43 protein-coding genes and 1 riboswitch are annotated in these 42274 nt (G+C 72.3%); of the genes, 11 read left to right on the forward strand and 32 right to left on the reverse strand.

All coding sequences use genetic code 11. The annotated features are described in order from the left end of the window. From MYF83_RS35720 to pyrR, 14 genes are all read right to left on the reverse strand, one after another. A partial coding sequence (locus tag MYF83_RS35720) for an S-adenosylmethionine synthetase N-terminal domain-containing protein (RefSeq protein WP_279340511.1) occupies window positions 1–236 on the reverse strand: 236 nt, incomplete at its 3' end. A 133-nt stretch (window positions 237–369) separates the two neighbouring features. Beyond that, window positions 370–738 (reverse strand): hypothetical protein, encoded by a 369-nt coding sequence (locus MYF83_RS35725; protein ID WP_248965197.1) that lies wholly within the window; start codon window positions 736–738, stop codon window positions 370–372. Window positions 739–895: 157 nt separating this feature from the next. After that, window positions 896–2116, reverse strand: coding sequence for a bifunctional phosphopantothenoylcysteine decarboxylase/phosphopantothenate--cysteine ligase CoaBC (coaBC, locus tag MYF83_RS35730; RefSeq protein ID WP_248965271.1), 1221 nt, complete (start codon window positions 2114–2116; stop codon window positions 896–898). A 51-nt stretch (window positions 2117–2167) separates the two neighbouring features. Then, window positions 2168–2431, reverse strand: a complete 264-nt coding sequence (gene rpoZ, locus MYF83_RS35735; RefSeq protein ID WP_248965200.1) for a DNA-directed RNA polymerase subunit omega — start codon at window positions 2429–2431, stop codon at window positions 2168–2170. Window positions 2432–2528: 97 nt separating this feature from the next. After that, the gene (gene gmk, locus MYF83_RS35740) at window positions 2529–3122 is read right to left on the reverse strand and encodes a guanylate kinase (RefSeq protein WP_248965201.1); all 594 of its coding nucleotides are present in this window, start codon (window positions 3120–3122) and stop codon (window positions 2529–2531) included. Window positions 3123–3240: 118 nt separating this feature from the next. Then, on the reverse strand, window positions 3241–3564 hold the full coding sequence (mihF, locus tag MYF83_RS35745) for an integration host factor, actinobacterial type (RefSeq protein ID WP_114031276.1): 324 nt from the start codon (window positions 3562–3564) through the stop codon (window positions 3241–3243). Window positions 3565–3821: 257 nt separating this feature from the next. Then, complete coding sequence (pyrF, locus tag MYF83_RS35750) at window positions 3822–4520, reverse strand: orotidine-5'-phosphate decarboxylase (protein WP_248965202.1); 699 nt, start codon at window positions 4518–4520, stop codon at window positions 3822–3824. Beyond that, complete coding sequence (locus tag MYF83_RS35755) at window positions 4517–5491, reverse strand: dihydroorotate dehydrogenase (protein ID WP_248965204.1); 975 nt, start codon at window positions 5489–5491, stop codon at window positions 4517–4519. Before MYF83_RS35755 ends, pyrF begins: the two co-directional genes overlap by 4 nt. Then, window positions 5481–6377, reverse strand: coding sequence for a dihydroorotate dehydrogenase electron transfer subunit (locus tag MYF83_RS35760; RefSeq protein WP_372500338.1), 897 nt, complete (start codon window positions 6375–6377; stop codon window positions 5481–5483). Before MYF83_RS35760 ends, MYF83_RS35755 begins: the two co-directional genes overlap by 11 nt. A 13-nt stretch (window positions 6378–6390) precedes the next feature. After that, window positions 6391–9681 carry a carbamoyl-phosphate synthase large subunit gene (carB, locus tag MYF83_RS35765; protein ID WP_248965205.1) on the reverse strand — a complete coding sequence of 1097 codons (3291 nt, stop codon included), beginning with the start codon at window positions 9679–9681 and terminating at the stop codon, window positions 6391–6393. After that, window positions 9674–10822 (reverse strand): glutamine-hydrolyzing carbamoyl-phosphate synthase small subunit, encoded by a 1149-nt coding sequence (carA, locus tag MYF83_RS35770; protein ID WP_248965207.1) that lies wholly within the window; start codon window positions 10820–10822, stop codon window positions 9674–9676. The genes carB and carA overlap by 8 nt, the downstream gene beginning before the upstream one ends. After that, window positions 10819–12123, reverse strand: a complete 1305-nt coding sequence (locus tag MYF83_RS35775) for a dihydroorotase (protein ID WP_248965208.1) — start codon at window positions 12121–12123, stop codon at window positions 10819–10821. The genes carA and MYF83_RS35775 overlap by 4 nt, the downstream gene beginning before the upstream one ends. Next, a complete protein-coding gene (locus MYF83_RS35780) occupies window positions 12120–13055 on the reverse strand; it encodes an aspartate carbamoyltransferase catalytic subunit (RefSeq protein WP_248965210.1) in 936 nt (311 codons plus the stop codon). Before MYF83_RS35780 ends, MYF83_RS35775 begins: the two co-directional genes overlap by 4 nt. A 55-nt stretch (window positions 13056–13110) precedes the next feature. Beyond that, window positions 13111–13731: a bifunctional pyr operon transcriptional regulator/uracil phosphoribosyltransferase PyrR gene (gene pyrR, locus MYF83_RS35785; protein WP_248965211.1), complete on the reverse strand. Its 621-nt coding sequence runs from the start codon at window positions 13729–13731 to the stop codon at window positions 13111–13113. A gap of 463 nt (window positions 13732–14194) precedes the next feature. Between pyrR and bldD the strand changes: the two genes are divergently transcribed. Continuing rightward, window positions 14195–14689: a transcriptional regulator BldD gene (gene bldD / locus MYF83_RS35790; protein WP_189166358.1), complete on the forward strand. Its 495-nt coding sequence runs from the start codon at window positions 14195–14197 to the stop codon at window positions 14687–14689. A 180-nt stretch (window positions 14690–14869) separates the two neighbouring features. Continuing rightward, entirely contained in the window at window positions 14870–15298 is a 429-nt protein-coding gene (locus tag MYF83_RS35795; RefSeq protein ID WP_248965212.1) for an RrF2 family transcriptional regulator, read from the forward strand. A 265-nt stretch (window positions 15299–15563) separates the two neighbouring features. Here MYF83_RS35795 and MYF83_RS35800 read toward each other — a convergent pair whose 3' ends face one another. Continuing rightward, window positions 15564–16004 (reverse strand): SAV_6107 family HEPN domain-containing protein, encoded by a 441-nt coding sequence (locus MYF83_RS35800; protein ID WP_248965213.1) that lies wholly within the window; start codon window positions 16002–16004, stop codon window positions 15564–15566. 818 nt (window positions 16005–16822) lie between these two features. Beyond that, window positions 16823–17704 (reverse strand): L,D-transpeptidase family protein, encoded by an 882-nt coding sequence (locus tag MYF83_RS35805; protein WP_248965214.1) that lies wholly within the window; start codon window positions 17702–17704, stop codon window positions 16823–16825. A 128-nt stretch (window positions 17705–17832) separates the two neighbouring features. On the opposite strand from MYF83_RS35805, the gene MYF83_RS35810 reads away from it, so the two are divergent. After that, window positions 17833–18309: a YbaK/EbsC family protein gene (locus tag MYF83_RS35810; RefSeq protein ID WP_248965215.1), complete on the forward strand. Its 477-nt coding sequence runs from the start codon at window positions 17833–17835 to the stop codon at window positions 18307–18309. A 39-nt stretch (window positions 18310–18348) separates the two neighbouring features. Then, on the forward strand, window positions 18349–18903 hold the full coding sequence (locus MYF83_RS35815) for a GNAT family N-acetyltransferase (protein WP_248965216.1): 555 nt from the start codon (window positions 18349–18351) through the stop codon (window positions 18901–18903). Window positions 18904–18954: 51 nt separating this feature from the next. Here MYF83_RS35815 and metF read toward each other — a convergent pair whose 3' ends face one another. After that, window positions 18955–19881, reverse strand: coding sequence for a methylenetetrahydrofolate reductase [NAD(P)H] (gene metF / locus MYF83_RS35820; RefSeq protein ID WP_248965217.1), 927 nt, complete (start codon window positions 19879–19881; stop codon window positions 18955–18957). Window positions 19882–20128: 247 nt separating this feature from the next. Between metF and MYF83_RS35825 the strand changes: the two genes are divergently transcribed. Further along, entirely contained in the window at window positions 20129–21196 is a 1068-nt protein-coding gene (locus MYF83_RS35825) for a polyprenyl synthetase family protein (protein ID WP_248965218.1), read from the forward strand. Window positions 21197–21295: 99 nt separating this feature from the next. On the opposite strand, the gene thiE is transcribed toward MYF83_RS35825, so the two are convergent. From thiE to MYF83_RS35840, 3 genes are read right to left on the reverse strand one after another with little or no spacing between them, the layout of a single operon-like run. After that, window positions 21296–21934, reverse strand: a complete 639-nt coding sequence (gene thiE, locus MYF83_RS35830; RefSeq protein WP_248965219.1) for a thiamine phosphate synthase — start codon at window positions 21932–21934, stop codon at window positions 21296–21298. Further along, window positions 21912–22286: an Rv2175c family DNA-binding protein gene (locus MYF83_RS35835; RefSeq protein ID WP_248965220.1), complete on the reverse strand. Its 375-nt coding sequence runs from the start codon at window positions 22284–22286 to the stop codon at window positions 21912–21914. Before MYF83_RS35835 ends, thiE begins: the two co-directional genes overlap by 23 nt. A gap of 49 nt (window positions 22287–22335) precedes the next feature. Further along, complete coding sequence (locus MYF83_RS35840; protein WP_248965222.1) at window positions 22336–23505, reverse strand: NAD(P)/FAD-dependent oxidoreductase; 1170 nt, start codon at window positions 23503–23505, stop codon at window positions 22336–22338. Window positions 23506–23643: 138 nt separating this feature from the next. Beyond that, a riboswitch (TPP riboswitch) is annotated at window positions 23644–23756 on the forward strand. On the opposite strand from MYF83_RS35840, the gene thiO reads away from it, so the two are divergent. The 5 genes from thiO to MYF83_RS35865 all read left to right on the forward strand — a co-directional run bounded on the left by thiO (window position 23751) and on the right by MYF83_RS35865 (window position 29033). Further along, window positions 23751–24938, forward strand: coding sequence for a glycine oxidase ThiO (gene thiO / locus MYF83_RS35845; protein WP_248965223.1), 1188 nt, complete (start codon window positions 23751–23753; stop codon window positions 24936–24938). (Overlaps the previous riboswitch by 6 nt.) 62 nt (window positions 24939–25000) lie before the next feature. Next, window positions 25001–25201: a sulfur carrier protein ThiS gene (gene thiS, locus MYF83_RS35850; protein WP_248965226.1), complete on the forward strand. Its 201-nt coding sequence runs from the start codon at window positions 25001–25003 to the stop codon at window positions 25199–25201. Further along, on the forward strand, window positions 25194–25988 hold the full coding sequence (locus MYF83_RS35855) for a thiazole synthase (RefSeq protein ID WP_308201560.1): 795 nt from the start codon (window positions 25194–25196) through the stop codon (window positions 25986–25988). Before thiS ends, MYF83_RS35855 begins: the two co-directional genes overlap by 8 nt. 90 nt (window positions 25989–26078) lie before the next feature. After that, window positions 26079–27995 (forward strand): Stk1 family PASTA domain-containing Ser/Thr kinase, encoded by a 1917-nt coding sequence (pknB, locus tag MYF83_RS35860; protein WP_248965227.1) that lies wholly within the window; start codon window positions 26079–26081, stop codon window positions 27993–27995. Between the two features lie 306 nt (window positions 27996–28301). Continuing rightward, the gene (locus MYF83_RS35865; protein WP_248965228.1) at window positions 28302–29033 is read left to right on the forward strand and encodes a class I SAM-dependent methyltransferase; all 732 of its coding nucleotides are present in this window, start codon (window positions 28302–28304) and stop codon (window positions 29031–29033) included. A 27-nt stretch (window positions 29034–29060) separates the two neighbouring features. Here the strand turns inward: MYF83_RS35865 and alc are convergent, their stop codons facing one another. The 9 genes from alc to uraD all read right to left on the reverse strand — a co-directional run bounded on the left by alc (window position 29061) and on the right by uraD (window position 37665). Further along, on the reverse strand, window positions 29061–30128 hold the full coding sequence (gene alc, locus MYF83_RS35870; protein ID WP_248965229.1) for an allantoicase: 1068 nt from the start codon (window positions 30126–30128) through the stop codon (window positions 29061–29063). Beyond that, window positions 30125–31447: an allantoinase AllB gene (allB, locus tag MYF83_RS35875; RefSeq protein ID WP_248965232.1), complete on the reverse strand. Its 1323-nt coding sequence runs from the start codon at window positions 31445–31447 to the stop codon at window positions 30125–30127. The genes alc and allB overlap by 4 nt, the downstream gene beginning before the upstream one ends. Next, complete coding sequence (locus MYF83_RS35880; protein WP_248965276.1) at window positions 31434–32579, reverse strand: glycerate kinase; 1146 nt, start codon at window positions 32577–32579, stop codon at window positions 31434–31436. The genes allB and MYF83_RS35880 overlap by 14 nt, the downstream gene beginning before the upstream one ends. A 286-nt stretch (window positions 32580–32865) precedes the next feature. Continuing rightward, complete coding sequence (locus MYF83_RS35885; RefSeq protein ID WP_248965233.1) at window positions 32866–34251, reverse strand: 8-oxoguanine deaminase; 1386 nt, start codon at window positions 34249–34251, stop codon at window positions 32866–32868. Window positions 34252–34371: 120 nt separating this feature from the next. Then, entirely contained in the window at window positions 34372–34845 is a 474-nt protein-coding gene (locus tag MYF83_RS35890) for a (2Fe-2S)-binding protein (RefSeq protein ID WP_248965236.1), read from the reverse strand. Next, window positions 34836–35711, reverse strand: coding sequence for an FAD binding domain-containing protein (locus MYF83_RS35895; RefSeq protein ID WP_248965237.1), 876 nt, complete (start codon window positions 35709–35711; stop codon window positions 34836–34838). Before MYF83_RS35895 ends, MYF83_RS35890 begins: the two co-directional genes overlap by 10 nt. 228 nt (window positions 35712–35939) lie before the next feature. Next, window positions 35940–36812: a factor-independent urate hydroxylase gene (pucL, locus tag MYF83_RS35900; protein WP_248965239.1), complete on the reverse strand. Its 873-nt coding sequence runs from the start codon at window positions 36810–36812 to the stop codon at window positions 35940–35942. 2 nt (window positions 36813–36814) lie between these two features. After that, window positions 36815–37138 (reverse strand): hydroxyisourate hydrolase, encoded by a 324-nt coding sequence (gene uraH, locus MYF83_RS35905; protein ID WP_248965240.1) that lies wholly within the window; start codon window positions 37136–37138, stop codon window positions 36815–36817. Then, window positions 37135–37665, reverse strand: coding sequence for a 2-oxo-4-hydroxy-4-carboxy-5-ureidoimidazoline decarboxylase (uraD, locus tag MYF83_RS35910; RefSeq protein WP_248965241.1), 531 nt, complete (start codon window positions 37663–37665; stop codon window positions 37135–37137). Before uraD ends, uraH begins: the two co-directional genes overlap by 4 nt. 165 nt (window positions 37666–37830) lie before the next feature. On the opposite strand from uraD, the gene MYF83_RS35915 reads away from it, so the two are divergent. Then, window positions 37831–38688: a deoxyribonuclease IV gene (locus MYF83_RS35915; RefSeq protein WP_248965243.1), complete on the forward strand. Its 858-nt coding sequence runs from the start codon at window positions 37831–37833 to the stop codon at window positions 38686–38688. A gap of 505 nt (window positions 38689–39193) precedes the next feature. Here MYF83_RS35915 and MYF83_RS35920 read toward each other — a convergent pair. The 3 genes from MYF83_RS35920 to MYF83_RS35930 form a co-directional block, all read right to left on the reverse strand. After that, window positions 39194–40024, reverse strand: coding sequence for a LytR/AlgR family response regulator transcription factor (locus MYF83_RS35920; RefSeq protein WP_248965244.1), 831 nt, complete (start codon window positions 40022–40024; stop codon window positions 39194–39196). A 73-nt stretch (window positions 40025–40097) separates the two neighbouring features. Further along, window positions 40098–41288 carry a histidine kinase gene (locus MYF83_RS35925; RefSeq protein ID WP_248965246.1) on the reverse strand — a complete coding sequence of 397 codons (1191 nt, stop codon included), beginning with the start codon at window positions 41286–41288 and terminating at the stop codon, window positions 40098–40100. Between the two features lie 44 nt (window positions 41289–41332). Beyond that, entirely contained in the window at window positions 41333–41941 is a 609-nt protein-coding gene (locus MYF83_RS35930; protein ID WP_248965247.1) for a sulfite oxidase-like oxidoreductase, read from the reverse strand. Window positions 41942–42274: the final 333 nt, after the last annotated feature.

Here is a 42274-nt window from a genome sequence, read left to right on the forward strand (position 1 = left end):
TCGTACCCGATCTCCAGGATCTTCTCCCGGATCAGACCCGGAATGTCGACATAGGTCTCCGTCGTCACCTCACCGGCGACATGGACCTGGCCGGTCGTGATCATGGTCTCGACCGCGACCCGGCTCTTGGGGTCGCCCTTGAGCATGGCGTCGAGAATCGCGTCGCTGATCTGGTCTGCGATCTTGTCCGGGTGGCCCTCGGTGACCGACTCGGAGGTGAACAGGCGGCGGGACAACTCAGTGGCTCCTCATGCAGCGGCTGCTGACGTCGATGGCTTGGGCGTGAGACGGCCAAAGCGCTCCGCCGAGTGTAGCCCTACATGACGCGGCGCCGCTCAACCGTCTTGGCAGATGGTCGTGGCCGACGGCCTAGAGATCGGGAAGTGGATCCTTCGGCAGGTCCCCAGGGGAGAACGCTACGGCGTCCGCGGCCCCGACGACCGCGACGTATTCATCGTCGACCTCGAAAACCGTACCACCCAATTGGATCGTGGGCCCGGCGGCGAACCGCACCGGCCCGAGGCGGGTCTGGCGGGGGTAGGTGGCCCACACGGCGGCGGGTTCGTATCGGCTGAACACCTTGGTGGCCAGCACGATGATGGACCTCTCGGTGACCACGACCATGTAGTTGGCCACACCGCCGGAGCGGACCAGGGTGACCGGGAAGACATAGTGAATGTCCTCCCCAGGCGGCAGCAGAGCGCGGCAGCGTCCTCTGATGGCGGCGGTCACCGGCATGTGTTCGGCCCTCCCGGTCCGGCATCCACCTGGAGTATCCGTCGTAAGACGGCCGCCAGCAAGCGGCTTGCGCCCAGGTATGGGCTCGGTGTCGCCGATCTGTGACCTGGGAGCCCCTTCCCCGGCCCGGACCGCGCGGCCTCCGCGCCGGCCCGCGTCAGGCGAGGCGGGCGGCGATCAGATCCCAGACGACGTCGGCGAGGGCTTCCTTCGGGCCGCGCGGGATCTCGACCGGGTCTCCGCCCGCCACCAGGACCACGGCGGCGTTGTCGGGGGTGCCGAAGGCGAGGTTCTCCCCCACCTGGTTGACGACGAGCAGGTCACAGCCCTTGCGGGCGAGCTTGGCCCGGCCGTTGGCGAGCACGTCGTCGGTCTCGGCGGCGAACCCGGCGATCACTTCGGGGGCGGGCTTTCCGCCCTGCCTGCGCCGGTCGCACAGCTCCGCCAGGATGTCCGGATTCTTCGCCAGGTGGATGGGCTCCGGCTCGGCGGACGTCTTCTTGATCTTGGAGTCGCTGCGGGCGACGGGGCGGAAGTCGGCGACGGCCGCGGCCATGACCACCGCGTCCGCGTGCTCGGCCGCCTCGAACACGGCGGCCCGCAGATCGGCCGCGGATTCGACGCGCACCACCTTGGCCCCCGCCGGGTCGGGCAGGGCCACGTTGGCGGCGACCAGGGTGACCTCGGCGCCGCGCGCCACGGCGGTGCGGGCCAGCGCGTACCCCTGGAGGCCCGAGGAGCGGTTGCCGATGAAGCGGACCGGGTCGATGGCCTCGCGCGTGCCCCCCGCGGAGATCACCACGCGGCGGCCGGCGAGATCGCGGTCGCGCCCGGCGAGCACGAGGCGGCAGACCTCGAAGATCTGCAGAGGGTCCGGGAGGCGCCCGGGACCGGTGTCGGCGCCGGTCAGCCGGCCCACGGCCGGGTCGATGACCAGAGACCCCCGCTCGCGCAGGGTCGCGACGTTCGCCCGGGTGGCGGGATGCTCCCACATCTCGGTGTGCATGGCGGGAGCGAAGACCACGGGGCAGCGGGCGGTCAGCAGGGTGTTGGTGAGCAGGTCGCCGGCCAGGCCGTGGGCGGCCTTGGCCAGGATGTCGGCGGTCGCCGGGGCGACCACCACCAGGTCGGCGCCCTGGCCGATGCGCACGTGGGGCACCTCGTGGACCGACTCCCACACCTCGCTGGTGACCGGGTTGCCCGACAGGGCGGCCCAGGTGGGCTCGCCGACGAAGCGCAGCGCGTCACGGGTCGGGACGACCCGGACCTCGTGCCCCGACTCGGTGAACAGCCGCAGCAGCTCGCAGGCCTTGTACGCGGCGATGCCCGCGCCGACGCCGAGAACGACTCTCGGCCTCGCGCGGTCCTGGCTCGCCATCACGGGCGGTCTCCGAACGCGGTGGTATCGGTCTGGATCGGCCCCGCGGCCTCAGCCCTCGATGGGCTCGGAGCTGAGCAGCCCCTCGGAGACCTCGCGCAGCGCGATGGACAGCGGCTTCTCCTGGGCGTGGGTCTCCACCAGGGGACCGACGTACTCGAGGAGGCCCTCACCGAGCTGGGAGTAGTAGGCGTTGATCTGGCGCGCCCGCTTCGCGCCCATGATGACCAGGCTGTACTTGCTGTCGACGACCTCAAGCAGCTGGTCGATCGGCGGGTTGGTGATGCCTTCGGCAACCGGGGCAGTGCCTGCCACGTCGTCGGCCTCTCAGTCGAATGTCGAGTCTTGCGTCTTGGCCTCGGAGGATACCAAGCGGGAACGACGGCGCCCGCTCGCTATGCCGGGCCGATCGTCACTTCAGCAAGGCTACCAGCCGGCCGCACACGTCCTTGACGGCCGTGTTGACGAGCGAGAGGTCGAACTCCTTCTCGGCCGCCAGCTCGACGCGGCCCGCGGCCAGGCGGCGCGCGATGACGTCCTCCGGCTCGGTGCCGCGACCACGCAGGCGGCTCTCCAGCTCCTCCCAGCTCGGCGGGGCCAGGAAGACCAGCAGGGCCTCGGGCATGGTCTCACGAACCTGCCGGGCGCCCTGGAGGTCGATCTCCAGGAGCGTCGGCACGCCCTCGGCGAGCTTGCACTCGACGGGCGCGCGGGGAGTCCCGTAGCGGTTGCCGGCGAATTCCGCCCATTCGAGCAGCTCTCCGTCGGCGACCATGCGGTCGAACTCCTCATCGGTGACGAAGAAGTACTCGACACCGTGCGTCTCGCCCGGACGGGGCGTCCTGGTGGTCACCGAGACCGACAGCCACACCTCTGGGTGGGACCGCCGAAGCTCGGCGACGACCGTGGACTTGCCCACGCCCGACGGCCCGGACAGGACCGTGAGGCGGTTTCCCGTCGGTCCGGAGGAGACCACTGTCGCCTCCGGACTCCCGGATGGAGGCATGGAGTCACCGTCACGTGTCCCGGACCCCCCGAAAACGGGCGCCTCGTGGGCTCCGCCCTCATCGGGCCAGGACGTACCGGTCACACCACACCCCCCGTGAATCTCTCGCGGGCCGAGATCAGCTCTCGGCGCCGCCGAACTCGCGCTCCAGCGCGGCGCGCTGGTTCGCCCCGAGGCCCCGTACACGACGGGACTCGGCGATACCGAGCCGCTCCATTAGCTGCTTGGCGCGGACCTTGCCCACGCCGGGGAGCGACTCCAAAAGTGCCGACACCTTCATCTTGCCGATGACGTCGTCGGTCTGACCATCCTTCAGCACCTCAGCCAGAGAAACCGCGCCGTGCTTCAGCCGGTTCTTGACCTCAGCACGCTCCTTGCGGGCCTTGGCAGCCTTCTCCAGGGCTGCGGCGCGCTGCTCGGGGGTCAGGGGAGGAAGAGCCACGCCGGGTCACCTCGAATTTCTGTCGATGTACTCGGACGGGAGGGGAAACTAGCTGGTCTTGGCCCTTCAAGCAACGTCAAGACCAGTTTCTCCCCCCAAGAAATTAAATTCCTCACCGTCCGTGGTCATCGTATCGCTGTGCGTCGACAAAACCGGGCCTGTACAGGCCCCTCGCGGGCTAGTCCTCTCAGTCGGCCGGGGCCGCCCCGGGCTAGTCCTTTCGGCTCGATTCGGACGTGGCCCGGGCCCTTCGCGGCTCAGCCGGAAAGGACGCGGCGGAGGGCCGCGGCGATGCCCGCGGCGGCCGCTCCGGGGTCGGCGGAGCCGGTGATCGGCCGCCCGATCACCAGAAGGTCGGCCCCGTCGGCGATGGCCTGCTCCGGAGTCGCTACTCTTGCCTGATCCTGGGTGTCGGAACCGGCGGGCCGCACCCCGGGAGTGATCAGCATGACGCCCGGCCCGACCTCCGCGCGCACCGCGGCGACCTCGCGCGGCGAGCAGACGAGGGCCTGGGCGCCCGCGCCGACGGCCTCAACGGCCAGACGGCGCACGGCGTCGCTCGCGGGTCCCCTGACCCCGATGCGCTCGAGATCGGCCTCTGACAGCGATGTCAGGGCCGTCACGGCGGCAATGCGGGTGTTGGGGAGCGCGTCCACCGCGGCGCGGATCATGGTGCGCCCTCCGGCCGCGTGGACGGTGAGGATGGCGGGCTTGAGCCGCGCGACGGCCCGGGCCGCGCCGGCGACGGTGTTCGGGATGTCGTGGAGCTTGAGATCGAGGAAGACCTGGACGCCCGTCGCGCCGCGCACGGAGGCGATCACGTCGGGGCCGTAGCGCAGGTAGAGTTCGAGGCCGACCTTGACTGTGCTCACGTGCGGCGTGACCAGGGCCGCCCAGCGGGCCGCCGTCTCCAGATCTGGTGCGTCCAGGGCGACGGCGATGGGTGCGGACGTCACAGAGAGCTCTCCTCCAGGTCGATGCGGTGCCGGGGGCCCGCCCCGGGGGGTCGGTGTGCGAGCCCGACGGCGTCGGCGAGCCGCTCGAAGCCGCGCTCTTTGAGCAGCTCTTCGAGCTCCCGCAGGATCCGCAGGCAAGCGTAGGGGTCGTGGAACAGTGCGGTGCCCACCGAGACGACACAGGCGCCCGCGAGGATCAGTTCCAGGGCGTCGCGGCCGGTCAGGACGCCGCCCATGCCGACGATGGGCACGCCGGGCAGCGCGGCGTGCACCTGCCACAGGCAGCGCACGGCCAGCGGCCGGATCGCGGGCCCGGAGAGCCCTCCGGTGCCGGCGGCGAGCGAGGGGCGCATGGTGTCCACGTCGATGCTCATGCCGAGCGGGCTGTTGATCATGGCGAGCGCGTCGGCGCCGCCGTCCACGCACGCGCGGGCCACCGCGACGATGTCGGCGACGTCGGGGGCGAGCTTGGCCACGACGGGGACGTCGTAGCGCATGGTGGCCCGCACCGACGCGAGGACCTCGGCGGAGGCGGCCGGGTCGCGGGCGAACACCCGGCCGAGATCCTCGACGTTCGGGCAGGAGAGGTTCACCTCGATCGCGGCCACGCCGGGCGCGTCGGCCAGCCTGCGCGCCAGCGCGGTGTACTCGGCGACGCTGCCTCCGGCGATGGACACGACGGCGCGCGCTCCCCGCTCGACGAGCCGGGGCAGCTCGCGTTCCAGGAAGACCTCGACGCCCGGCCCCTGGAGCCCGACGGCGTTCAGCATGCCGGAGGGCGTCTCGGCCATGCGGGGAGTCGGCCGCCCGGCCCTGGGCGCCATGGTGATCGAGCGGGTGACGACCGCGCCGAGGCGGGCGAGGTCGAAGAACTGGGAGAGCTCGGCCCCGGAGGCGGCGCACCCGGCGGCCGTGGTGATCGGGTTGGCCAGTTCGACGTGCGCCAGGTACGTCCGCATGTCAACTGACATTTCGGGTGTGAGCACCTCCCTCCTGTGCTCGTCCCCCAGGCGCCCCCAGGGCGTCGAACGGGATGGTGCCGATGTCCTCGAACCGCACCCGCTCTCCGCGGAAGACCGGCCCCTCCACGCAGGATCGCACCATGCGGGTCACCCCGTCATCACCGATCACCGGGAGCACGCAGGTCATGCACACGCCGTACCCGCACGCCATCGACTCCTCCACGCAGACCTGCACCGGGATGTCGAACTCGACGGCGACGGCGGTCACCCCGCGCAGCATCGGCATCGGGCCGCACGCGTACACGACGTCGGCGCGCGCGTCCGCGATCACCGACGGCAGGGCGTCGGTGACCCGGCCGCGCAGCCCCAGCGAGCCGTCCTCGGTGGTGAGCGTCGTGGTCTCCCCCATGCGCCGGGCGCGCAGCGCGCCGAAGACCCGGTCGGCCGAGGCCGCCCCGAGCACGAAGTCGACCCGGCAGCCGCGCTGCTGCAGGGTGTCGGCCAGCGCGAACAGCGACGCCGAGCCGTACTCGCCGCCGACCAGCACGCACGCGCACGGGTCGCGCGGCACCGGGAACGGGCGGCCGAGCGGCCCGACCAGGTCCAAGGTGTCCCTGGCCTTGCGCTCGGCCAGCCATGAGGTGCCCGGGCCGCGCACGGCGAAGACCAGCTCCACCGTGCCGCCGTAATCGGGCTTGACGTCGTGCACGGAGAAGGCCCGGCGCGTCAGCGTGGAGGTGTGCGGCCCGCCGACGGCCACGGAGACGAAATGCCCAGGTCGGAAGCGCTCGGCGATGCCGGGCGCGACCACGGTCAGGGCGTGGTAGGCGTCCACGCGGCGCGTCGTCAGCACCGTGCCCGTCACCTGCACCGGAGTAACGGCCGTCTCCTCCACCTCCCGCCGGGCGTCAGCCCCTCAGCCGCTGGGCGTGCTCCTGGAGCGACCGTACGCCCACCGAACCCGCCGCGATCGCCTGGATGCCCTGTACGGCCGCACCGAGCCCCTGCACAGTGGTGACGCACGGGATGCCCCGCAGGACGGCGGCGGTGCGGATCTCGTAGCCGTCCAGGCGCGGCCCGGACTGCCCTGGGCTGCCGAAGGGGGTGTTCACGATGAGGTCCACCTCGCCGTCCAGGATGCGGGTCACGATGGTGGGCTCACCGTCCGTGCCGACGCCGTCGCTCTGCTTTCGCACGATCTTGGCATGGACGCCGTTGCGGCGCAGCACCTCGGCGGTGCCCTCTGTGGCGAGGATCTCGAACCCGAGGTCGGCGAGCGCCTTCACCGGGAAGATCATCGCCCGCTTGTCACGATTGGCGACCGAGACGAACGCGCGGCCCTTGGTGGGCAGCGAGCCGTAGGAGGCCGACTGCGACTTGGCGTAGGCGGTGCCGAACACCTCGTCGATGCCCATCACCTCGCCCGTGGAGCGCATCTCGGGCCCGAGGATCGTGTCGACGCCCCGGAACCGGTTGAAGGGCAGCACGGCCTCCTTGACGGCGATGGGGGCGTCCAGCGGCAGCGTGCCACCGTCGCCCTCGGCGGGCAGCATGCCCTCCGAGCGCAGCGCCGCGATGGTCGTGCCCATCATGACCCGTGCCGCGGCCTTGGCCAGCGGCACGGCCGTCGCCTTGGACACGAACGGCACCGTGCGGCTCGCGCGCGGGTTGGCCTCAAGGACGTACAGGACGTTGGCCAGCATGGCGTACTGGACGTTCAGGAGCCCGCGCACGCCCACGCCACGGGCGATGGCCTCGGTGGCCGCGCGGATGCGCTTGATGTCGAACCCGCCGAGGGTGATCGGCGGCAGCGCGCACGCCGAGTCGCCGGAGTGGATGCCGGCCTCCTCGATGTGCTCCATGACCCCGCCGAGGTAGAGCTCCTCCCCGTCGTACAGGGCGTCCACGTCGATCTCGATGGCCTCGTCGAGGAACCTGTCGACGAGCACCGGATGGTCGCTGGCCGCTCCGGCCCGCGCCATGTACGCGCTCAGCGTCTCCTCGTCGTACACGATCGCCATGCCGGCGCCGCCGAGGACGTAGGACGGGCGCACCAGCACCGGGTATCCGATCTCCTCGGCGATGGCCCGCGCCTCCTCCACGGTGACGGCGGTGCCGTGCTTGGGGGCGGGCAGGCCGGCCTCGGCGAGCACCCGCCCGAAGGCGCCGCGCTCCTCGGCCAGGTGGATGGACTCGGGACTGGTGCCGACGACCGGCACCCCGGCGTCCTTGAGCGCCTGTGCGAGCCCGAGCGGCGTCTGGCCACCGAGCTGGACGATCACTCCGGCGACCGGCCCGGTCTGCTGCTCGGCGTGCACGACCTCAAGGACGTCCTCCAGGGTGAGCGGCTCGAAGTACAGCCGGTCGGAGGTGTCGTAGTCGGTCGAGACCGTCTCGGGGTTGCAGTTGACCATCACGGTCTCGTACCCGGCGGCCGACAGCTCGAACGAGGCGTGGACGCAGGCGTAGTCGAACTCGATGCCCTGCCCGATGCGGTTGGGCCCGCTGCCGAGGATGATGACCTTGGGCCGGTCGCCGTAGGGGACCTCGGTCTCCTCGTCGTAGGTCGAGTACAGGTACGGCGTCTTGGCGGCGAACTCGGCGGCGCAGGTGTCCACGGTGTTGTAGACCGGCCGCACGCCGAGCCCGTGGCGCAGCGCCCGCACCTCCGGCTCGGTGACGCCGCGGATCTCGGCGATCTGCGCGTCGCTGAAGCCGTGGCCCTTGGCGCGGGTCAGCGCGGCGAGCGTCAGCTCGCCGGCGCCGATCGCCCGCGCCTCCTCGTCGATGAGGTAGAGCTGGTCGAGGAACCACGGGTCGATGCTGGTCGCCTCGTACAGCTCCTCGAGGGTCGCGCCGGCCATGATGGCCTGCTGCATGGTGCGCAGCCGCCCGTCGTGGGGGGTGCGGCAGGCGCTGAGCAGCGCGTCCTTGTCTCCGGGGTCTCCGGCCCAGCCGAAGGACGATCCCTTCTTCTCCAGCGACCTGAGGGCCTTCTGGAGGGCTTCGGGGAAGGACCTGCCGATGGCCATGGCCTCGCCGACCGACTTCATGTGGGTCGTGAGGGTCTGGTCGGCGCCGGCGAACTTCTCGAAGGCGAAGCGCGGCACCTTGACCACGACGTAGTCCAGCGACGGCTCGAACGACGCCGGCGTCTCGCGGGTGATGTCGTTCGGGATCTGGTCCAGCGTGTAGCCGACGGCGAGCTTGGCCGCGATCTTGGCGATCGGGAAGCCGGTGGCCTTGGAGGCCAGGGCGCTCGACCGCGACACGCGCGGGTTCATCTCGATGACGATCATGCGTCCGGTGCGCGGGTCGACCGCGAACTGGATGTTGCAGCCGCCGGTGTCGACGCCGACCTCGCGGATGACCGCGATGGCCACGTCGCGCATGTTCTGGTACTCGCGGTCGGTGAGGGTCATGGCCGGGGCGACCGTGACGCTGTCGCCGGTGTGCACGCCCATCGGGTCGATGTTCTCGATGGAGCAGACGATGACGACGTTGTCGGCCCGGTCGCGCATGACCTCCAGCTCGTACTCCTTCCAGCCGAGGATGGACTCCTCCAGGAGCACCTCGGTGGTCGGCGAGGCGTCCAGGCCCGCGCCGGCGATGCGGTGCAGGTCCTCCTCGTCGTAGGCGAACCCCGACCCGGCGCCGCCCATGGTGAAGCTCGGCCGCACGACGACCGGGTAGCCGAGCCCGGCCGCGGCGTCCAGGCATTCCGGCAGCGTGTGGCAGATCGCCGACCGCGCCGACTCGGCGTTCAGGCCGTGCTCGGCGGCGACCTTGGCGACGATCCGCTTGAACAGCTCGCGGTTCTCCCCCGCCTGGATGGCGTCGATGTCCGCGCCGATCAGCTCGACCCCGTAGCGCTTCAGAACCCCCGCCTCGTGCAGGGCGACCGCCGTGTTGAGCGCGGTCTGCCCGCCCAGGGTGGGCAGCAGCGCGTCGGGACGCTCCCTGGCGATGATCTTCTCGACGATCTCGGGGGTGATCGGCTCGACGTAGGTGGCGTCGGCGAACTCCGGGTCGGTCATGATGGTCGCCGGGTTGCTGTTGACCAGGACCACCCGGTAGCCCTCGGCCCGCAGAACCCTGCACGCCTGGGTGCCCGAGTAGTCGAACTCGCAGGCCTGGCCGATCACGATCGGCCCCGAGCCGATCACCATGATCGACTCGATGTCCGTGCGCTTAGACACTCTTGCCACCCTCCGTGGTGCCCGGGCGCGCCATCAGGGCGCAGAACTCGTCGAACAGGCCCGCGGCGTCGTGCGGGCCGGCGGCGGCCTCCGGGTGGTACTGGACGCTGAACGCGGGGCGGTCCAGCAGGCGCAGGCCCTCCACGCAGCCGTCGTTGAGGTTCACGTGGCTCACCTCCGCGCGGCCGTACGGCGTGTCGAACGGGCCGTCGGTGGGAGCCTGCACGGCGAAGCCGTGGTTGTGCGCCGAGATGTCCACCTTGCCGGTGCGGCGGTCCTGCACAGGCTGGTTCACGCCCCGGTGGCCGTACCGCAGCTTGTAGGTGCCGAGCCCGAGGGCACGGCCGAGGATCTGGTTGCCGAAGCAGATGCCGAAGACCGGCGTGCCCGCGTCCAGCACGCCCGTGACCGCCTCGACGGCGTAGTCGGCGGTCGCGGGGTCGCCCGGCCCGTTGGACAGGAAGACCCCGTCGGGGTCGAGCGCGAGGATGTCGGCCGCCGTCGCGCTCGCGGGGAGCACGTGGACCTCGCATCCCCGCTCGGCCATGCGGTAGGGGGTCATCGCCTTGATGCCGAGGTCGACCGCCGCGACCGTGAAACGCTTCTCGCCGTGGGCGGGGACGACGTACGGCTCGGGCGTCGAGACCTCCTTGGCCAGGTCGGCGCCGACCATCGCGGGACTGCTGCGGACCTTCTCGACCAGCTCCTCGACCGGGGCGGCGGGCGAGGTGAACACGCCGGCGCGCATGGCGCCGCGCTCGCGCAGGTGGCGGGTGAGCGCCCGGGTGCCCGGCATGGCGATGCCGACGACACCCTGCCGGCGCAGCTCCTCGTCCAGCGAGCGGCGGGACCGCCAGCTGGAGGCGACGCGGGCCGGCTCGCGCACGACGTACCCGGCGACCCAGATGCGGGAGGACTCCGGGTCCTCGTCGTTGACCCCGGTGTTGCCGATGTGCGGCGCGGTCATCGCCACGATCTGCCGGTGGTAGGAGGGGTCGGTGAGGGTCTCCTGGTATCCGGTCATGCCGGTGGAGAACACCATCTCGCCGAAGGTCTCGCCCTCGGCGCCGTACGGCGTGCCGTGGAAGACCCGGCCGTCCTCCAGCACGAGGACGGCCGTGCCCGTGGTCGCGAGCGTCACGTGAGCTTCCCTTCGAGAACGGTGGGTCGGCCGCGCAGGAACGTCGCGACGACTCGGCCCGGCAGGGTCATGCCCTGGTAGGGGGTGTTACGGCTCTTGGAGGCGAACCCGCCCGGGTCGACCGCCCATCGGGTGGCGGGGTCGAGGAGGGTGAGGTTCGCGGGGGCTCCGGGCTTCAGCGGCCCGCCATGGCCGTCCAGCCGGCCGATGCGGGCCGGCCGCGCGGACATGCGGTCGGCGACGCCCGCCCAGTCGAGCAGGCCCGTCTCGACCATGGCCTCCTGGACCACCGAGAGGGCGGTCTCCAGGCCGATCATGCCCATGGCCGCCGCCGGCCACTCGGTCTCCTTGTCCTCGACCGGGTGGGGGGCGTGGTCGGTGGCCACGCAGTCGATCGTGCCGTCGGCGAGCGCCTCACGCAGCGCCACGACGTCCGCCCGGGTGCGCAGCGGGGGGTTCACCTTGTAGATCGGGTTGTAGGGGCCGGTGGGCGAGTCCTCGGCGAAGGCGTCGGTGAGCAGGAGGTGGTGCGGGGTCACCTCGGCGGTGACGTCCCAGCCCTTCGACTTGGCCCAGCGGATGATCTCGACCGACCCGGCCGTGGAGACGTGGCAGATGTGCAGCCGGGACCCGACGTGCGCGGCCAGCAGGCAGTCGCGCGCGATGATCGCCTCCTCGGCGACGGCGGGCCAGCCGGTCAGCCCGAGGCGCCCGGACACGGCGCCCTCGTTCATCTGCGCGCCCTCGGTCAGCCGCGGCTCCTGCGCGTGCTGGGCCACCACCCCGTCGAACGCCTTGACGTACTCGAGGGCCCGGCGCATGAGGACGGCGTCGGAGACGCACACCCCGTCGTCGGAGAAGACCCGCACCCGGGCGGCGCTGTCGGCCATCGCGCCGAGCTCGGCGAGCTGCCTGCCCGCGAGCCCCGAGGTGACCGCGCCGACGGGCTGCACGTCGCAGTGGCCGGCCTCCTGGCCGAGCCGCCAGACCTGCTCGACCACGCCCGCCGTGTCGGCGACCGGCGAGGTGTTGGCCATGGCGTGCACGGCGGTGAACCCGCCGAGCGCCGCGGCGGCCGTGCCGGACTCCACGGTCTCGGCGTCCTCGCGCCCCGGCTCGCGCAGGTGGGTGTGCAGGTCGACCAGGCCGGGCAGCGCGATCAGCCCACTGGCGTCGATGTGCCCGGCCCCGGTGCCGTCCACCTCGCCGGGCGCCCCGATCTCCGCGATGTACCCGGCCTTGAGCAGGATGTCCTTGGGCTCGCCCCCGAGAACGCGGGCGCCCTTCAGCAGGTAGGTCACTGGTTTCCCCCGATCGCGGGCTCCGAGCCGGACAGCAGCAGGTACAGGACGGCCATCCGCACGGTCACGCCGTTGGTGACCTGCTCGACGATGGTGGAACGCGCGCAGTCGGCGACCTCGGCGGCGATCTCCATGCCGCGGTTCATCGGCCCGGGATGCATGACGATCGCCTCTTCGGGCATCCTGCCGAGCCGCTCGGGGTCCAGGCCGTAGCGGCGGCTGTACTCGCGGGCCGAGGGGAAGTAGGAGGCGTTCATCCGCTCGTGCTGGACGCGCAGCATCATGACCACGTCGGACTTGGAGAGCACGGCGTCGAAGTCGTAGGAGACCTCGCACGGCCAGTCGCCCATCGCCACCGGCAGCAGCGTCGGCGGCGCGACCAGCGTCACCTCGGCCCCGAGGGTGTGCAGCAGGTGGACGTTGGAGCGGGCGACCCTGCTGTGCAGCACGTCGCCGACGATCGTGACCCGGCGGCCGTCGAGGTCGCCCAGGCGGCGGCGCATGGTGAAGGCGTCGAGCAGCGCCTGCGTCGGGTGCTCGTGGGTGCCGTCCCCCGCGTTCACCACGCTGCCGTCGACCCAGTTGGCCAGGCGGTGCGGGGCCCCGGAGGCGCCGTGGCGGATCACGACGGCGTCGGCGCCCATCGCCTGCAGGGTGAGCGCGGTGTCCTTGAGGCTCTCGCCCTTGGAGACGCTCGACCCCTTCGCCGAGAAGTTGATCACGTCCGCGGACAGCCGCTTGGCGGCCGCCTCGAAGGAGATGCGGGTGCGGGTGGAGTCCTCGAAGAAGAGGTTCACGACCGTGCGGCCGCGCAGCGTCGGCAGCTTCTTGATGGAGCGGCCGGAGACCTGGGCCAGCTGCTCGGCGGTGTCGAGGATCAGCAGGGCGTCGTCGCGCGACAGGTCGGCCGTCGACAGCAGGTGACGCATCATCGCCGGTCTCCTCTCGGGCCGTCGGCGGGCTCGGCGGTGAACGAGGGCAGCGGCTTCATCGCTGGCCTCCTCTCAGCAGGACCGCGTCACGCTGGTCGATCTCGGCCAGGCACACCCGGACGGTCTCGGCGCGGGAGGTGGGGAGGTTCTTGCCGACGTAGTCGGCGCGTATCGGAAGCTCGCGGTGGCCGCGGTCGACCAGGACCGCCAGCCGGACCGCCGTCGGGCGGCCGAGGTCGTTCAGCGCGTCGAGCGCCGCGCGCACCGTGCGGCCGGAGTACAGGACGTCGTCGACCAGGACCACGATGCGGCCGTCGACGCCCTCCTTGGGCAGGTCGGTGCGGCCGAGGGCCCGCGCGGGCCGGAGCCGCAGGTCGTCGCGGTACATCGTCACGTCGAGGGAACCGGATGCCACCGGGCGGCCCTCGACCTGCTCGATGCGGTCGGCGAGCCGTCGCGCGAGGACGGTGCCCCTGGTCGGGATGCCGAGGAGCAGGAGCTTCTCGGGGCCCTTGGCGCGTTCGAGGATCTCGTGGGCGATGCGGGTGAGGGCCCGGTTGATGTCGGGAGCCTCCAGGACGGCGCGCTCGCCGTCGACGGGACGCCCACCGCCGGGCACGACCTCCCCATTGGAGCGGGGCTCGTCATCGCGCGCCTGATTTCGGGCTGCGTTCATGAGGGTCACCACCTTTCCCGCCTCACAGGACGGGTCTTAAAGGAACTGGCGTGCCCCACGTTAGCAGCCCCATGCCGAACCCTCAGAACCGGCCGGACCTTCCCAACCTGCGCAGATGCGGTCAGGCCGCCCCCTGCGGGGCGTCCCGGCCGGGCCGGCGATCTTTACGAGATCGGCGCGGAATCCATGCCCGCCCGGGATGCCGGGAGCAGGCCCAGCGCTTACTACCGAGCATAGGAGGGCGGAACCGGACAGGATTCGGCATCTTTTTTCCAATCAGCTTGACCAATCACGTCCACACCTTTACCGTCACTGTCCGTAACCACACCTCGCGACGTTCTCGGGTAAACCACGACGCGTCGGTCACCGATGGTGCCTCCCCGGGTGCCACCCGATCGCCGTGGCATTCGTCGCAAGGCGCACAATAAGTGAGAACGTTCATAGAAAGCCGGGGGGCCAAACAATGCCGTCTGACTACGCAAAGTCGCTGGGCGCAAGACTCCGCGCCATCCGCACCCAGCAGGGACTATCACTGCATGGAGTCGAAGAGAAGTCGCGGGGAAGGTGGAAGGCCGTCGTCGTTGGCTCCTACGAGCGTGGCGACCGTGCCGTGACGGTGCAGAAGCTCGCCGAGTTGGCCGACTTCTACGGCGTGCCGGTCTCGGAGTTGCTTCCCGGCGGCTCCGCGCCGAGCCCGCTTGGCCCGACGCCGAAGCTCGTGATCGATCTCGAGCGGCTCGCGCAGTTGCCGAAGGAGAAGGCCGGTGCGCTCGCCCGCTACGCGGCCACCATCCAGAGCCAGCGTGGCGACTACAACGGCAAGGTGCTCTCGATCCGCCAGGAGGACCTGCGGTCCCTCGCGGTCATCTATGACAAGTCCCCCACCGAGCTGACCGAGGAGCTCATCAACTGGGGTGTGCTCGACGCCGAGGCGCGCCGCGCCGTCGAATCCTTCTGATCGGTCCCCCCGTTCCGGACCGCACCGGGACGATCGTGAGCCGTACGCGCTGACGAGCCCGCCGGGTGAGCCTCACCGCTCACCCGGCGGGCTTTTCTCATCCCTGGGCGCCTTGCGGGGTTTCCCACAATGACAGTCATCAAATTGTCAGCCCAGATTCCACTTTGCTACGTTCGTGGCGTGCGGCTGACGCGGTTCACCGACCTCGCCCTGCGGGTCACCATGCGCCTGGCGGTCACGGCGCCGGGGACGACCATCACCACCAGACAGGTGGCGGAGGCCATGGCGATCCCCTACACCCACACCGCCAAGGCCATCTCCCGGCTGCGGCATCTCGGGGTGGTGGACGCCCGCAGGGGGCGCGGCGGCGGCCTGGAGCTCACCGCGTTCGGCCGCACGGCGTCGCTGGGCTGGCTGGTCCGCGAGCTGGAAGGCGAGGAGGAGGTCGTGGCGTGCGAGGGCGAGACCCCCTGCCCGCTGCGGGCCGCCTGCCGTCTGCGCGGCGCGCTGCGCAACGCCCAGCAGGCGTTCTACGCCGCTCTCGACCCGCTGACGGTGGACGATCTGGTCGCCTCGCCGACCGGACCGGTGCTGCTCTCCCTCGGCTGAGGGCGGCGGCGCACGGCCGGTTTTTTCCGCCCTTAAATATGAAGATCAATACCAATTATGGCTGCGGCCACGGGACCCCCGAAGCCGCCGGCATCCACCTGGCCGCTTGGCCCGCGACGCCCCGACCCCTGTCGTGCGAACGGTCACCACCACTGTATCCAGGCAGGTCACCCGCCATCGCGCCAGGACACCCCAGCGTTCCGGCGCCCGGGGCGCCGCTCCTCACCTGACCGGCGAACGCCGGTCCGGAGCGGAGAGGTGTCCTTTATCCGGCCAGGGGCGCCTTCACCGGGAGGGCGGACTGGCCTGGGACGCCCAATATGTCTTCGACGACGCCGACGAAGGTGTCGGCCTCGGTGATCAGCTCTTCGGCGTCGCGTGCCGACACCACGCGGACCATGCCGGCCTCGGCCGCCGCCCGCTTGCGCGCGCTCTCGGCGAAGTACGCCGCCCAGCGCGCCAGCCTGGGCTCGGCCTCGGGGAGCAGTTCCCACGCGCTGCGGAGCCGGCGCCTGCGGCCGTCCATCGGCCGCGGAAGCGCCGCGAGGATCGCGGCGGCCGCGCGCAGCGCCGCCAGATGGGCCGAGACGTAACGCTCGGCGGGAGTGCGGGCCGCCGCGGCGTCCGCAAGGCAGGAGTGCGCGTCGGCAAGGTGCGCGCGCACGGTCTGTGAAACCCGGGGACCTTCTCCGGACTCTCGAGTCATGCCACCCTCCTCGGGGTCATGGCTCCGGCGGTGACCGCCGGTGATAACACGGTCGCAGACCCCACCGACAATTCCGGTGGTCCGCTGGTCATGGTCACTCGGATGCTCGTGCCCTCGCTCGTCCCTCGCCCCGGCACGGCCGGCGTGCCGCGGGTGCTCCGGTTCCTTTCCCAGCCCCTCCGCTCGTGATGTCGTGGCTCCGGTCTCGGCCGGCCTGCCCGGTGGGCCGCCCGTCTCTGCGGGGGCCGCTCCGCGCCTGTGGCGCGCCTCCGGGCTCTCATGCGGCCGACGCGTCGTGCCGGCGCCGCCATGCCGGTCTGCTCGGGGCCGGACGAGGAGCTTCCCCTCTCCCCGTCCGGCCATCGGTGTCTCGTGGCGAGGCCGCCGCCGACGGCACTCCCCAGCCGTTTGGTGAGGGCGGGCCGCGAGTCCCACCCTCACTATGTCGAACATAAATTCGATGACCCGCCATGTCAAGCATCAGGCGAACATAGGTTCGATCATGCGGTCACCGTGGCGTTCGAACACCGGGATACGGCCAGGACGGGAGAGCGGCCGGCGGCCGGGACGGACGCCGTTCAACGGGCGCGGACTCCGTTCGACCGGGACGCCCTTCAACTCGGGACGGGTTCCCTTCGAAGTGGACGGGAACGCCGTTCGATCGGGACGGGTTCCGTTCGAAGTGGACGGGAACGCCGTTCGACCGGAACGGACTCCGTTCGACCGGGACGGGGGACGCCGTTCAAGCGTCACGGGTGTCGTTCAACGCAGAAGGCCGCGGCCGTCAACGACGACCGCGGCCCTGGCGAGCGCGGGTCTCAGCGGCGGAAACCGCCCCTGACGTGCACCGGGACGCCGGCGCCCAGGAGGCCGGGCAGCATCTCGGCGACATGCATCGGAAGGCGCACGCACCCGTGGGAGGCCGGGTAGAGCGGGACCGACAGCGCGCCGTGGAGGGCGATGCCGCCGTTGAAGAAGATCGGGTTGTACAGCTGGCCGAGATAGGACCTGTGCCAGCCCGACCGCCGCCAGGTGGTCTTGTAGTCTCCCGTCGGCGTCCTGGCGCTGCCACAGAACCTCTGCGTCTTGCCCTGCCAGGTCGCGGTCTCGCAGTAGGGGATGCCGCTGCCCGAGGAGACGTGGGTGATCAGCCTGACCTGGCCGGACCTGTAGAGCACGGCGACCTGCTTGGTGAGGTTGATCTCAACCCGGTCGGGCTTGCCGTTCGGCACGAGCACCTGCGGGGCCTTGGGGTTCTCCAGCGCCCGCCAGGTGCGGGCGCTGATCGTGCTGGTCGGGGCGATGCCCTGGATCTTCTGGAACGCCCACACCGCCGACTGGGTGGTGCCGCCGTACTTGGAGTCGATCTTCCCGGGGGCGTAGCCGAGCTCGCGCAGCCTGCTCTGAAGCTCCTTGACCGCGGCGCCCTTGGCGCCGAACCGCAGGTTGCCGTGCGGCGCCGCGAACGGCTTGGCCGCGCCGGCCAGCCCGGCCGGCGACGCGTGGAACGCGCCTGCGGCGGACGTCCCCGCCGGGCTCGCGGCACGCGTGGCGGACGTGCCTTCAGGGCTCGCGGCGCGCGCCGCGGTCGTGCCGGTGGCCGCCTGCGCGCCCTGCCCGGTCCCCGCCCCGCAGCCCGAGACGAGCACGGCTCCCGCGGTCAGCACCGCCGTGACGGCGAGCCGCCTCCCAAGCGCCATGTCAAGACTCCCCTTCGACAGCACCACGTACGGTTCACGGACCCTAGCGCATCGATCACGCTCCGCCCCGTACGGTCACAGAGATGTAATCAATCGCTGATGCCGGTCAACCTGTTTAGAGTGTCCTGGTGCCAGAAAAGTTGCATCCGAACGTGGCCAAGGTGTCCGCCGCACTGCGCGAGTCGGGGGTGAGCGGTGAAGTCGTCGTGCTGACCGACCCGGCGCCGACGGCGGTCACGGCCGCCGCCCAGCTGGGCTGCGAGGTGGGCGCGATCGCCAACAGCCTGATCTTCGACGCCGACGGCGAGCCGCTGCTGGTGCTGACCAGCGGCGCCCACCGGGTCGACACCGGCCTGATCGCGGGGCTCGTCGGGGTGTCCAAGGTCAAGCGCGCCACCCCTGACTTCGTGAAGGCCGCGACCGGGCAGGCGATCGGCGGCGTCGCCCCGGTCGGCCACCCCGCGCCCATCCGCACGCTGGTCGACACCTGGCTCGGCGAGCACGAGGTCGTGTGGGCGGCGGCCGGCCACGCGCACACGATCTTCCCGACGACGTTCGAGGAGCTCGTGCGCATGACGGGGGGCACCCCGGTCGAGGTGGAGTGACCACGGCGCGGGCGATGACCGTGCGCTAGTGTGCGATGAGTGATCGAACTGCGACGCGCCGATCCTGCGGACTTCACCGCCTCGCTGGACACCGTGATCGACATCTACACGGAAGCGATGCGCCCTCCGTACGACCAGCTTTCCGGCCGGCAGAGCATCATGCGCAACCACTCGACGTACCCCGCCTTCACGTGCCTGCTCGCCCAGACGACCGACGGCACCACCATCGGCTTCGGGTACGGCTTCCACGGCATGCCCGGCCAGTGGTGGCATGACGTCGTGCGCCGCGCCCTGAAGGACCGGGAAGGCGCGGCGGCCGCCGACGCGTGGTTCGAGAACGCCCTCGAGATCGCCGAGATCCACGTGCGTCCCGACTACCAGGGCAAGGGGGTCGGCCGCCGGCTCGTCCAGAGCCTGTGCGAAGGCAGGCCGGAGCGCAGCGCGGTGATGTCCACCCACGACCAGCCCACGGCCGCGCGGCATCTGTACCGGCGGCTCGGCTTCACCGACCTGATCAGCGGGTTCGTGTTCCCCGGCGGATACGAGCACTACGCCATCGTCGGCAGCGCCCTTCCGCTCCGCCCGCTCCCCTAGCCCCGGACGCCGGCCACGCCGGGCGGCGGGAGGCCGCCCGGTAGGGCGCTGCTATCCGGTGGTCACGGGGACGGGCACCAGGGCCTTGTAGACCTCACGGGTCGCGTTCGACCGGTTGAAGGTGATGAAGTGGATGCCCGGCGCGCCCTCGTCGAGCAGGGTCTGGCACAGCTCGGCGGCGTGCTCGATGCCGAGGCGGCGCACCTCCGCCGGGTCGTCCGCGACCGCCTCGAAGCGTTCGGCCACCTCGGGCGGGAACGGCGCCCCCGACAGCTGCTCCGACCGCGCGATGGTGCTCATCTGGGTGACGGGCATGATGCCGGGGATGATCGGGGTGTCGCAGCCCGCGGCGGCCACCCGGTCGCGCAGGCGCAGGTAGTCCTCGGCGCGGAAGAACATCTGCGTGATGGCGTAGTCGGCGCCGGCCCGGCACTTGCGCACGAAGTGCTCGGTGTCGGACTCGACGGACGGCGACCTCGGGTGCCGGTAGGGGAAGGCGGCGACCCCGACACAGAAGTCGCCCGCCTGACGGATGAGACGGACGAGGTCCTCGGCGTAGGTGACGCCTTCGGGATGCCGGACCCACTCGGCGAGCGGGTCCTTGCCGGGCGGGTCGCCCCGCACGGCGAGGATGTTGCGCACACCCGCTCCGGCGAACCTGCCGATCAGGTGGCGGAGCTCGCGCACCGAGTGGTCGACGGCGGTGAAGTGGGCGACCGGCGTCAGCGTCGTCTCGTGGGCGAGCCGCTCGACGATCTCGACCGTGCGGTCGCGGGTGCCGCCGCCGGCACCGTAGGTCACCGAGACGAACGTCGGTTGCAGCCCTTCGAGCTCGCGGATCGCGCGCCACAGCTGCCGCTCCCCCGCGTCGGTCTTCGGGGGGAAGAACTCGAAGGAGAACGACCGCCGCCCGGAGGCGAGCAGTTCCCGGACCGTCGGAACGCGGTCGGGCAAGACTGATGGACGACCCAGAGCCATGCTTCCAAGGCTACAGGTCCGGCCCGCCGGGCACCGTGGCCGAACGTGCGGTCCTCGCTCGGGGGACGGGCGCCCGGGCACGCCACCGGCCCGATCGGGTCCGCCTTGGACCCTCTCGTCACGATCGTCCCCGAGCGCTCTCACCGGGTCGCCGCCGCCGTGCCGGGCCCGGCGTTCCCCTCCATGACCTGGGTCACACAAGGGCCGGCAGATCGGCGACCGGCTGCGCGGCCGTTAATCTCAAGACATGACCACTTCCTTCGCCCTGTCGGACGCCCTCCGTTCCGAGGTGGACCAGCGGCTGCGGGCGTTCGTCGACCGGCAGCGTCCTTTGGTCAGCGGCCCGGAGCTGAGTCCTCTGCTCACGGCCGCCGAGGACTTCCTCGCGGGGGGCAAGCGGCTGCGTCCCGCGTTCTGCTACTGGGGCTGGCGCGGCGCGGGCGGGGATGACGACCCGGCGATCTACACCGCCGCGGCGTCGCTTGAATTGCTGCAGGCCAGCGCGCTGATCCACGACGACGTCATGGACGCCAGCGACCTGCGCCGCGGCAAGCCCTCGGCGCACCGGCGGTTCCAGGCGATGCACGAGGAGGCCGGCTGGCGCGGGTCGGCGGCCCAGTTCGGCGAGGGCGCCGCGGTGCTGCTGGGCAGCCTGCTGCTGGTGTGGTCGGGCGAGATGTGGCGGACGAGCGGGCTGCCCGCCGACGCGCTCGCCGCCGCCGAGCCGGTGCACGACCTCATGCGCACGGAGCTGATGTGCGGGCAGTATCTCGACCTGCTCGAGCAGGCGCACGGCGACAGCACCTTCGACAGCGCGCTGCGCGTCGCCCTGCACAAGAGCGGCAAGTACTCCGTCGAGCAGCCGCTGCGCCTCGGCCTGCTGCTCGCCGACCGGGGCCAGGCGCCGTGGATCGACGGGCTGTGCGTCGACTACGGGCAGAAGGTCGGCATCGCCTTCCAGCTCCGCGACGACGTGCTCGGCGTGTTCGGCGACCCCGCCGAGACCGGCAAGCCCGCTGGGGACGACCTGCGGGAGGGCAAGCGCACGATGCTGATCGCCCGCGCGCTCTCGGCCGCGTCGCCGGAGCAGGCGGCCGACGTGCGGCTGCTGCTCGGCGACCCGAAGCTCGAGGAGGACGGCGTCGAGCGGCTCCGGGGGATCATCGAGGAGACCGGCGCCCTCGCGGCCAGCGAAGAGATGATCAAGCGTTACCTGGACGACGCGCTGATGTCCCTGGAACGCTCGCCGATCACCGGCGAGGCCCGTGACGCCCTCGCGGAGCTCGCGGTGGCGGCCACCTCACGCCGCAGCTGAGGCCCGAACGCCTCAGGGCGAGGTTCGCGCGCCTCAGCTGAGGTCGCACGCCACAGGGCGGCCGTCGGCCCCGGCTGAGGCCGCCCCCTCCGCTCGCGGTCAGGGCGCCGAGAGGCGGCGGGCGAACTCGGCGGCGGCGGCGCCGGGGTCGTCGGCCTCGGTGATGGCGCGCACCACGACGACGCGCGTCACCCCGTAGGACATGACCTCCGGAAGCGTGGCCAGGTCGATGCCTCCAATGCCGAACCACGGCCGGTCGGTCGCCAGCGCCGCGGCGTGCTTGAGCAGCCCCGGCCCCGGCGCGTGACGGCCGGGCTTGGTCGGCGTCGGCCAGACCGGCCCGCAGCAGAAGTAGTCGACGCCCTCCTCCGCGGCGGCCGCCGTGGCCTCCGCGTCGCTGTGGGTCGACCGGCCGATCAGGATGTCCGGCCCGAGGATGTCGCGGGCGACCGCCACGGGAAGGTCGTCCTGCCCGAGGTGCAGCACGTCGGGACGTGCCGCGTAGGCGATGTCGGCCCGGTCGTTGACCGCGAGCAGCGCTCCGTGCCGGTCGCAGGCCGCGCGGAACACCTCGAGCAGCGCGAGCTCTTCGCGGGCCTCCAGGCCCTTCTCGCGCAGCTGGACGATGTCCACGCCACCGGCCAGGACGGCGTCCAGAAACTGATCCAGATCACCCTGGCGGCGGCGCCCGTCGGTGCAGAGGTAGAGCCTGGCGTCAGAAAGCGAGCGCCTGGGCACGCCTCTTCACCTCGGTGTGCCGACCGGCGACGATCGCGTCGATGGGCGCCCCCGGCAGGGAGTCGTCGGCGGTGAACAGCCACCGCAGGGCCTCGACGTCCTCGAAGCCGGAGTCGGACAGTACGGTCAGTGTGCCGGGAAGCCCCTTGACCACGTCGTCATCGGCGATGAACTTCGCGGGGACCTCCGGCTCGTGGCCGCCCCGCCGGACGCCGATGAGCTTCTTGTCCTTGAGAAGCTGCTTGGCGCGCCCGGTGGTCAGCCCGAGCCGCCTGCCCACTTCCGTGAGGGGGAGCCATTCCCCCACCAACTGGTCGGTTTCCCGGTCGATCTGTGCAACAGAAAGCGTCACGGAACCACAACTACCACGTCGCGCCTCTTCTCAAACACCCCGCTGGGGGTCACAAGCAGTCGCGCAAGGGTATCGAGGGGTCGATCGCGCGATCAACATCGAGTCTTTGCCCGCCTTCGACGATGCGGCGTCCCTGCACCAGGTCACGGGGGCGGTCCACGGTGAGGATGGCGGCCAGCCGGTCGTCCCCGGTCAGCCAGAGGGCCGCCCACTTGCGGTCGGCGTCGGGATCGCCCCGCAGGACCAGCCGGGCCCCGTCGTGGTGGCCGGCGTACTGGAGCATGCGGCCGAACTGCTCGGACCAGAAGTAGGGCACGGGGTCGTACACGGCGGTCTCGCCGAGGAGGGTGGCCACGGCGGTCTCGGGGGCGTTCAGCGCGGTGTCCCAGTGTTCGACCCGCATGCGGTGGCCGAAGCGCCGTGACCACCAGTTCGCGCAGTCGCCGACCGCGACCACGCCTTGCATGGACGTGCGCAGGTGCTCGTCGACGAGGACGCCGTTGTCGAGCCCGATGCCCGAACCGGCGAGCCACCCGACGGCCGGGCGCACGCCGACGCCGGTCACGACCACGTCGGCCGGGATCCAGGAGCCGTCCATCATGGTGAGGCCGCCGGGGTCGACCGAGCCCACCATGGTGCCGAGCCGCAGGTCGATGCCCGCCTCGGCGTACCAGGCCGCGGTGCGGCCGCCCACCTCGGTCCCCAGGGCCACGGCCAGCGGCGACTCGGCGGCCTCGACGACGGTCACCTCGCAGCCGGCGCGGCGGGCAGCGGTGGCGACCTCGGCACCGATCCACCCGGCGCCGACGACCACGACGCGGGTGTCCGGGACCAGCGCGGCGCGCAGGGCCAGGGCGTCGTCGATGGTGCGGAGCACGTACTGGGCGCCCTCGCCGCGCAGCCTGACGGGAACCGCGCCGGTGGCGATCACCAGGCCGTCGTACTCCAGCTCGCCCTCGGTGGTCTCGAGGGCTCCCTCGCGCAGGCCCTTGGCGGCCACGCTGGTGCGCAGGTCGACCTCGAGCGCGCCGAGGTCGGAGTCGACCACCGTCGAGTCGAGGCCGCCGAGCAGAACGGCCTTGGAAAGGGGCGGCCGATCGTAGGGCCGATGGCCCTCCTCACCGATCAGTGTGACGCGCCCTCGGTATCCGCGCGCCCTTAGCGCCTCGACACTTCGCACGCCGGCCAGTCCGGCCCCCACCACCACGACATGATTCACATCCTGACCCTAAGCGGCCAGCCGGGTAACCCGCCAACGGCGATTTGGTAACAAATCAGCTCACTACCCCACACAGGCAGTGATGAAAATGCTCAACCAGGTTCCCAAGCCGTACGAGGGCAGGAATAGGCTTGCACCATCAGCACGCGCGGGAGTCCGGCGAGACCGGGCTGAGAGGAGGGCTCAGGGCCCTCGACCGCCAGGAACCTGATCCGGATCATGCCGGCGAAGGGAGCGGACCTCAGATGGACGTGCCACACGCTACGGCGCACCCGGGCACGCGTCACTCCGACATGGTCGTGGTGGGCGGCGGCGTCATCGGCCTGTCCGTCGCCTGGCGCGCCGCCCGGCACGGTCGCACGGTCACCGTCGTCGACCCCGCCCCCGGCGCGGGGGCCTCGCACGCGGCGGCCGGGATGCTCGCCCCCGTGAGCGAGGTGACCTACACCGAGGAGCCTCTCCTGCGGCTGGGCCTGGCCTCGCTCGCCCGGTGGCCGCACTTCGCCGCCGAGCTGTCGGAGGAGTCCGGCATCGACGTCGACCACCGCACCCAGGGCACGCTCGACGTGGCCTTCGACGCCGACGACCTCGCGGCGCTGGGCGAGGTGGCCGGCTTCATGGAGAAGCTGTCGCTTCCCGTCGAGCGCCTGACCGGGCGTGAGTGCCGGCGCGCCGAGCCGATGCTCGCCCCTTCCGTCCGCGGCGGCATCCTCGCCTCGGGCGACGCGTGGGTGGACCCCCGCCGGGTCACCGCCGCCCTGCTCGCCGCGCTGGCGCGCCGGGGCGTCGCCGCGGTCGCCGACCGCGTCACCGGCCTGGTCGTCGAGGGCGGCACCGTACGGGGGGTCCGCCTGGCCGGCGGCGGGACGATCGGCGCCGAGCGCGTCGTTCTGGCCGCCGGCGCCTGGTCGGGGTCCCTGGACGGCCTGCCGCCGGAGGTGCTCCCGCCCGTGCGCCCCGTCAAGGGGCAGATCATGCGGCTGCGGGGCGCTCCGGGGTTCCTCGGCCACTGCGTGCGCGGAGTGGTGCACGGCTCCCACGCCTATCTGGTGCCGCGCGGCGACGGCGAGATCGTGCTCGGCGCCACGCAGGAGGAGATGGGGTTCGACACGCGGGTGACCGCCGGAGCCCTGTGGGAGCTGCTGCGCGACGCGCGCGAGCTCGTCCCCGGCATCACCGAGCTGGAGGTCGCCGACGTCGCGGCCGGGCTGCGCCCCGGGACGCCCGACAACCTGCCGCTGATCGGCCCGAGTGCCATGGACGGGCTCGTGCTCGCCACCGGCCACCACCGCGGCGGCGTCCTGCTCTGCCCGCTCACCGCCGACCTGGTGACCGGCGAGCCCTCCCCCGACCTCGCCGCCCTGGCGGCGCTCTGCTCGCCGCTGCGCTTCCACGAGGCCCGGCGGCAGGGCTCCACCGGCTCCCACCGATGAACGAAGGAGGAACGGGGCCCGCCCCCTGGCCGATGGCCTGGGTCTCCCGCCCCGGAACCGCGATGAAAGTGACGATCAACGGCGTGCCCCACGACCTGCCCGCCGGGGCGAGCGTCGCGCGGGCCGTCCAGCAGCTGACCCCGGCCGTCGCGGGCGTCGCGGTGGCGCTGAACGACGAGGTCGTGCGGCGGGGCGCGTGGGAGTCCACCACGCTCGCCGAGGACGACCGCGTCGAGGTGCTGACGGCGGTGCAAGGTGGCTGACCACGACACCGCCCTCCTGGACGACGCGCTGGTCCTCGGCGGCGAGAAGTTCGGCTCGCGGCTGATCATGGGGACCGGAGGCGCGCCTTCGCTCGACGTGCTCGACCAGGCGCTGGCCGCGTCCGGCACCGAGATCACCACGGTGGCCATGCGCCGGCTCGACCCGGTGGCGAGGGGGTCGGTGCTCGACGTCCTGCGCGACCGGAACGTCAAGGTGCTGCCCAACACGGCCGGCTGCTTCACCGCCGGAGAGGCGGTGCTGACCGCGCGCCTGGCCCGGGAGGCGCTCGGCACCGACTGGGTGAAGCTCGAGGTGATCAGCGACGAGCGGACGCTGCTCCCCGACCCCATCGAGACCTTCGACGCCGCCGAGCGGCTGGTGGCCGACGGGTTCGTGGTCCTGCCCTACATCGGGGACGACCCGGCGCTCGCGCGGCGGCTGGAGCAGGCCGGCTGCGCGGCCGTGATGCCGCTCGGCGCGCCGATCGGCTCCGGCCTCGGCATCCGCAACCCGCACAACATCGAGCTCATCGTGGAGGCGGCGACCGTCCCGGTGATCCTGGACGCCGGCATCGGCACGGCGAGCGACGCGGCCCTGGCGATGGAACTAGGATGCGACGCGGTGCTGCTGGCCAGCGCCGTCACGCGGGCCCGCAGGCCGGGCCTCATGGCCTCGGCGATGCGGCAGGCCGTCGTCGCAGGTCGCATGGCGCGCCTCGCGGGCCGGATACCCCGGCGGCGGTACGCTGAGGCCTCCTCACCGGCGATCGAGCCGGGTGCCAGGTAACGATGAACCCTCGGGGACGGGAGAACATGTCGGCATCGGTTTGGAATGTGCTTGCCCTCTCCCTGGCAAACCGCCCGTAAACTCACTCCCGTGGACACGACGGTTGCGGACCCCCTTCTAGGGCGGCTGCTGGACGGGCGATATCGGGTGGAGTCCCGGATCGCCCGCGGTGGCATGGCCGCTGTCTACCTCGCCTTGGACGTCCGGCTCGACCGCACGGTCGCCCTGAAGATCATGCATCCTTCACTGGCCGAGGACCCCGATTTCGTGCGGCGCTTCATCGGCGAGGCCAAGTCCGTCGCCAGCCTGTCGCACCCGAACGTGGTCCACGTCTTCGACCAGGGCACCGACGCCGAGCACGTCTACCTCTCCATGGAGTACGTGCCCGGGCGCACGCTGCGCGACGTGCTGCGCGAGCGCGGGCGCCTGCCCGCCCGCGAAGCCCTGGAGATCATGATCCCGGTGCTGGCCGCCCTCGGCGCGGCCCACCAGGCGGGCATGGTCCACCGGGACGTCAAGCCCGAGAACGTCCTGCTCACCGATGACGGGCGGGTCAAGGTCGTCGACTTCGGGCTCGCCCGCGCGATCGAGGCGGGCAACCAGACCAAGACCGGCGTCATGATCGGCACGATCGCCTACATGTCGCCCGAGCAGGTGACCGCCGGCGTCGCCGACGCGCGCAGCGACGTCTACGCCGCGGGTGTGATGCTGTTCGAGCTGCTCACCGGGCACCAGCCCTACCAGGGCGACAGCCCCATGTCGGTGGCCTACCGCCACGTCCACGACCAGGTGCCGGCCCCCTCCTCGCTGGTGCGCGAGACGCCGCCGCCGCTGGACACGCTGGTCCTCTCGGCGACCGACCGCGCCCCCGACCGCCGTCCGGCCGACGCCACGGCACTGCTCGTCGCGGCCGTCGAGGCCCATCGCATGCTGCCGCGCGACATGGCGCCGCAGCGCCCGCCGGTCGGCGCGACGTCCCCTTCGATGGCGCGCGGCCAGACCGGCGTCCCGCCCGCCAACCCCACGCTCATCCACTCGCGCACGGAGATGCTGGCCGCTCCGGCGCTGAGCCCGCCCCCGGCGGCCAAGGCCACCCGTTTCCGGCCCAACTGGTTCCTCATCGCGCTCGCCGTCATCATGGTCGGGGCGATCGCCGGGACGGGCTGGTGGTTCTCCGAGGGCCGCTACGCCAAGGTCCCCGACCTGCTCGGCCTCAACATCACGGTCGCCAAGTCGGAGGCCGAGAAGCAGGGGTTCGCCGTCAAGATCGGTCCCGCCGAGCACGACAACAAGCTCGCCGAGGACAAGGTGCTGCGCACCGAGCCCGAGGCCGGCCGGAACGTGCTCAACGACGCGGTCATCACGCTCATCCCCTCGTCGGGACCGGTCAAGATCGCCGTGCCGAACGTCGTGAACCTCTCCGAGGCCGACGCGCGGGCCAAGATCTCCGAGGCCGGTCTCACGGCCGGGGCCGTCAGCCGGGTCCCGAGCGACACGGTGCAGCGCGGGCTCGTGCTGCGCACCAGCCCTCAGGTGGGCACCAAGGTCAGAGAGGGCAGCCGGGTGCAGCTCGTGCTGAGCGCCGGGCAGCTCATGCCCGACGTCAGCGAGATGCAGTGCGACCAGGCCGACGCCTTCCTGCGGCAGAAGGGGTTCGTCCCGACGGTCGTCCAGCAGACCGACGACGCCCAGCCCGGCACGGTCATCGCCCAGAGCCCCGCCGCGCGGGCCGAGGTCACCTCGGGTCAGGCCGTGCAGCTGACCTGCTCTAAGGGGCCCGACACCGGCTTCCACTGGCCCTGGGAGAACCCCGACAACGTCCAGCCCGGCCAGGCCATGGTCGCCATCCCCGACGTCCGGTTCAAGAAGGTGACCGAAGCCCTGAACGAGCTGCGCACGGCCGGGTTCAAGGTACGCGTACGCAAGATCGCCGGCACTGGCGCCGTCGTCGCCGAGAACCCCCTCGGCCAGGCCCCGGCAGGCACCCGCATCACCATCTGGCACTGACCGGCAGTGACTTCAGTGCCCTGGAAATTGTGACCAAGGGCACACTCCGCCCCGCACGGATCGGGGCCGGAGGCGATGCTCAGATGCCCGCGGCCGGGCCTCAGGGGAGTGTCGCCGAGCGGGGACGGCAGGTCCGGACAGTGGTGCGCGACCGTCCGGGAAAGGCGCCGGGAGACCGCCTGTACGGTCCTCTCCGCGGCCCCGGATGGCGCGGAGAAGGCCATCTGACCAGCGCTGATATGCCGGATCGCAATTAAGATCGGAAGATCGGCCGCGAGGGGCGGTCACCTTTCCGGGAAGTGCTGAGTGAACCGAACCATCCGCACGATAGATGATGTCCTGGGCCTGCTGGATCGGCTGTTCGCACCGGACGCGGACCGGTGGACGGGGGATGCCTCGGCATGGTGGGACGGCTTCTATGCCGACCGCTCGAAGCCGGTTCCCTTCTTCTCCACCAAGCCGGACGAAAGCCTCGTGTCCTACCTAGAGCGAGGGCTGCTGACTCCGGGGCGTGCTCTGGACCTGGGCTGTGGGCCGGGCCGCAACGCCATCCACCTCGCCTCGCTCGGCTTCGAGGTGGACGCCATCGACCTCTCCCCCACCGCGGTGGCCTGGGGCGAGGAGCGGGCCCGCGAGGCGGGCGCCGACGTCCGCTTCCTCTGCGGCGACGCCTTCACCGCCGAACCGGCGCTCGGCCGATACGACCTGGTCTACGACTCCGGCTGCCTGCACCACCTGCCGCCGCACCGCCGGGTGAGCTACCGCGACCTGCTGGACCGGGTGCTCGCTCCCGGCGGCCACCTCGGCCTCACCTGCTTCGCCTCCGGCGCCATGGGTTCCGAACTGCCCGACGAGGAGTTCTACCGCGAGGGCCGTCTGAACGGCGGCCTGGCCTACACACCCGACGCGCTGCGCTGGATCTTCTCGGACTTCACCGAGATCGAGGTGCGCCCCATGGAGGAACAGCCGCCCGACGCGCCGCTCTTCGGCGTCCCCTTCCTCCTGGCCGCGCTGTTCCGGCGCCCGGTGAACGATTGACGGCACGTGCCACCCCACCTGCCCGGGTCAGGAGATCGGCTGGGCGGGCGTGCCGTGGAGGCGGAGGCGGCCTAGGCCTCCGTCGGGGTAGATGTCGAGGCGTACGTGCGTCACGACGCGGTCGCCCCGCAAGCGGAAGCGGTGGCGGGTGTCCGGCTGCAGCCTGGTGCGGGGTAGCAGCTCGAACCATCCGGCGTCCTCGCCCGGCGTGCCCTCAGGCGGATCCTCCCCTGGCGCGTCGTCCCCGGGCATGGTTCCCCGCGCGTCGACTCCCGCAAGTGAGGCCCAGCCGGGGGCGTTGTACACCAGGTTGGTGGTGTCCAGCTCAGCGACCCGCACGACGCCGGGCACGGCCAGCCGTACGATCAGCCAGTCGTTCCCGCCGTCGCGACGGCGGGCCGTCTCCCAGCCTTCGGCCTGGTGCCGGGGCAGCCCGGGGGCGATGACGTTCGACGGCAAGGAGTAGAACGCGTTCGAGCAGGCGGTGACCAGAGCGCCGTTCTCGAGCGCGGCGAGGTCGATGGTCATGCCCTGCTGGAGTGCTAGGTCGGGCACAACCTCTCCGTAGACGCGCAACCGCGCGACGCCGCCGTCGGGGAAGATGTTCAGCCGCACGTGGGTGAACCGGCGCCCGCCCTGGACGGCGAACTCGTGCCGGGCGTCACCCGTGAGGGGGCTCTTCGGCACGATCTCCACCCAGTCGGCGTCCCGGAGTTCGTCCACCGAGGGGTAGCCCGCGACCTCGCACGCCTCGACGGAGGCGAAGGGCGGGTAGTTGCCGGTGAACCAGGCTGTGTCGACGACCACGCCTCGGACGATTCCCGGCATGCCGAGCCGGATGATGGCCCAGTCATGGCCGGGGTCGCGGCGCCGCCGGGTCTCCCAGCCGTCGTACACCTGGCCTCTCGCGCCGAAGGTGCCCGGCTGGAACGCGGGCGCGCCCGGCCGGATCAGTGACTGCCGCTCGGCGAAGGACTCGTCGCTCGCCCCGACGACCGAGCCGCCGTACGAACGCAGCGCGAGGTCCGGGAGCCTGGTCATGGCGTCGCTCACCCCTGGACCGGAGGCGGCCGTGAAAGCGGGGAGGTGGGTCATAGGAGCTCTCCGAAGGGCGAGGTGGTGTCGGTGACGGGACGGCCGCGCAGCCAGGTGGTGCGGACGACGCCGGTCAGCGCGCGGCCGTGGTACGGGGTCAGGGGGTTGCGGTGGCGCAGCCGGGTGGCCTCGACGGTGAACCGGGCCGTGTCGTCGAAGGCCACCAGGTCGGCGTCGAGGCCCACGGCGATGCCCCCCTTGGCGGACAGGCCCGCCAGCGCCGCCGGCCCGGCCGACATCCACTCCACGACCCGCGCCGGCGTGTACCCGCGTGACCGGGCCTCGGTCCAGACGGCGGGCAGGCCGATCTGGAGTGAGGAGATGCCGCCCCAGGCGGCGGCGAAGTCGGGGACCTTCAGGTCGGGGGTGGAGGGCGAGTGGTCGGAGACGACGCAGCTCAGCACGCCCGCCGCCAGGCCTTGCCACAGCTCGTCGCGGTTGCCGCGGTCCCTGATGGGCGGGCAGCACTTGAACTCCGGGCCGCGCACCTGGTCGGCGGTGATGGTGAGGTAGTGGGGACAGGTCTCGGCGCTGACCCGCACCAGGTCGCGGCGGGCGGCGTCCAGCGGTTCCAGGCAGGACGCGGAGGAGACGTGGAGGATGTGCGCCCGCGCGCCGGTCTCGCGGGCGACGGCGATGACCCGCTCGACGGCCCGCCGCTCGGCCTCCCCGGGCCGCGAATCCAGGAATTCCGGATATGTCGGGCCGACCGGGTCCGTGAGCAGCGCCGGGTCCTCGGCGTGCACGATCACGAGCCCGTCGAACGCGGCCACCTCGCGCATGGCCGCGCGCAGCCCGTCCTCGTCGAGCGGCGGGAACTCCTCCACGCCGGACGGCGACAGGAAGCACTTGAAGCCGTACACGCCCGCCTCGTACAGCGGCCGCAGGTCGGCGAGGTTGCCCGGGATCGCGCCGCCCCAGAACCCCACGTCGACGGCACACTGCCCGGCCGCCGCGGCCCGCTTGACCGCGAGAGCGCGGACGTCGACCGTCGGCGGCAGGGAGTTCAGCGGCATGTCGATGATCGTGGTGACGCCGCCTGCCGCCGCCGCCCTGGTGGCCGTGGCGAAGCCCTCCCAGTGGGTACGGCCGGGCTCGTTGACGTGCACGTGGCTGTCCACCAGGCCTGGCAGCAGGCACACGTCCCCCAGGTCCACCACCTCGGCCGCCCTCACCCCGGCGTCGTACGACAGCAGGGCGGCGATCACACCGTCCCGCACGGCCACGGCCAGCGGCTGCTCCCCTCCGGGCAGCACGACCCGCCGCGACCGCACGACCAGGTCGAACGCGGGCATGGGATGGGGGTCAGTCGTGGGCATGGGCGGGTTTCCGGGGTAGCCAGGTGGTGGCCAGGGTGGTGGCGAGGCGTTCCAGCAGGGGGCCGGCCTCCTCCATGCAGCGCCGCACGTCGTCCTCGATGTCGGTCAGCGCGAAGGCCGCCTGGATGCCGGCCGCGTGCAGCTGGTCGTCGGACAGCGCCCGCCGGCCGCAGACGGCGACCACGGGGACTCCCGCCCGGCCGGCCGCCTCGGCGACCCCGGCCGGGGCCTTGCCGCGCAGCGTCTGAGCGTCCAGGGAGCCCTCCCCGGTGACCACCAGGCGGGCGCCCGACAGCCGCCCGGCGAAGCCGAGCAGGTCCAGCAGGAGATGGATCCCGGGCCTGATCCGCGCGCCGAGGAAGGCCATGGCGGCGAATCCCACGCCGCCCGCCGCCCCGGCGCCCGGGTCGTCGCGCGCCTGTACGCCCAGCTCGCGCTCGGCCACGTCGGCCCAGCGGGCCAGCCCCTCCTCGATCCGGGGCAGCTCGGCGGGGCCCACTCCCTTCTGCGGGCCGTACACCGCCGCCGCGCCGTCCGGGCCGAGCAGGGGGTTGTCCACGTCACTGGCGACGACGAACTCCACGCCCGCGGGCCGGGTGAAGCCCGAGAGGTCCAGGGCGTGCAGGTCGGCCAGGGCCCCGCCTCCCGGCGGCAGCTCCCGGCCGCGCGCGTCCAGCAGGCGCACACCGAGGGCGGCCATCATGCCGGACCCGCCGTCGGTGCAGGCGCTGCCGCCGAGGCCGAGCACCACCTGCCGGGGATCGCGGCGCAGCGCCGCCGCGACGAGGTCGCCGGTGCCGTGGCTGGTGGCCGTGAGCGGCGCGAGACGCCCCCCGGGGAGCCGGTGCAGGCCCGACGCCTCGGCGAGCTCGACGACCGCGACCCCGTCCTTGAAGCCGTAGGCGGCGGTCACCGGGTCTCCGGTCGGGCCGGTGGCGACGGCCTCGACACGCTCGAACCCGCAGGCGACGGCCGCCTCGACGGTGCCGTCCCCGCCGTCGGCGACCGGCATCGTGATCACGGTGATGTCCGGCCGGGCGGCGCGCAGGCCCGCGGCCACGCGGTCCGCCACCTCGACGGCGCCGAGCGACCCCTTGAACTTGTCCGGCGCGACCAGCACATGCCCCGCCATCACGCACCCACCCCCCGCCACGCCTGTCCGAAGACCATGGCGGAGGCCCCTGACCGTATCTGCCCAGTGACCACGCCGGCGGACCCCGGCCGTGATCGCCGGGTCGCCATGTGCCGGGGCTTTCCGTGGGTGTGGGGTGGCCTCGCCTGAGGGACGTCCGCGGGGCTTCGGGGTGAGGTCACCGCGGGACCTCGAAGTGCCAGTCGGGGCGGGTTCACGCGGGGCCTCCGAGTGCCGGTGGGATGGTTTCACGCGCGGGCCGGTGAGGACCCATCTGCTGACGACATCATGCACCGGCATTCGGGCGGACCGTATGCCCCCTTTCGGCCGCGAGGCGGGTGAGGCGGCGGTGGGCCTCTGCGCCGGCCCGTGCGGCGGCGTCCTGCGGCACGGTGCGCAGCTCGCCGTCCCGCACCACGGTCCGGCCGCCCACCAGTACGCGGGCCACGGGGAGGGCGCCTCCGAAGACCAGCGCGCACACCGGGTCGTCCACGGCGGCCGCGAAGCCGTCGACCCGCCACAGGACCAGGTCGGCGAGCTTGCCGGGCTCCAGGGAGCCGATCTCCTCCTCGCGGCCCAGGCACCGGGCGCCTCCCAGGGTGGCGATCTCCAGCGCCTGCCGGGCGCTGAGCGCGTCCGGGCCGTACCGTGCACGCTGGAACAGAAGTGCCTGGCGCATCTCGCCGGCGAGGGGGGTCAGCTCGCTCGAGGCGCTGCCGTCCACGCCGAGGCCGACGATCGCCCCGTCCCGCAGCATCTCCGAGACGCGGGCGATGCCCGCCCCGAGCCGGCCGTTGGAGCTCGGGCAGTGCGCGGTGCCGGTGCCGGTGGCGGCGAAGCGCCGGATGTCGCCGTCGTGGAGGTGGACGGCGTGGGCGACCCACACGTCGGGGCCGAGCCAGCCGAGCTTCTCCATGTAGTCGACGGGGGTGCAGCCCATCTGGGCCAGGCAGTGCTCCTCCTCGTCGAGCGTCTCGCTGAGGTGCGTGTGCAGGCGTACGCCCTTGGCGCGGGCCAGCGCGGCCGCTTCGGTCATCAGCTCGGCGCTGACCGAGAACGGCGAGCACGGCGCGACCGCGACGCGGAGCATCGATCCCGGCGAAGGGTCGTGGTAGGCGTCGATGGCGTCGGCGGTGGCGGCGAGGATCTCATCCAGGCCCTCGACGACCTCGTCCGGCGGCAGGCCGCCCTGGGACACGCCCCGGTCCATCGAGCCCCGGCAGGGGTGGAAGCGGATCCCGAGGTCGCGGGCCGCCTCGATCTCGGCGGCGAACAGGTCGCCGCGGCCCTTGGGGAAGATGTAGTGGTGGTCGGTGCTCGTGGTGCATCCCGACAGCGCGAGCCAGCCGAGCCCCGCGGTCGCCGCGCCCTTGACGACCTCGGCGTCCATGGCGGCCCACACCTGGTAGAGCGCCGTGAGCCATTCGAACAGCGTGGCGTCCTGGGCGACGCCCTGGGAGGCCCACTGGTAGAGATGGTGGTGGGTGTTGACCAGGCCGGGGGTGGCCAGGCAGCCGGTGCCGTCGACGCGCTCGGCACCGGGCGCCTCGGGGCCGGGCCCTGGCCCGAGCGCGGCGATGCGGCCGTCCCGGACGAGGATGTGCCCACGGGCGATCTCGGGCCCCACCACGGGGGCGATCGCGACGTTCTCGATCAGGACGTCCGCGCTCACCGGACCACGACCTCTCCGGCGTCGGCGCGCCGCTCCGTTTCGGGGGGAATGTCCGCGCTCACCGGACCACGATCCTTCCGGCCGCGGCCGGCCGCTCCGTTTCGACGGGGTGTCCCGCGTTCATGAGGTCCGGGCCTTTCTCGCGGCGGCGAGCCGGACGGCGTCGAGGATCTTCTCGTATCCGGTGCACCGGCACAGGTTGCCGGCCAGGGCCTCGCGGATCTCGGCGTCGGTGGGCTCGCCGGTGCGCTCGATGAGGTCGTGCGCCTGGACGAGCAGGCCCGGGGTGCAGAAGCCGCACTGCACGGCGCCGCACTCCACGAAGGCCTCCTGGATCGGGTCCAGTCGGTCGCCGTCGGCCAGCCCCTCGACCGTGCGCACCTCGCGTCCTTCCGCCTGCCCGGCCGCCACCAGGCACGCGCACACCGGCACGCCGTCGAGGTAGACCGTGCAGGAGCCGCACTCGCCCTGCTCGCAGGCGTTCTTGGCGCCCGGCAGGCCGACCCGCTCGCGCAGCACGTAGAGCAGGCTCTCTCCTTCCCAGACGCCGTCGACCGCCTCGGGCCTGCCGTTGACGGTGAGGTTCACGCGCATGCCGCCACCTTTCCCCGATAGTCGTTCCATGCCCAGGTGAGCGTGCGGCGAGCCATCACCGCGATCGCGTGGCGACGGTAGGCGGCGGTGCCCCGCACGTCGTCGATGGGCGAGGCCGCCTCGGCCGCCAGCTCGCCGAACCGCGCGAGCAGGGCGGCGTCCAGGGCCGCCGCTCCGGCCCAGTCGAGCTCCGCCGCGAGGAACTCCTCGGCGGCCGGGGCGCGGCGGGGCGTGGGTGCGGCCGAGCCGATGCCGGTGCCCACCCGGCGCTCCGCCGGATGCAGGGCCAGCGCGAACGAGCACACGGCGATGACCATGGCGTTGCGGGTGCCGACCTTGGAGAAGTACTGGGGTCCGGTCGCCGGGGGCGTCCAGAAGGCGCGGATCAGCTCGTCGGGTTCCAGCGCGCTGCGCTTGACGCCGAGGTAGAAGTCGGTGGCCGGGATCATGCGGGTGCCCCTGGCCGCGGAGGCGACCTCGATGACGGCGTCGCCGGCGAGGAGCGGAGGGTGGCTGTCGCCCGCGGGGGAGGCGGCGCCGAGGTTGCCGCCTACCGTGGCCCGGTTGCGGATCTGCGGCGAGCCGACCGTGCGCGACGCCTGGGCCAGCCCGGGGAGCCGGTCGCCCAGCTCGGCGATGATCCGCGCGTAGGACACTCCGGCGCCGACCCGGAGCCGCCCGTCGGCCGCGAGCTCCCAGTCGCCGAGCTCGGCGATCCGGCCGAGGTCCAGCAGCGCCACGGGGCGCCGCACGTCGAAGTTGATCTCCACCATGACGTCGGTGCCGCCCTGGATGGGCACCGCCTCCGGCACGGAGGCCTTGGCGTCCAGCGCCTCGGCCCAGGTGACAGGTCTCAGGAAGTCCATCGGTCCGTCCTCCTAATCGCGGCCGGCGCGGTGCCCGCGGACGTTGGCCGGGTTGCTCGACGTACGGCGGCGCTGACATCGCCGTACCACTCCCCGCCGGCCCGGCGCCGGATCAACGAGCACCATGCGAACGGAGAGGGAGGGGCACCGGCGGGTGGTGGTCATCGCGCTGGGCCGGGCCAGGCGCGTCGAGAGGGGGGATCGGTGGTGGAGGCGGGTGGTCATGGGTTAGTCCCAGGCTGGGCCGGGGGGTGGGGCGTCGTTGTGGAGCACCACTCCCTCGATGAGTCCGTAGGGACGGTCGGCGGCGAAGTACACCTCGTTGTCGTTCTCCAGGCCGAAGGGGGTGAGGTCGACCAGGAAGTGGTGCTTGTTGGGCAGTTCCAGCCGGACCTCGCAGATCTCGTCGCGGGTCGCCAGCACGCGCTCGCCCATGGCGAAGAGGGTCTGCTGCAGGGAGAGGCTGTGGGTGCCGGCGAAGGCGTCCAGCAGGCACCGCCGCACCTCTTCGTACGATTTCCCAAAATCGTACGACTTCGACCCATCGTCGGGGACGTGGCGCCAGCGGGCGGTCACGGCGGTGGCGAGGACGCGGTCGGTGGCCGGCGGCAGCGTCGTGTACTCGTCCTGGATGAACCCGTGGAACTCCGAGCCGGTGGAGTTCAGCAGCACCAGGTCGCGCAGGCCGGACACCACCGTGGAGGTGCCGTCCCGGTCGTGATGGACGACGCACGTGCGCACCTCGGTCCCCGAGCGCGCGAACGAGTGCGGCCCCCGGCGCTCCCAGAAGTACTCCTCCACGGCCACGCGGGCGTGGTGGATCGTGGGCTGCGACCCGGCGAAGTGCCGGGCCAGCAGCAGGGCGAACTCCTCGATCTCCCCGATGCCGTGCTTCTTGGCGAAGGCGAAGACGGTGTTCTTCTGCGAGTCGGTCGGCAGCACGGCGGAGTTGTCCCCTTGGCGGTGCACCTCCTCCATGTCGCCCGACAGCGAGACGCCGACGTTGCAGTCCTTGAGATGGTGCACCTCGCCGTCCCGGGTGACGCGGACGACGCGGGTCTCCGCCTTGCCGTAACGGTTGGGTCCGAGCACGACGGTCATCGCTAGCTCCCCCGGTAGGTCGAGTAGGCGAACGGGCTCAGCAACAGGGGCACGTGGTAGTGCGCCGCCGGATCGTCGATGCTGAAGGTGACGACGACCTCGGGGTAGAACGCGGCCACCCCGCACGCGGCGAAGTAGGCGCCGGTGTCGAAGACCAGGCGGTGGACGCCCCTGCCCGGCTCCCCGTCGGGCAGCCAGTCACGCAGGCGGCCGTCGTCGTCGGTGACGCCGGCGCCGAGGACGCGTTCTCCCCGGAGCAGGCGCACGGCCACTCCACGGGCCGGCCGGCCGCTGCTGGAGTCCAGCACGTGGGTGGAAAGGCTCACGTCTCCTCCTCGCCCACGAGCTTGACCACCCGCAGGGCCGCGATCTTGGCGAGCTCCTCGCGCACCACGGCCCGCTCGGTCTCCTCGTCGTTGGCCAGCCGGCCCGTCAGCCGGTCGAGCATCTCCCCGGCGGTGAGACCGGTGGCGCAGACGAGGTACACGTGGCCGAACCGCTGCTCGTAGACCGCGTTCCTGGCGGCCAGCTCGGCGAGCACCCGCCGGTCGGCCCCGGCCGTGCCGGACTGCTCCGCGCGCGACCAGGACGACTCCCTGCCCGGCCCGGCGGCACGGTCGCCGATGCGCGGATGGGCGGACAGGGCCTCCCGCACCTCGGGCCAGCTCAGCGCACGGACGGCCTCCCCGGCGGCGGTGGCCAGCGCGCCCGGGTCGCCGTACGGGCGCGAGGCCGCCACCTGGCGGGCGAACGCGGGAGCGGCGCAGCACGCCAGCAGCTCCCGCTCGGCCTCCGCGGGGCTGAGCGCGTTGAGGCCCGCCAGCCCGCGCCGGCCCGGTGTCACGTTCGGCATGCCAGCAAGTACACCCGCACCGGCGGACGTGGTCCAGCGGCGGGAGCTCACAAGTGGGCCAACGGTTCGCCACGACTTTTCGTGTCATGCTCCAAGTGGTCCTCGAACGCCGCCCCGCGGCGCCCGCCGGGGCACGCCGCCCGCTCCCCTAAGCTGGGCAGCATCATGACGGTTACCTCTCTCATCGGCGGCCACGCGCTGGTCACGGGTGGTCTGGCCACCGGCGGCCTGCGCTACGCGGCCGAGATCGAAGCCGAGATCATCCAGGTCTTCGTGACCAATCCCCGCGGCTGGGCCCTCGCCGAGGGCAAGCCCGCCGAGGACGCCGCGCTGCGCGAGTCGGGCATGCCGGTTTTCATCCACACGCCCTACCTGGTCAACATGGGCTCGCCCAGCGCCGACACCCTGGAGAAGTCCATCCTGACCATCCGTCACTCGCTACGGAGGGGCGTGGAGACCGGCGCGCTCGGCGTCGTCGTGCACACCGGGTCGGCGGTGACGCAGCCGCGCGACGACGCGATGCGCCAGCTCCACGAGCACCTGCTGCCGCTGCTGGACGAGATCCCCGAGGATGGTCCCGACCTGCTGCTGGAACCGATGGCGGGGCAGGGGCAGATGCTCTGCGCCACCGTGCAGGACCTCGACCCCTACCTGGCCGCGCTGGAGCACCACCCGCGGGCCAACGTCTGCCTGGACACCTGTCACGCGTTCGCCGCGGGGCACGACCTGGCCGCGCCGGGCGGCGTGGGGATCACGCTGGAGGCGCTGCACGCGATCGCGCCGGGACGGCTGAAGCTGCTGCACGTGAACGACTCCAAGGACGTCTGCGGGTCCAAGAAGGACCGTCACGAGAACATCGGCGCCGGGCACATCGGCGCGGAAGCCTTCGGGGAGCTCCTGCGCCACCCGCTCGCCGCCGGGGTGCCGTTCTGCATCGAGACCCCGGGCAAGGCCGAGCGCCACCGCGAGGACATCCTGCTGCTGAAGAAGCTCCGCGACACGGCGATGGCGACCGCCCACTGAGAGCTCCGCGACATCGCGATGGCGACCGCCCGCTGAGAGGCCGCGCGGCACCGCCCGCCGAAGATGCGGCGCCGTGCCTGAGACGGCCGGGGCGGGGTGTTCGCCAACGGGATCCGGCCGCCCCCCTTGGGCCGGATCACGTGCGGGGCCTTGCGGCCGATCGGCGAACGCCCCGCCCCGCCAGGCCGACGGGCCCTACCCCCCGGTAAGGGCCCGGCGACCTGCAGGTGGTCACCGGATACGCGCCGCGGGCGCGGCAGCTCGGCGATCACCATCGGGTCCGCGTATCCAAGGTCCGCCCGGCCCATGGGGCTGGTGTCCCCCCCGGTTACGCAGTGTGGCTCTTCGACGCGGACGACATTACGGTGGGTCATCTAGGTCAGGCGGGCGCTTCGGCGCCGTCTCGCCGAACGGTCAGTAGTCAGCGATGTACGGAGCGTGTCCACGCGACGAGCGGCGTCTGGACGCCGACGAGCGGTAGGCCGGGGGCTCGCGCGCGGTGCCCTCACGGGCCCGGCGACGCCGCCGCCATGCCGGGAGGCGCGGGCGGGCGTGAAATCCCGCCGGGCGCCGCCGGCACGCCGGGCACCTGCGGCAGCGGCCCGCGGAACTGCCGGACGAGCTGCTCGCGCACGCGCCGGCTGTGCCTGCGGCTCACCGGGAGGACGGTCGCGCCGACGCGGAGCACGATGCGTCCCTCCTCGAAGCGCATCTCGGTGACGTGCCGGGCGGACACCAGCGTGCTGCGGTGCACCCTGATGAACCCCGAGGCCGCCCAGCGGCGCTCCAGGGCGGCCAGGGACATCCGGACCAGGTGGGTGCCCTCGGCGGTGTGCAGGCGCACGTAGTCGCCGCTGGCCTCGGCGTAGGCGACGGCGTGCTGCGGCACGAAGCTGGTGCGCCCGCTCAGCTCGACCGGGATGACGTCGTCCATCGACGCCTCGGCCGCCGAGGGCCCGTAGGCGGCCTGCTCCAGTCGGCGCACGGCCTCGGCGACCCGGTCGGGCCGTAACGGTTTCAGCAGGTAGTCGACCGCCTCCAGCTCGAACGCCTGGACCGCGCGGTCGTCGTGCGCGGTGACGAACACCAGCTTGGGCGGGCTCGGGAAGGCGCCGACCAGCCTGGCAAGATCCAGGCCGTCGAGGCCGGGCATGCGGATGTCGAGGAAGACGCCGTCGAGCCGCTCTCCGGCGCCGATCATCGCGACCATGTCCTGCAGGGCCGCGACCCCATCTGAGGCCGTCAGCACCTGCTCGACACGACCGTCCTGCCGGAGAAGGTAAGCCAGCTCCGACAGCGCGTGCACCTCGTCGTCAACCGCCAAGACACGGAGCATGGAGACCACGCTGCCGTCCGCACCGCTCCTGGAGCAAGCCCCCCATCAACATTCGGTAGCGACCTGAATGCGCTTAGTTATAACTTGGCCGCATTTTCGGCACGCGCATTCGCACCGTGGTCCCCTCGTCCGGGGCGGTCGTGATCACCAGGCCGTACTCCTGGCCGTAGATCTGGCGCAGCCGCACGTCGACGTTCGCGAGGCCGATGCCCCCGCCGTCGCCGCTCGGCGGCTCCCCGTCCAGCAGCCGCCGCACCCGTTCGGGCTCCATCCCGGCGCCGTCGTCCTCTACCACGATGTGGACCTCCTCGCCCGCGTCGCGGACCACGACGCTCACCTCGCCCGAGCCCCCGCCCCGGCGGATGCCGTGGGTGATCGCGTTCTCCACGAGGGGTTGCAGGCACAGGAAGGGCACGGGCACCGGCAGGACCTCCGGCACGACGTCCACGACGAAGCGCAGTTTGTCCCCGAACCGGGCCCGCTCCAGCAGCAGGTAGCGGTCCACGCAGGTCAGCTCGTCCGACAGCGTGGTGAAGTCGCCGGCGCGGCGCAGGGCGTGCCGGGCGAAGTCGGCGAAGTCCAGCAGCAGCTCGCGTGCCCTGTCGGGCTCGCTGCGGGTGAAGGAGGCGATCGTGGCCAGCGAGTTGCAGACGAAGTGCGGGGAGATCTGTGCCCGCAGGGCACGCGTCTCGGCCTCAAGGGCCCGCCGCCGCGTGGCGTCCAGCTCGGCCAGCTCGAGCTGGCCGGACGCCCACTTGCCCACCTCGGCCGCCGCCCGTACCAGGGCGGCGTCCACCTGGGGGTCGTAGGCGGCGAGGGCGCCGATGACCCGCCCGTCGACGGTGAGCGGCACCACGACGGCACTGCTGATGGCGCAGTCCTCGGCCTCGCAGAACAGCTCGTCCCCCGCCACCAGGTGGGGCCGCCCACCGGCCGGCATGCCGTGGACGTGGCCGAGCAGGTCGCGGACGTGGGCCTCGCCGGGCGCCTCCCAGGTACCGTCCCAGGCCAGCATCTGGTCGGTCGAGGTCACGGCGAGGGCGGCGGTGCCGACGAGGGCCCGCAGGTGGCGCACGGCCCTGCGCGCCGAGTGGCGGGACAGCCCGGCCCGCAGGTAGGGGGCGGCCATCGCGGCGAGGTGCAGCGTGGCGAAGGTGGCGTCGCTGGCCTGGTCGCCTGGGCCCGCGTCGCCCCGGCGGCGGCCAAGGCCGTACCCGACGAGGCCGCTCAGGACGCAGATCAGCGTCCACCCGGTGAGGAGCATGCGGGCAACCGTAATCGGTCACCTAACGTGATCGTGGCCGAACTCTACGGAGGACCGTCGCCGGGGTCCTCCTGGTAGGCGTACCGCTGCTCGCGCCACGGATCGCCGACGTTGTGGTAGCCGCGCTCCTCCCAGAATCCGCGCCGGTCGGCCAGCAGGTACTCCACCGCGCGCACCCACTTGACGCTCTTCCACGCGTACAGATGGGGCACGACGATGCGGACGGGAAAGCCCCGCTCGGAGGACAGCGGCTTCTCGTCGAGCTCCATGGCGAACAGCGTGGAGTCGCGGGCGAAGTCGGCCAGGCGCAGGTTGGCGCTGTAGCCGTACTCCCCCCAGACCATGACGTGGGTGACGCCGGCGTCCGGCGGGGCGGCCTCCATCAGCGTCCTGGCCGACACTCCCTCCCACTCGTTGCCCATCAGCGAGAACTTGGTGACGCAGTGGAAGTCGGCGACGACCGACGCGCGAGGCAGGGCGGAGAACTCCGGCCAGGTGAAGCGGATCTCCTCCCCCGATGCCGTCGCACCGAAGACCGACAGGTTCCAGCTCTCCGGCCGGAACTGCGGGACCCGGCCGTAGTGGAGGACCGGGCGGCCACGTGGGACGTACTGCCCGGGGGGCAGTCGAGTTTCCTCGGTTGGATCCGGCACGCAGCAATCCTGCCACCGCGCTCTTGACCGCGTGTCATTGGCACCCCGTTACGCGGGCCCGGCCCGCGCCGCGCCTGGTCCGGGCCGGGGATGGGGCCGCCGGGGCTGGGACCGCCCCGGCCCGGCGGGCGTGCGCTACACTGACGGCGATGCGTACTGCGTTTGAGTTTTGGTATGGCGACGGACCCGTGGAGCGGACCGTTCGCCGTCAGATGCTGCGCTGACAGGCAAACGTCGACGAAGGCCCCGGGTCCGAACGGACCCGGGGCCTTCGTCGTTTCTGGACTCACCCGGCCGCGACGCGGTCCACGAGAAAGGGCACCACCATGGTCA

This window comes from Sphaerisporangium perillae, from assembly GCF_023276435.1.
Classification (GTDB): domain Bacteria; phylum Actinomycetota; class Actinomycetes; order Streptosporangiales; family Streptosporangiaceae; genus Sphaerisporangium; species Sphaerisporangium perillae.

Excerpts from the sequence above, each read along its gene's own strand:
- MYF83_RS35725 (WP_248965197.1), bottom strand. The coding sequence starts at position 738 with ATGCCGGTGACCGCCGCCATCAGAGGACGCTGCCGCGCTCTGCTGCCG.
- coaBC (WP_248965271.1), bottom strand. The coding sequence starts at position 2,116 with ATGGCGAGCCAGGACCGCGCGAGGCCGAGAGTCGTTCTCGGCGTCGGC.
- gmk (WP_248965201.1), bottom strand. The coding sequence starts at position 3,122 with ATGCCTCCATCCGGGAGTCCGGAGGCGACAGTGGTCTCCTCCGGACCG.
- MYF83_RS35755 (WP_248965204.1), bottom strand. The coding sequence starts at position 5,491 with ATGTCAGTTGACATGCGGACGTACCTGGCGCACGTCGAACTGGCCAAC.
- MYF83_RS35780 (WP_248965210.1), bottom strand. The coding sequence starts at position 13,055 with ATGATGCGTCACCTGCTGTCGACGGCCGACCTGTCGCGCGACGACGCC.
- pyrR (WP_248965211.1), bottom strand. The coding sequence starts at position 13,731 with ATGAACGCAGCCCGAAATCAGGCGCGCGATGACGAGCCCCGCTCCAAT.
- bldD (WP_189166358.1), top strand. The coding sequence starts at position 14,195 with ATGCCGTCTGACTACGCAAAGTCGCTGGGCGCAAGACTCCGCGCCATC.
- MYF83_RS35800 (WP_248965213.1), bottom strand. The coding sequence starts at position 16,004 with ATGACTCGAGAGTCCGGAGAAGGTCCCCGGGTTTCACAGACCGTGCGC.
- MYF83_RS35805 (WP_248965214.1), bottom strand. The coding sequence starts at position 17,704 with ATGGCGCTTGGGAGGCGGCTCGCCGTCACGGCGGTGCTGACCGCGGGA.
- metF (WP_248965217.1), bottom strand. The coding sequence starts at position 19,881 with ATGGCTCTGGGTCGTCCATCAGTCTTGCCCGACCGCGTTCCGACGGTC.
- MYF83_RS35825 (WP_248965218.1), top strand. The coding sequence starts at position 20,129 with ATGACCACTTCCTTCGCCCTGTCGGACGCCCTCCGTTCCGAGGTGGAC.
- thiO (WP_248965223.1), top strand. The coding sequence starts at position 23,751 with ATGGACGTGCCACACGCTACGGCGCACCCGGGCACGCGTCACTCCGAC.
- thiS (WP_248965226.1), top strand. The coding sequence starts at position 25,001 with ATGAAAGTGACGATCAACGGCGTGCCCCACGACCTGCCCGCCGGGGCG.
- alc (WP_248965229.1), bottom strand. The coding sequence starts at position 30,128 with ATGACCCACCTCCCCGCTTTCACGGCCGCCTCCGGTCCAGGGGTGAGC.
- allB (WP_248965232.1), bottom strand. The coding sequence starts at position 31,447 with ATGCCCACGACTGACCCCCATCCCATGCCCGCGTTCGACCTGGTCGTG.
- MYF83_RS35880 (WP_248965276.1), bottom strand. The coding sequence starts at position 32,579 with ATGGCGGGGCATGTGCTGGTCGCGCCGGACAAGTTCAAGGGGTCGCTC.
- MYF83_RS35890 (WP_248965236.1), bottom strand. The coding sequence starts at position 34,845 with ATGCGCGTGAACCTCACCGTCAACGGCAGGCCCGAGGCGGTCGACGGC.
- MYF83_RS35895 (WP_248965237.1), bottom strand. The coding sequence starts at position 35,711 with ATGGACTTCCTGAGACCTGTCACCTGGGCCGAGGCGCTGGACGCCAAG.
- pucL (WP_248965239.1), bottom strand. The coding sequence starts at position 36,812 with ATGACCGTCGTGCTCGGACCCAACCGTTACGGCAAGGCGGAGACCCGC.
- uraD (WP_248965241.1), bottom strand. The coding sequence starts at position 37,665 with ATGCCGAACGTGACACCGGGCCGGCGCGGGCTGGCGGGCCTCAACGCG.
- MYF83_RS35915 (WP_248965243.1), top strand. The coding sequence starts at position 37,831 with ATGACGGTTACCTCTCTCATCGGCGGCCACGCGCTGGTCACGGGTGGT.
- MYF83_RS35920 (WP_248965244.1), bottom strand. The coding sequence starts at position 40,024 with ATGCTCCGTGTCTTGGCGGTTGACGACGAGGTGCACGCGCTGTCGGAG.
- MYF83_RS35925 (WP_248965246.1), bottom strand. The coding sequence starts at position 41,288 with ATGCTCCTCACCGGGTGGACGCTGATCTGCGTCCTGAGCGGCCTCGTC.